The sequence below is a fragment of the Azospirillum largimobile genome, from assembly GCF_977007025.2.
The window spans coordinates 2,762,501-2,820,171 of the sequence record NZ_CDRMUA020000001.1; the positions used below are offsets into that span (position 1 = coordinate 2,762,501).

General features: G+C 63.4%; 46 protein-coding genes, 1 tRNA gene and 2 rRNA genes (2 of these 49 running past the window's edge). 26 read left to right on the forward strand and 23 right to left on the reverse strand.

The window, feature by feature from the left end; genetic code table 11:
- From ACWPKK_RS13110 to ACWPKK_RS13125, 4 genes are all read left to right on the forward strand, one after another.
- Nucleotides 1-2,481: ribosomal RNA gene (locus ACWPKK_RS13110) — 23S ribosomal RNA — on the forward strand; it begins 265 nt to the left of the window's first position.
- A 144-nt stretch (nt 2,482-2,625) separates the two neighbouring features.
- Nucleotides 2,626-2,741, forward strand: a 5S ribosomal RNA gene (rrf, locus tag ACWPKK_RS13115).
- A gap of 77 nt (nt 2,742-2,818) precedes the next feature.
- A tRNA-Met gene (locus ACWPKK_RS13120) sits at nt 2,819-2,895 on the forward strand.
- Between the two features lie 143 nt (nt 2,896-3,038).
- Complete coding sequence (locus tag ACWPKK_RS13125) at nt 3,039-3,944, forward strand: NAD(P)/FAD-dependent oxidoreductase (RefSeq protein WP_452004536.1); 906 nt, start codon at nt 3,039-3,041, stop codon at nt 3,942-3,944.
- Between the two features lie 373 nt (nt 3,945-4,317).
- Here the strand turns inward: ACWPKK_RS13125 and ACWPKK_RS13130 are convergent, their stop codons facing one another.
- Together ACWPKK_RS13130 and ACWPKK_RS13135 are read right to left on the reverse strand one after the other, a co-directional pair.
- Nucleotides 4,318-4,650: a HigA family addiction module antitoxin gene (locus tag ACWPKK_RS13130; protein WP_452004538.1), complete on the reverse strand. Its 333-nt coding sequence runs from the start codon at nt 4,648-4,650 to the stop codon at nt 4,318-4,320.
- Between the two features lie 150 nt (nt 4,651-4,800).
- On the reverse strand, nt 4,801-5,154 hold the full coding sequence (locus ACWPKK_RS13135; protein ID WP_452004541.1) for a helix-turn-helix transcriptional regulator: 354 nt from the start codon (nt 5,152-5,154) through the stop codon (nt 4,801-4,803).
- 150 nt (nt 5,155-5,304) lie between these two features.
- Here ACWPKK_RS13135 and ACWPKK_RS13140 point away from each other — a divergent pair, with 150 nt between their 5' ends.
- Entirely contained in the window at nt 5,305-5,565 is a 261-nt protein-coding gene (locus ACWPKK_RS13140) for a hypothetical protein (RefSeq protein WP_452004544.1), read from the forward strand.
- Nucleotides 5,566-6,176: 611 nt separating this feature from the next.
- Here the strand turns inward: ACWPKK_RS13140 and ACWPKK_RS13145 are convergent.
- On the reverse strand, nt 6,177-6,425 hold the full coding sequence (locus tag ACWPKK_RS13145) for a hypothetical protein (protein ID WP_452004547.1): 249 nt from the start codon (nt 6,423-6,425) through the stop codon (nt 6,177-6,179).
- Nucleotides 6,426-6,697: 272 nt separating this feature from the next.
- On the opposite strand from ACWPKK_RS13145, the gene ACWPKK_RS13150 reads away from it, so the two are divergent.
- Both ACWPKK_RS13150 and ACWPKK_RS13155 read left to right on the forward strand, forming a co-directional pair.
- Entirely contained in the window at nt 6,698-7,075 is a 378-nt protein-coding gene (locus ACWPKK_RS13150; RefSeq protein ID WP_452004550.1) for a helix-turn-helix domain-containing protein, read from the forward strand.
- A gap of 332 nt (nt 7,076-7,407) precedes the next feature.
- On the forward strand, nt 7,408-8,391 hold the full coding sequence (locus tag ACWPKK_RS13155) for a TniQ family protein (RefSeq protein ID WP_452004552.1): 984 nt from the start codon (nt 7,408-7,410) through the stop codon (nt 8,389-8,391).
- A gap of 2 nt (nt 8,392-8,393) precedes the next feature.
- Here the strand turns inward: ACWPKK_RS13155 and ACWPKK_RS13160 are convergent, their stop codons facing one another.
- The 6 genes from ACWPKK_RS13160 to ACWPKK_RS13185 form a co-directional block, all read right to left on the reverse strand.
- Complete coding sequence (locus ACWPKK_RS13160; RefSeq protein ID WP_452004555.1) at nt 8,394-10,226, reverse strand: TniQ family protein; 1,833 nt, start codon at nt 10,224-10,226, stop codon at nt 8,394-8,396.
- Nucleotides 10,227-10,239: 13 nt separating this feature from the next.
- Complete coding sequence (locus ACWPKK_RS13165) at nt 10,240-11,319, reverse strand: TniB family NTP-binding protein (RefSeq protein ID WP_452004558.1); 1,080 nt, start codon at nt 11,317-11,319, stop codon at nt 10,240-10,242.
- Nucleotides 11,316-13,451 (reverse strand): Mu transposase C-terminal domain-containing protein, encoded by a 2,136-nt coding sequence (locus tag ACWPKK_RS13170; RefSeq protein WP_452004561.1) that lies wholly within the window; start codon nt 13,449-13,451, stop codon nt 11,316-11,318. Before ACWPKK_RS13170 ends, ACWPKK_RS13165 begins: the two co-directional genes overlap by 4 nt.
- A 32-nt stretch (nt 13,452-13,483) precedes the next feature.
- A complete protein-coding gene (locus ACWPKK_RS13175) occupies nt 13,484-14,314 on the reverse strand; it encodes a hypothetical protein (RefSeq protein ID WP_452004563.1) in 831 nt (276 codons plus the stop codon).
- Between the two features lie 506 nt (nt 14,315-14,820).
- Nucleotides 14,821-15,243 carry a hypothetical protein gene (locus ACWPKK_RS13180; protein WP_452004566.1) on the reverse strand — a complete coding sequence of 141 codons (423 nt, stop codon included), beginning with the start codon at nt 15,241-15,243 and terminating at the stop codon, nt 14,821-14,823.
- Nucleotides 15,244-15,916: 673 nt separating this feature from the next.
- Complete coding sequence (locus ACWPKK_RS13185; protein ID WP_452004568.1) at nt 15,917-16,387, reverse strand: DUF305 domain-containing protein; 471 nt, start codon at nt 16,385-16,387, stop codon at nt 15,917-15,919.
- A gap of 184 nt (nt 16,388-16,571) precedes the next feature.
- On the opposite strand from ACWPKK_RS13185, the gene ACWPKK_RS13190 reads away from it, so the two are divergent.
- A complete protein-coding gene (locus tag ACWPKK_RS13190; protein WP_452004571.1) occupies nt 16,572-17,843 on the forward strand; it encodes a hypothetical protein in 1,272 nt (423 codons plus the stop codon).
- Between the two features lie 49 nt (nt 17,844-17,892).
- Here the strand turns inward: ACWPKK_RS13190 and ACWPKK_RS13195 are convergent, their stop codons facing one another.
- The 5 genes from ACWPKK_RS13195 to ACWPKK_RS13215 form a co-directional block, all read right to left on the reverse strand.
- Complete coding sequence (locus tag ACWPKK_RS13195; protein WP_452004574.1) at nt 17,893-18,591, reverse strand: hypothetical protein; 699 nt, start codon at nt 18,589-18,591, stop codon at nt 17,893-17,895.
- Between the two features lie 169 nt (nt 18,592-18,760).
- Complete coding sequence (locus ACWPKK_RS13200) at nt 18,761-19,102, reverse strand: copper-binding protein (protein ID WP_452004577.1); 342 nt, start codon at nt 19,100-19,102, stop codon at nt 18,761-18,763.
- Nucleotides 19,095-22,286: an efflux RND transporter permease subunit gene (locus ACWPKK_RS13205; protein ID WP_452004580.1), complete on the reverse strand. Its 3,192-nt coding sequence runs from the start codon at nt 22,284-22,286 to the stop codon at nt 19,095-19,097. Before ACWPKK_RS13205 ends, ACWPKK_RS13200 begins: the two co-directional genes overlap by 8 nt.
- 18 nt (nt 22,287-22,304) lie before the next feature.
- On the reverse strand, nt 22,305-23,537 hold the full coding sequence (locus tag ACWPKK_RS13210; protein WP_452004791.1) for an efflux RND transporter periplasmic adaptor subunit: 1,233 nt from the start codon (nt 23,535-23,537) through the stop codon (nt 22,305-22,307).
- A gap of 158 nt (nt 23,538-23,695) precedes the next feature.
- A complete protein-coding gene (locus ACWPKK_RS13215) occupies nt 23,696-24,973 on the reverse strand; it encodes a TolC family protein (protein ID WP_452004583.1) in 1,278 nt (425 codons plus the stop codon).
- 898 nt (nt 24,974-25,871) lie between these two features.
- Between ACWPKK_RS13215 and ACWPKK_RS13220 the strand changes: the two genes are divergently transcribed.
- From ACWPKK_RS13220 to ACWPKK_RS13295, 16 genes are all read left to right on the forward strand, one after another.
- Nucleotides 25,872-26,222, forward strand: a complete 351-nt coding sequence (locus tag ACWPKK_RS13220; RefSeq protein WP_452004586.1) for a hypothetical protein — start codon at nt 25,872-25,874, stop codon at nt 26,220-26,222.
- A gap of 157 nt (nt 26,223-26,379) precedes the next feature.
- Nucleotides 26,380-27,105, forward strand: a complete 726-nt coding sequence (locus tag ACWPKK_RS13225) for a Spy/CpxP family protein refolding chaperone (RefSeq protein WP_452004588.1) — start codon at nt 26,380-26,382, stop codon at nt 27,103-27,105.
- A gap of 10 nt (nt 27,106-27,115) precedes the next feature.
- A complete protein-coding gene (locus tag ACWPKK_RS13230; protein WP_452004590.1) occupies nt 27,116-27,382 on the forward strand; it encodes a DUF2933 domain-containing protein in 267 nt (88 codons plus the stop codon).
- On the forward strand, nt 27,379-28,056 hold the full coding sequence (locus ACWPKK_RS13235; RefSeq protein ID WP_452004592.1) for a methyltransferase family protein: 678 nt from the start codon (nt 27,379-27,381) through the stop codon (nt 28,054-28,056). Before ACWPKK_RS13230 ends, ACWPKK_RS13235 begins: the two co-directional genes overlap by 4 nt.
- 16 nt (nt 28,057-28,072) lie before the next feature.
- Nucleotides 28,073-29,263, forward strand: a complete 1,191-nt coding sequence (locus tag ACWPKK_RS13240; protein ID WP_452004594.1) for a TolC family protein — start codon at nt 28,073-28,075, stop codon at nt 29,261-29,263.
- On the forward strand, nt 29,260-30,981 hold the full coding sequence (locus tag ACWPKK_RS13245) for an efflux RND transporter periplasmic adaptor subunit (protein ID WP_452004596.1): 1,722 nt from the start codon (nt 29,260-29,262) through the stop codon (nt 30,979-30,981). Before ACWPKK_RS13240 ends, ACWPKK_RS13245 begins: the two co-directional genes overlap by 4 nt.
- Before the next feature lie 13 nt (nt 30,982-30,994).
- Nucleotides 30,995-34,111 (forward strand): efflux RND transporter permease subunit, encoded by a 3,117-nt coding sequence (locus ACWPKK_RS13250; protein WP_452004598.1) that lies wholly within the window; start codon nt 30,995-30,997, stop codon nt 34,109-34,111.
- 41 nt (nt 34,112-34,152) lie between these two features.
- Nucleotides 34,153-34,545 (forward strand): hypothetical protein, encoded by a 393-nt coding sequence (locus ACWPKK_RS13255; protein ID WP_452004601.1) that lies wholly within the window; start codon nt 34,153-34,155, stop codon nt 34,543-34,545.
- Nucleotides 34,546-34,628: 83 nt separating this feature from the next.
- A complete protein-coding gene (locus ACWPKK_RS13260) occupies nt 34,629-35,891 on the forward strand; it encodes a hypothetical protein (RefSeq protein WP_452004603.1) in 1,263 nt (420 codons plus the stop codon).
- A gap of 85 nt (nt 35,892-35,976) precedes the next feature.
- Nucleotides 35,977-36,843, forward strand: coding sequence for a hypothetical protein (locus ACWPKK_RS13265; RefSeq protein WP_452004605.1), 867 nt, complete (start codon nt 35,977-35,979; stop codon nt 36,841-36,843).
- 19 nt (nt 36,844-36,862) lie between these two features.
- Nucleotides 36,863-37,321: a c-type cytochrome gene (locus tag ACWPKK_RS13270; protein WP_452004606.1), complete on the forward strand. Its 459-nt coding sequence runs from the start codon at nt 36,863-36,865 to the stop codon at nt 37,319-37,321.
- A gap of 151 nt (nt 37,322-37,472) precedes the next feature.
- Nucleotides 37,473-39,872: a heavy metal translocating P-type ATPase gene (locus tag ACWPKK_RS13275; protein WP_452004608.1), complete on the forward strand. Its 2,400-nt coding sequence runs from the start codon at nt 37,473-37,475 to the stop codon at nt 39,870-39,872.
- 50 nt (nt 39,873-39,922) lie between these two features.
- Nucleotides 39,923-40,615 (forward strand): CDF family Co(II)/Ni(II) efflux transporter DmeF, encoded by a 693-nt coding sequence (gene dmeF, locus ACWPKK_RS13280; RefSeq protein ID WP_452004611.1) that lies wholly within the window; start codon nt 39,923-39,925, stop codon nt 40,613-40,615.
- A 150-nt stretch (nt 40,616-40,765) separates the two neighbouring features.
- Nucleotides 40,766-41,335, forward strand: coding sequence for an MT-A70 family methyltransferase (locus ACWPKK_RS13285; RefSeq protein WP_452004614.1), 570 nt, complete (start codon nt 40,766-40,768; stop codon nt 41,333-41,335).
- Nucleotides 41,336-41,361: 26 nt separating this feature from the next.
- Complete coding sequence (locus ACWPKK_RS13290) at nt 41,362-42,450, forward strand: hypothetical protein (RefSeq protein WP_452004616.1); 1,089 nt, start codon at nt 41,362-41,364, stop codon at nt 42,448-42,450.
- Nucleotides 42,450-42,905, forward strand: coding sequence for a type II toxin-antitoxin system VapC family toxin (locus ACWPKK_RS13295; RefSeq protein ID WP_452004618.1), 456 nt, complete (start codon nt 42,450-42,452; stop codon nt 42,903-42,905). Before ACWPKK_RS13290 ends, ACWPKK_RS13295 begins: the two co-directional genes overlap by 1 nt.
- A gap of 163 nt (nt 42,906-43,068) precedes the next feature.
- Here ACWPKK_RS13295 and ACWPKK_RS13300 read toward each other — a convergent pair whose 3' ends face one another.
- The gene (locus tag ACWPKK_RS13300) at nt 43,069-44,007 is read right to left on the reverse strand and encodes a recombinase family protein (protein WP_452004620.1); all 939 of its coding nucleotides are present in this window, start codon (nt 44,005-44,007) and stop codon (nt 43,069-43,071) included.
- Between the two features lie 520 nt (nt 44,008-44,527).
- Complete coding sequence (locus ACWPKK_RS13305; RefSeq protein ID WP_452004623.1) at nt 44,528-44,809, reverse strand: hypothetical protein; 282 nt, start codon at nt 44,807-44,809, stop codon at nt 44,528-44,530.
- A 501-nt stretch (nt 44,810-45,310) separates the two neighbouring features.
- Between ACWPKK_RS13305 and ACWPKK_RS13310 the strand changes: the two genes are divergently transcribed.
- Nucleotides 45,311-45,784: a hypothetical protein gene (locus ACWPKK_RS13310; RefSeq protein WP_452004626.1), complete on the forward strand. Its 474-nt coding sequence runs from the start codon at nt 45,311-45,313 to the stop codon at nt 45,782-45,784.
- Between the two features lie 207 nt (nt 45,785-45,991).
- On the opposite strand, the gene gyrB is transcribed toward ACWPKK_RS13310, so the two are convergent.
- From gyrB to ACWPKK_RS13335, 5 genes are all read right to left on the reverse strand, one after another.
- Nucleotides 45,992-48,481 (reverse strand): DNA topoisomerase (ATP-hydrolyzing) subunit B, encoded by a 2,490-nt coding sequence (gene gyrB, locus ACWPKK_RS13315; RefSeq protein WP_452004628.1) that lies wholly within the window; start codon nt 48,479-48,481, stop codon nt 45,992-45,994.
- Nucleotides 48,482-48,571: 90 nt separating this feature from the next.
- Nucleotides 48,572-49,756, reverse strand: a complete 1,185-nt coding sequence (recF, locus tag ACWPKK_RS13320; RefSeq protein ID WP_452004794.1) for a DNA replication/repair protein RecF — start codon at nt 49,754-49,756, stop codon at nt 48,572-48,574.
- Nucleotides 49,757-49,820: 64 nt separating this feature from the next.
- Nucleotides 49,821-50,951 carry a DNA polymerase III subunit beta gene (dnaN, locus tag ACWPKK_RS13325; protein ID WP_324866714.1) on the reverse strand — a complete coding sequence of 377 codons (1,131 nt, stop codon included), beginning with the start codon at nt 50,949-50,951 and terminating at the stop codon, nt 49,821-49,823.
- Between the two features lie 286 nt (nt 50,952-51,237).
- On the reverse strand, nt 51,238-52,956 hold the full coding sequence (locus tag ACWPKK_RS13330) for a hypothetical protein (protein ID WP_452004631.1): 1,719 nt from the start codon (nt 52,954-52,956) through the stop codon (nt 51,238-51,240).
- 168 nt (nt 52,957-53,124) lie between these two features.
- Nucleotides 53,125-54,000: an SDR family oxidoreductase gene (locus ACWPKK_RS13335; protein WP_324866718.1), complete on the reverse strand. Its 876-nt coding sequence runs from the start codon at nt 53,998-54,000 to the stop codon at nt 53,125-53,127.
- Nucleotides 54,001-54,112: 112 nt separating this feature from the next.
- Here ACWPKK_RS13335 and ACWPKK_RS13340 point away from each other — a divergent pair, with 112 nt between their 5' ends.
- Nucleotides 54,113-54,937, forward strand: a complete 825-nt coding sequence (locus ACWPKK_RS13340; protein ID WP_452004635.1) for a hypothetical protein — start codon at nt 54,113-54,115, stop codon at nt 54,935-54,937.
- 278 nt (nt 54,938-55,215) lie between these two features.
- On the opposite strand, the gene trxA is transcribed toward ACWPKK_RS13340, so the two are convergent.
- Both trxA and addA read right to left on the reverse strand, forming a co-directional pair.
- Nucleotides 55,216-55,539 (reverse strand): thioredoxin TrxA, encoded by a 324-nt coding sequence (trxA, locus tag ACWPKK_RS13345; protein ID WP_324866722.1) that lies wholly within the window; start codon nt 55,537-55,539, stop codon nt 55,216-55,218.
- 149 nt (nt 55,540-55,688) lie between these two features.
- Nucleotides 55,689-57,671: the 3' portion of a double-strand break repair helicase AddA gene (gene addA / locus ACWPKK_RS13350; protein ID WP_452004638.1), read on the reverse strand. 1,542 nt of this gene lie beyond the right edge of the window; only the last 1,983 of its 3,525 coding nucleotides appear in the window; its start codon lies off the right edge, out of view; it ends in the stop codon at nt 55,689-55,691.

The following is a 57,671-nucleotide window of genomic DNA, read 5'->3' on the forward strand; positions in this document are numbered from 1 at the left end:
CAGTCATTCGATCTACATAACCGGAACCGTCTGGAAAGTCGGGCCATAGCGGGTGATAGCCCCGTACGGATAAACCGGATCGAATGCTCGAGTAGGGCGGGGCACGTGAAACCCTGTCTGAACATGGGGGGACCACCCTCCAAGCCTAAGTACTCCTCAGTGACCGATAGTGCACCAGTACCGTGAGGGAAAGGTGAAAAGCACCCCGACAAGGGGAGTGAAACAGTTCCTGAAACCGGATGCCTACAAGCAGTCGGAGCCTCTTCATGGGGTGACGGCGTACCTTTTGTATAATGGGTCAGCGACTTAGAGTATGCAGCGAGCTTAAGCCGGTAGGTGGAGGCGCAGCGAAAGCGAGTCTGAATAGGGCGACCGAGTTGCATGCTTTAGACCCGAAACCTGATGATCTAGCCATGGGCAGGTTGAAGGTGCGGTAACACGCACTGGAGGACCGAACTCACGCCTGTTGAAAAAGTCGGAGATGACCTGTGGCTAGGGGTGAAAGGCCAATCAAATCAGGAAATAGCTGGTTCTCCGCGAAAGCTATTTAGGTAGCGCGTCGGATATCACCTGCGGGGGTAGAGCACTGGATGGGCTAGGGGGGCGCGAGCCTTACCAAACCTAACCAAACTCCGAATACCGCAGAGTGCAGTCCGGCAGACAGACGGTGGGTGCTAAGGTCCATCGTCGAGAGGGAAACAGCCCAGACCGCCAGCTAAGGTCCCCAAATCACGGCTAAGTGGGAAAGGATGTGGGAAGGCCATGACAACCAGGAGGTTGGCTTAGAAGCAGCCATCCTTTAAAGAAAGCGTAATAGCTCACTGGTCTAGTTAAGCCGGCCTGCGCCGAAAATGTATCGGGGCTCAAGCCGTGTACCGAAGCTGCGGATGTGATCTTTGATCACGTGGTAGCGGAGCGTTCCGTAAGCCTGCGAAGGGTGTCCGTGAGGCCGCCTGGAGGTATCGGAAGTGAGAATGCTGACATGAGTAGCGACAAACAGTGTGAGAAACACTGTCGCCGAAAGTCCAAGGGTTCCTGCGCAAGGTTAATCCACGCAGGGTGAGCCGGCCCCTAAGGCGAGGCCGAAAGGCGTAGTCGATGGGAACCACGTTAATAATCGTGGGCCTGGCGGAGGTGACGGATGGGAAAGCGTGTATGTCCTTATCGGATTGGACATGCTGTGGACCCGTTCCAGGAAATAGCCCCGCCGTATAGACCGTACCCCAAACCGACACAGGTGGACTGGTAGAGTATACCCAGGCGCTTGAGAGAATGGTGTTGAAGGAACTCGGCAAATTGCCCTCGTAACTTCGGAAGAAGAGGGCCCCGTTGTGGCGCAAGCCATGGCGGGGGGCACAGACCAGGGGGTAGCGACTGTTTACTAAAAACACAGGGCTCTGCGAAGCCACACAAGGCGACGTATAGGGTCTGACGCCTGCCCGGTGCCGGAAGGTTAAGAGGAGAGGTGCAAGCCTTGAATTGAAGCCCCGGTAAACGGCGGCCGTAACTATAACGGTCCTAAGGTAGCGAAATTCCTTGTCGGGTAAGTTCCGACCTGCACGAATGGCGTAACGACTTCCCCGCTGTCTCCAACACCAACTCAGCGAAATTGAACTCTCCGTGAAGATGCGGAGTTCCCGCGGTCAGACGGAAAGACCCCGTGCACCTTTACTACAGCTTTGCAGTGGTGCTAGGGACTTCATGTGTAGGATAGGTGGGAGGCTTGGAAGCCCGGGCGCCAGCCCGGGTGGAGCCAACCTTGAAATACCACCCTTGAAGTCTCTGGCATCTAACCGTGGCCCGTGATCCGGGTCCGGGACCCTGCATGGCGGGTAGTTTGACTGGGGCGGTCGCCTCCCAAAGTGTAACGGAGGCGCGCGATGGTGGGCTCAGAGCGGTCGGAAATCGCTCGTCGAGTGCAATGGCATAAGCCCGCCTGACTGCAAGACTGACAAGTCGAGCAGAGACGAAAGTCGGCCATAGTGATCCGGTGGCTCCACGTGGACGGGCCATCGCTCAACGGATAAAAGGTACGCCGGGGATAACAGGCTGATGACTCCCAAGAGTCCATATCGACGGAGTCGTTTGGCACCTCGATGTCGGCTCATCACATCCTGGGGCTGGAGCAGGTCCCAAGGGTTCGGCTGTTCGCCGATTAAAGTGGTACGTGAGCTGGGTTTAGAACGTCGTGAGACAGTTCGGTCCCTATCTGCCGTGGGTGTCGGAGTTTTGCGAGGATCTGTCCCTAGTACGAGAGGACCGGGATGGACATACCTCTGGTGCACCGGTTGTCACGCCAGTGGCATGGCCGGGTAGCTAAGTATGGACGGGATAACCGCTGAAAGCATCTAAGCGGGAAACCCACCTCTAAACCAGAGCTCCCTTGAGAGCCGTGACAGACCATCACGTCGATAGGAGGCATGTGGACGGGCAGCAATGTCTGAAGCTAAGCCTTACTAATCGCTCGATCGGCTTGATCTCGACCCCACAAACCGCGCCATGCGCAGCAGCAAGCCTGCTTGTTGGGCCCTGCTTGACGCAACACCGCCAGTTCGATACATCCTCAACTCACTTGCACTGAACAGCGATACGCTTCGGATTAGCGTCGGTCTTGAGCCTTGGTGACCTGGTGGTCATGGCGAGGTGTCAAACACCCGATCCCATCCCGAACTCGGCCGTGAAAAGCCTCCGCGCCAATGGTACTGCGTCTTAAGACGTGGGAGAGTAGGTCGCCGCCAGGTCACTCAGGCTCAAGAGACGTCAAACCGAAGCAAACACGCTGGCATCGTCACCGTCCATCATCCCATACCGAGACATCCGCGGGGTGGAGCAGCCCGGTAGCTCGTCAGGCTCATAACCTGAAGGCCGCAGGTTCAAATCCTGCCCCCGCAACCAAATCAAGAAAAGCCCGCCGAGCTCACGCTCGGCGGGCTTTTTGCTGTGTGCATTCACTGCTGGCGAGCGTGACATCCGGCCGCTCCGCTTGTCTAGGAACCAAAGGGCACGTTTCGCTTGCCCGGTTCAGGACAAGGAACGCCATGCAGCCCATGCTCGATTGCCTGATCGTCGGCGGTGGTCCCGCAGGCTTGACCGCCGCCATCTACTTGGCCCGCTATCGCCGGTCGGCCCTGGTGGTGGACGAGGCGAAGAGCCGCTGCTCTTGGATTCCGACCTCCCATAACCTCGCCGGCTTCACGGGAGGCATCCGCGGCACCGATCTGCTCGCCCGCATCCGCGCCCAGGCCGAGACCTATGGCGGCCAGATCGAGACCGGGTCGGTATCCGCGCTGGAGCGGGTGGCAGGCGGCTTCCGCGCCATGCTGGCAGACGGCAGGGAGGTGGACGCCGCCACCGTTCTGCTGGCGACCGGCGTCATCGACGGCCAGCCGCGGGTATCTCATCTCTATGAGGCGATGCAGCGCGGACTGATCCGTGTTTGCCCGATCTGCGACGGCTACGAGGTCATCGACAAGCGGATCGCCGTCCTCGGCCATGGAGCGCAGGCGGTCGGCGAAGCGAACTTCATCCGCGCCTACAGCCCGACGGTGACCCTGCTGACGCTGGGCGAGCCGATGACTTTGACAATGGAGGAGCGCATCGCCCTTGATGCCGCCGGCATCGCGGTGATCGAGGAGCCGGTGACCGCAGTCGATGCCGGGACGGACCAGAGCACCCGCCTGACCTTGGAGAGCGGTCAAATCCTTGATTTCGATACGCTCTACTCGGCGCTGGGCATCACCGCCCGGTCCGGTTTGGCCGAGCAGGTTGGTGCCGAGATGGATGCTGATGGGCGCCTGATCGTCGACCGGCACCAACGCAGTTCGGTTCCCGGTTTCTATGCGGCCGGCGATGTCGTCTCAACCCTCAACCAGATCGCCGTCGCCATGGGAGAGGCGGCGATCGCCGCAACCGCCATCCACAACGATTTGCGTCATCGCGGCTGATCTGCAAAGAAATCCTCAAAGAAAAAGGGACGGAGCCTTGCGGCTCCGCCCCCTTTTCCGACGTCTCAGGGTTGGTCCATATCGCAAAAAATGAGAAAGCCTGAACAATGAGATCAGTGAGTTACGTGCCGCTGTTAAACAGAATCTGATAGAGCGTTAAGCAAAAGATGAGAAATCGCACAGGCTTTTGCGCAAAGTTTGATAAGCGGGACGAACATTAGCCACTGGCGCCGTTCCACGCGACCCCGTGGGGCTTAGCCCGGTTCCGCAGATCTCGCGGGGCGGCGCTCTTCGCACAACTCTACTATCGCAGTGTCGGACCAGATGGAACGCCGACGATCCTGCTGCTAGCCGGCGCCGTTGGCGGACGCTCCTACGTCGCCGTTGCAGCCGAGTCGTCGTTGGCCGGCGGCGCGAAAGTTGCGCCGGGCGCCCAGTCAGCGATTTCCAACGTGGCGTCCCATTCATCGACGGCGGCTTGGAGATTCATCCAGAAGCGCAGTGTGGTTCCAAGTACGATTGCCAAACGGGCTGCGGTGGTCGGATCGAGCCTTTTGTGGCCGTTTACGATCTGGCTGACGTGCTTCCGGCTCAAACCCAACGCGTCTGCCATGGCGGTCACGCTGATGCGACGCGGCTCCATGTAGTGGGCCCTGAGGATCGCTCCGGGCATGGTGGGACGGCGGTTTTGGCGAAGCGCAGCCATCAGTGAGAAACCTCCAAGTCCAAAGCGGTGACATCGGTCCCGTCGAAGATGACCGTAATGCACCATTTACCCGACGACTGCGCCAGACGGGACGTGTCGTTCTACTTACGTGCGGCGGCGAAAGCGTCAAGGAGAAGTCAAAGCGGAGCCTCACGGCCGCCGCAGCCTCCCCTGCGCTAGAGCCTCCACCTGTCGGACCGCGATTTCCAAGTCGGCGTCGGCGAGCCCATCGGCAAGGGCGAGTAGCCGGGCGCGCAGCTCTGCGCGCCGGGAGGACACCGCCATCGTGCCCACCTCCTCGAACAAGCTACCGAGCGGCAGGTCGAGCACTCGGCCCAATTGCTCCAACGTATCGAGGCCCGGAAAGGCTCTGCCGCGCTCAAGGTTCGACACTGTCTCGACGGTGCGTGTGATAGCTTCAGCAACCTGCTCCTGGGTCAGATTGAGGGCTAAGCGGCGGGCGCGTAGCCGCGCGCCAAGAAGTTGCTTCAGGTCTCGCACCATAACCCGAACTGTCCTTTCGGACACAGCACTTGACCATAGGCTCATTTTTCGGCTTATCTCCGCCACCCGCAAAATAGAGTCGGGTAAGCGGCTCCTGCGTGCGTCACTCGCCGGACAATCCCGCTTGTCCTACAGGAGGCTCGGATCGGTATGATTGTGACGGAAGAGTTCCAGGCGGCATGGGATCAGACGCTGGCATGGCTGAAGGGCAGCGACCGGCAGGCTTGGGACGGGTATGAGGTTGGACAACTCCTTCAGCGGGTCGGGCTCAAATACAACTGGCGCCTGCTCATTCAGACGAACGGCACAGGTGAACGCGAGTGGCGTGAGGTCCAGATGGCGTGGGAAAGTAAACTATCGGATCTCGGCGCCCCGGAAAGCTTGCTCGCGACCGTCCGCGCGGTAGAGTGAGGCGCTGCTGCCGGGACCGTAACTCAACTATTGGGACGACGCTCTTGGTGGGCGGCGTTACAGTTGGGCCTCGTTTCAAGGGAGCGCACGAATGCCCCGATCGCCCACACGCCCGGTCATCCACCGTTTGGCAACGATCAAGCCCACCTCCGCCGAGCGCGACCGCTCGCTTCCGCATGCCCGGCGGCACGGCTTGTCCTTGCCGGAGTACCTGCGGCTGCTCGGAATGCGCACCGCTGCGTCAGCGGCCGTCCCGGCGCTTCCGGTGAACCGGTTCGTCGTCAGACTACGTGGCCGCCAACCGCGCCGTTGCCTTGGGCACATACTGGACTTGGCCAAGGTGCAACGCCGTCCCATTCTACTCTGCGGCTCACCCAGCCCAGGCATTGGCCGGCGCATTCGAGGCCACCGGCTCGCCCGGTTCCAGCCGCGCTTTCGCGACTGTTATCTTCTTCTGCCAATCCCGCCGCTGCCACATTACCGACGTTCACTGCGATCGTCTGCGCCGTGACGGTGACTATCTGGACCGAAAGCTGTGGTGGTTTCCGTGAATTCCACCGCCAAACGGACTCGTTGCCCATTCACAGTGTCGGCGAACAGAGAGGGATATGTCACTGCTCGGAGTCGAACGGCGAAGCACTTCCTGTTTGAATCGCTGGATTGATGTCCCGTATTCGCTTGACTGCTTCCAGGGCCGCCGGCAGTTGGGTGACCACTTGTTCATAAAGTGCGAGCATGTCATCCTTCTCGTCCTCTGACATGCCGTCGATGCTTTCCACGGCGAGAGCTTTCTGGCGCTTGCCCCAAGGCAAGAGATCAATGACTGCCCGAAGATCGTCTCGGCGATCCGAATCATGCATGACTTACACCGCTGTACCGGTCATTCCGCACCTTCATGCCGCGTCTGGCAACGTGGATGGTACGCTGCTCGGTTGAGTAAAGGAAGTAACCTTGTACCTTGCCAAAACGTCTGGGTGTGCTGCGATCAGGCGCTTTGGCTAGAACAAAGCAAAGGCGTTCGGCAACGGGTGGAGCCCGGCCGATACGGCGACTGAGTAGCCATTTACCTGATCGGTGGCGACGCGTTGCTGATCACGATGCTGAAGGTTGGGAGTTGCAATAAGGTATCCCCATGAACGTCCTGCCCATTACGCCGATTGCCGAGACAGCGGACACTGTGACGCTGAGCCGGACCGACTATGAGGCCTTGGCTGAGTTGGTCGTCGACATCCAGGATCTCGCTGACGCCGACGTGGTGAAGACTCGTCTGGCTGTTGGCGAGACGGAGGCATTCCCCTTTGAGGTCGCTGAACGGCTCCTAGACGGTGTCTATTCTGCCACCGTTTTCCGCGAGCACCGGGGCCTCACTGCGCGCGGGCTCGCAGAAGCGGCCGGCGTCGCGCCATCGTGCCTGTGGGAGATCGAGAGTGCTTGCCTGCCCGGCAGCCTTGACACGATGGCTAAGATTGCCTCTACGCTGCGTGTCCCGCTGGACCTGCTGGTGCGCTGATACTGGCTGTTCTGAACTGGAGCGGCATGGACGTCTGCTGGTGGTATGCACAAGACGGACTGTTACATATACAGAACGAAATTCTATGTCTGGTTTATTCCACTATAGCCATCTGGTTTGTCCGCTTCTAACTGCGATGGTGGCATCATCGTCCCCTGCACAGCCACATAATCGAAGATACAACCTATGCTCTGCCGATACTGGACAGTACCGCACGTCCCGTCTGTATCTCAGATGAACCAGTCTGATGACTAGCTAGAGACTCTGAAATTTAGGCGCGGTTCAAATTGGCGCTTCAAGGATAAATAGGCGAAACAGGTGGGAGCGGAAGAATGGCAATCCGCAACAATTTTGCGATCCCCAACCGTCTTGTCATCCGGAGCGATCTGGTTCCTGGTGAAAGCGTGGTTGGTTATCTTCGGCGGCTTAGTATTGCTAACGGCTTTGATAGCTTGCAGTGGATGTTCAAAAGTAATTTATCATCGAAAGAGAAAACGTATTATGAAAATATACTGCACCAAGTACAGTGCATCACAGGGTGCGATTACGAAATCCTAAAGAGCCATGGCTACATACCTCTGTTAAAAAACGACTGGATCACTGATTTCTACGGCTTTGACGTACGAAAGAAGCACTTCGCATTCTCTTCGCAGAGAATATGCCCAATGTGTTTTTGTGAGAAACCAATATTCCAGTCTGTATGGGATATTAGAGCCTGGATTGCCTGCCCAATTCATGGAACTCATATAATTGATCAATGTCCAGAATGCGGTAGGTCCCTGTCATGGAGCCAAGCAACATACATGTGTGAATGTGGTGCCTTTGAGTATGACGATTACTTCACAGGTAATTCTCATGAGAACGTAATTTTCTGCTCAAAACATATTTCTTTCCTTCTGTGGCGTAGAAAAGAGGATGAAAATACAAAAATAGATGATAAGGTGCGAGCATTTTCCTTGGAAAATTTTCTAGATCTAATTGTTGATCTGTATATGGTTCCACTTATAGAAGTAAGAAGCAGGAAAACTGTCTATGCAAGCATATATAAATATTACGGAGATTGCTTGATTCATTCGATGGGAATAATAATGAATTGGCCGGATGGTTTTTATGAACATGTCGAGAGAGTTGTTGAGGCACTATTGTATTTCCGCAATATGGAAGAAGAAAAATATTTGACGTTTAGACTTTTTTTATGTGCAAGTTTTATAGATAAAATGAAGGGGATTGCGAGAAGTGTTGATGGTGACGAAACAATATGGTGTAATAAATGGGGTGATGTGATCGTCAGGCGTCACTTCCCTAATTTCGTGTAATGTTATTTTATGAATTGATCTACTTCCGGCCTGTACCAAACTGCAGAAATTCCCTTTCGTTTGTCCGGGTAAAGAATTGGTAATATTGACAGGGATGTTAGCGTAGATATGACGGTTCGGGAGCTTCTCCCTTTGAAGTGCAGCAAGTCGCGCGAAAAGCAGAAGTTCCTGTGAAACTCAGCGATGGAATGCTCTGAGAGTCCACATTTTACCAAGCGGCCTGTTTGAGGATGGTTGGTCTGAAAGCAGCCAGCCACCGCCAACGCATGCACCATGCGCACGGAGACGCCGAGAGACTTCGCGGCTTCCCGCACTCCCAGGCAACGCTCTCCCGACGGACGAACCGTGTGGCCGAACACATCACTTTTCCGGACATACAGGCTGCCCAGACCGCTCGCCAGCCGAGATGTTGCCCTGTGCCAGAGCGGCAACCGGCCGGCAAGCGCTTCCCGCAAGACACTTGGCAGGGAGAGCCGACGGTGGAGCGGTAGGCCAGCGAGAGAGACCATGTCGATGCTGATCCCCTTTATGACGGCGGCTTTCTGGAACAAGCGACCGACAAGCCCCTCCAAGGACGCGCGCTCGTACCTGTAAGCGCCACCCACCTTGAGCGCCCCCTCCAAAATCCCGCCGCGCCGAAGCTTCTCGATCTGCGAGCAGGATGTACCGAGGCATTCGGCCGCCGCCTCGCAGGACAGCGATCGTTTCGCACGTTCCTGGAGTTCCTGCACGCTGGTGGGGTCGACCAGGATCTGGCGCCGCCGCCCCATGTCCCGGAGTTCGCCCTTCAAGGTTCCATCTCCAACCATGCGGGCAATGCTCGCGCTCGTCATTCCCAGGCTCTTTGCCGCTTGCGAGCCCGACACGCGACGCGGGGCATCGGGTGGGGCATAGAAGATCGACTTGCGCTTGATGAGTCCGTTTCCCCAATGGTTGGCGAAATAGCGCCTGACCTCAGAGAACAGGAAGGCGAAGGGCTCGTCGCCGAAGAAAGCCCGGAGACGCGGAAGGCAGTGTCCGTATTCGGCCGCCAGGCCGATCCGGTGTTCGGAGGATCGAGCACTCCGTTCGAGCCATTCATAGAGGCTCTGTGGCCAGTCCTGCAGAAGATGGGCCGCTGTCTCCACTGTCTTGCGATCAGCTGCCAACCCGGCCTTGGTCATGGTTGAAACGCGCCAGTTGGGATCGGTGTGATCGGAGCCGAAGAAGGCGATGAAGCGCACCGACATGTCGAGGGTCTGCAGGGCGCCGACCGGCAGAGTCTGCGATGCCGGTGTCAGCATCGGCTGAGCCGCACGCTCCTCCAGAAGGGCCGCAACCTCGAGTGCCGACTTGGACGCCGGGCCTGAGGACACATCGGTCCAGACCCGTCGGCACCGGCAAAGCTCGAGGCCTGGACGCATCCAACTCAGGCGGCTCAAGCAGTGAGGGCAGTTGTCGACCAGCCAGCAGCCGTGTGTCCGGCACGCGACATAAGCGGTCACATCCCATATGCGCCGCACGCTGCCGCGTTCGCGGACGCAACTTGGACAGGCGCGGGGGTGAATGAGGTCGAGCGCCGTGGCCGGCAGCGACCCGTTGCCGAAGCGCACCAGGCCCGTCCACCCCGCAACGGGCCAGTTGGCCAAAGCCTCCAGGTCGATGGGGCCGACACCGGTGAGGTTGGACAGGGTTGTGAGATCGCAGCGTGTTCCGGCGATCGCAAGACGCAAACCGGCCGTATCCAGCAGCCAGCGGATGTCCGGGTGGCCATTGGCTTGGGCCAGACGCAGAACGTATCCCTTCAGGCTTTCATCCGCCAGGGGCGTGCCGCGAACGGTAAGGCGGTTTTCCATAGGCAAGGGACCTTCACCGTTTGGTCAGCGCCTGGTTCACGTCTTCCTTGCGCAGGCGACGCTTCTTGGCGCTTCGCCGTGTTGCGACGTCGGGACGCGAGAGAGAATCGTCCTCGATCGGAGGGGGCAACTGCCCGGCATAGGTTGAAGAGAACGGGTTGATCATTCTGTGCGCTTCCTTACGGAAGGCCCGGTCGAAAGCTTCCTCCAAGAGTTCCAGGGTGATGTGCCGTGGCACCGCCGGATTTTGCGCAATGATCCTCATGCACATCTTCAGCAGCTTCTTCAACGCGCCGATCACGCCACGGCTGGCGTAATAGAAGCGAAGCGCAATTTGATCCTCCGTGACGTCGAAGTCGAACGGAATGGGCGACAGTTTCTGAAACGCCAGCAAGGTTCCGATGAACTGCGCCTGATCCTCCAGGTCGTCCATGCCGTCACCCGTCCGCCACCGGTAGGCGGGCATGCGAAGTTCGGCGTCGCAGCGCCGCTCATGCTGGCCATCCTGCTCGAACAGGTAACTCAGACGACCGAGACCGAGGAAGATCAAGCTCACGTTGTTTTCATCGTGGCGGGACTTGAACCAGTCCGCCAATTCTTCGGTCACCACCACACCGTTGCGGTCGACTGCGCGCTGAGCTTCGTCGATGAGGATACCGACGGTGCCGCATGCCGCGACCAGTCTGTCGACCCTTTTGCCGAAGGAATATTTGTCGCCACGATGCCAAGCGGGATCACCGAACGTCCGCAGCATCTCCATGCCGACCGATTTGACCGTAGGGGCTGGCGGCATGACGAACTGGAGCAGCGGGATGCGGTCTGCCGTCATGACCGGATGGGGCGGCTCGTCAATCAAACGGCCATCGGGAACGGCTTGGTATTCCTGCGCCAGCTTCTTGCGCAACGTCGACTTGCCGACTCCGGGGGGGCCACTCACCTGTAGACAGGGGGCCTCGTCATCACAGTCCTGAAGGCTCAGGATCAGTCGAACCTCCTCCATGATGCGCATGAACCGCGGGTGCGGCACGAAGATGCTCGCCATTTGACGGTAGAGGGCGCGTGGCGGCACTTCCAGCAGGTCTTGGACGGTCATGGGCGTTGCTCCTCTGTGCGCTCAGTGAGGCCCCCGAGTGAGAGGTCGGCGTCATAAACTGGGATTGTGCGTTTTGGCCGCTCCGCAAGCATCGGTGCGGGAGGCGCGTCGGCATTCACGCCACCCTCTGGCGGACGTGTCGCAGGTGTTGGCGGAGCGAATGTCGAAGCCTGTTCCTGGAACGGGTTGAGTGACTGTCCGGCGAAGGGACCGCTCAACGGGCCAAGGTTTCCGTTGAGGTCAAGATTGTTGAAGATGTGCTGTGTTCCGACTCCGAATGTGCGGGCGATCAGTGCATTGGTGCGGATACTCAAGGCCATTGGAAGGGCATCCGAGATGAGTTGCTGCAAATCCCATTGCGCCTGTTGCAGAGCGTCGATGTCCTCGCGCCCGTACCGTTCATTGGCCCATTTCAGGTTCAACTCATGACGGTGAAGACTGAGGCCTTGCGTGTAATGCTTGTTGAGTGCCTCCACGCGGATCCAAAAGCGTTCCTTTGGTTCGAACACATGGATGACGGACAGGTTGCTCGGGTCGATCTTCACCCGCACCTTCGTCCGGCGGCCATACTGGCGGCGGAATGCGTGCAGACCATCCGAGTAGTAGGACAGGCCCCTGAACGTTACTCCGCGGTGATCGACGGTGCCGGTTCGGACGATCCCGAACAGCAGGTCCAGATCGGTCGCCCGCTCCAGGAACTCCGGTGGTCGTGCTCGCACACCTTCATTCCAGCGATCTCTTGGCGTGATCTTCCAAGTTCCCATAGGCCGATTGCAGTAAATGTCGATCAGCCATTTGTGGAATATGTAGAGGAAGTGCCTGAGTCCGATACAGCCATTCTTGGCCGGATCATAATCCTGTTTATCGACGATGTTACCAAGAACGAACCCGGGCATTTCCTGGAGGAGAAGCTTATTCAGCAGGTTGAACGCATTCTCAACAGCCGATTTGAACCAGGGCGTGTAAACCCTCGTGAACTTGTATGGAGTGTTGAGATCATATGTGATGGTGCGAATGCTCTCGCCATATTGGGACAGGCCATTATCGAAGATGAGAAGGCGCGGTATTCCAGCCGCAGGCAGAGTGTTCTGGATATCTGGATAGGTGGTCTGAACATAGGCTTTGGGAAGACAGGCGTGGCGCAAAGCGCTCGCGATCGTCAGATCACTTGGTGGCTCGAAACCGAGATAGAAACCAACCGGAATGTTGGAATAGTCGTCATGGTACCAGTTCAGCCAAGCCCGCCCAAGCGGAACGCCAAATGTTTCATCGAAGAAGTAGAAGGGCAACTCGGTCTCGTCGTACTCCACAAGGTCGAGACAGGCCTCAGGTTCTTCGTGGCCGGACCTCCCCCGATACATGCGGCGGGCCTTTGCTTTGCCGAATTTGGCGACATCCCGGTCGTATGCCGGAAACTCGTTCCACAGGCGATAGAAGGTCGGCAGCGACGGCATCGTCAATTTCGCCGCAGGGTCGCGCCTGTTCTCCAGGCGGAGGAGATCGTCGACCGTGTTGCGGATGGAGCGCATCGTGCAGGTCGGAGAGTGGCCAGCAGCCCCCTTGTTCTCGCGGGCGTCATCAAGTTTTTCCCGCATGGTGTCCAGGATGATCTTCCGAATCCGGGGATGCAGCTGATTGTGGCGTCCGCAGCAGGCACACCGTCCAGCAAGGTCGAGTTTGTCTTCGGCGGCAGCGAGCTCAGCCTTCCAGCGGTAGTAGGTGGGCGCGGATACCGGTCTGGAACGGCCGAGCTCCTTGCTGATCGCCTCAAGGGTCTCTTCGAGCGCCGTCGTTTTCTGCCCGTCTTCCGATATGACCACGGAGTTCAGATGGACACCCGCTGCTGCTCGAGCGTCCACGGCCTCCAGGACGGCGGACCGAAGGGCAATCCGCTGCTGTTCGGCTTCTGTCCGGTCGGTGATCGATGTCGCTGCGCGGCGCCTCTTGGCGTCACCTGGTTTGCGGGCATCATCGGCCCGCTCGGCATCGAGCACCAGTGCACCCGAGACATACAGGGTGTCCAACTGTGACTTGGTTTTGGTCACCAGCCGGTTCGTTAGGGTTTCCACCAGCTGCCATTCGCCATCGCCTTGCATGGTCACGAACCGCATGGGGATGCCGTCGATGCGCACGCACGTGTTGGGGGCGTAGCAGAAGCTCCGCATCACGCCGGCCCCGAGCCAGGACCATTCAATGACTGGCGGCTTCGCCGGACGAGACTGGCTGGTCCCAGCGGCGTGTCGAGGTCGGTTGCCAGATACCCGTTCACGATCAGGCTGTGGATGTGCTTGGCCGCAAGCTGCGGAAACCCGGCCAGGAGGGCACTGATGGCGATCGTTGCCCCCGCCGGCACGGCGAGCGCAAGCTGGCGCCGCATGGCGCCGTCGGGAAGCGGGGCATGGCGGTCGGCGAACAGGATGCGAAGGGTCGAGAAGCGTGGCTGTCGGCGGATATGTCGCTCCGTCTGGACGCAGTATCCATATCCGGACAGTGCCAGTGTCGCGCCGATCGCTGGCCAACGCCGCTCCCGGTCCGACAGTGCGGCCTCCTCCTCGGGAATGATCGCCATGAAGGTGCCGACGCCGGCGCGACGCACGAACAGGTCCGGCATGTGCCAGCGGGTCCGCCCGTCCAGGGGATAGTGAACCCGAAGGGGCTGTTCGATGTAGGCGTCGACGGTGGGGTCGAGTTCGCACAGCAGGAACATGTCGAACTCCAGGTCCGAGCGCGCCCGCAGTGTCCGCTTCATTTTCCGGCTGTGAAACCGGCCTTGGCGCCCGCGCATGGAATTGCGCGGCGCCCGGCCGATCGCCCGCGTCGGGCAGTCGATGCCGCCGAAGGTGAATTCGGGGTGGCGCGCGGTAAACCGTCCGTCATCCGGTGGAGGACCGCCAAGGCTTTGCGGTGCCCAGACCCGGTCGACCGATGGAGGAGACGGCCTTGGCAAGGGCGACGGTGGTCCCGAATGCACAAGCTCCAGGAAGAAATCGGCCAAGGTTCGCTCTTGATCGTTGTCTGGCCAATCCATACCTTCCGGCTGGCTCAGGCGCTGCGGAGTCGAGCTTTCCGGTTGTGGTTGGTCAGTACGGCAGTCTGTGAGCGAAGGCATACGGCTTCTCCTCTTCGGCGCAATGAATTCGCCGAAGCCCGCACTCGTGTTCTGGAGCCTGACACTCCTCCTCCGGTCCGATGATCAGGTTGCGGCCGTGCCCGACACGGCCCGCCATTGGCCTGGGATGCCGGCTACACAGCGCTGCACCTTGCATAACGAGGATGGCCGGTCAGCCTCCTCGCGCATCATTCGTTGCGGTGGACAGCCCAGCATGTCAAACAGCCCCAGAGCTGGAAAGAGGCTGGAAAAACACTACTTCGCATGCCCCATGACGACCTTGCTGAGCCCTCCAATATGGGTGGGCGCCGCAGTCTCAGATGCGGAGTCTAAGACCGGGAATTCGGGTTTGTGGAGTCATATGCTGCGCTTTGGCATCATCCGCAGCATGGTCATGGGTTCGTGCCGAGGGGGTCTGGTTGCTCGGCGACCGTCAGGATGTAGCGGCGGCCATCGCGCTGAACCCATCCCCGACGCTGGGCTTGCGACAACTGTGCACGCGTGGATCCCGGATTGAGTTCGATGGTGCGCCGGCGTGCACGGTCAATGATCTCTGGAGTGGTGAGGCCGCCGGGAAACACCTCGGCCAAGCACTCAAGGATCGCAATCATGCGCCGACCACGCGCTTCGGAAGTTACAAACGCCGGCAAGCCGTCAAGTGTCGGTCCCAGCCACGCCTCTCTTCCGACCAGATTTTCCAACTCCTCCAAGCGCGCCTCGACCGCACGCCGACGCACGATCGCCTCGAATTCGAGTGCACGCGCTGTCTCGAGTTCGGCCCGCAACTCGCTGATCCTCGTCCGAACGGTACTCATCCTCATCGAAGCTCCACCTCGCCGGTGCGCCATCGGCGGCAGTTGCAGCCCTGTCCCTGCCAAGCATTGGGCTCCCTCAGCATACCTCAGACAGCCCGGTCCCGGGGTCATTTCCGTGCCCCCAATCTCTTGAGGCTCGCAGTTGCACTCACTCCGCCAGCCGACCGCTGCACCTTGTTCTCTGGAGCCGTCGATAGCCACGCCTCCTTGCCGATAGGGAAGCTCCGGATTGTCATCACTCTGCTGCAGCGCGATAAACAGGGATGCGGACATGATACCGTATTGGGTGGGATCTCACCGGGTGGACGGTGATCGACATGGCTTCCGAGCAACTTGCGGAGCTCGATGGGCTTCCGCTGATCGGGCTTCAGCCGGAGGAAGCCGAAGACATAAGCAACACATTCAATGAAAGCTCGGCATCTTCAATGATGGGGGTCGGGCAGTGTTTCTAGCGACTTCGATCTCAAGTCCGGTCTTTCGTTCTTGAGAGTGATCGAGCAACGCAGTTCTTTCTGCGTGCCATTCGAAATGGCGGCAGACATGTCGGCTCCAAGTGTCGAGGTGTCAGTAAGCCAGATTGACCGGACCGACGGTGGACGGTGTATTTGAACCGCCCACCTCGGCCGACACCGGAGACAGCGGTCTCCGCGACAACAATCCAAGGTCGCCGCAATCAGCTCTGGGGCGGCTTGGCCGGATGGCGGGCGAGCCAGCGGTCGAGTTGCCGGATCTCCTTCTCCTGATCGGTGATGATTTTCCTGGCCATCTTCTGGAGCTCAGGATCACGCCCGTTCTGGAGTTCGGCCCGAGCCATGTCGACAGCGCCCCGGTGATGCTCCCGCATCATGGAGGCAAAGTCGTGGTCGGTATCGCCGGTCATCGGCTGCGCCATCATTGACTGCTGCATCTTCTGCATCGACCCCATCATCGCCTGAGAGCCCGGGGAGTTGGACATCGAGCCCCCCTGCATCATGCCCTGATGTGTCTGCGTTCCCTGCTGCACGGCCGTTCCCTGCTGGGCGGTCATGCCAGACGTCGTCGGTTGACCCGTGCCCTGCTGTGTCGGCGCGCAGGCGGAAGTCAGGGCCGCGGCCAGCACGGCAATCATCGGAAGAATGGCGGAAGTCTTCGAGCGCTGTGGCATGAGAGGTCTCCCGGAGGCAGGTGGAGATGCGTGGCAGCACCCTATGAGCAACGAGGGCCGATGCCCCCGCGTTCCCGCCTGATCAGCAATCGGTTCCGATCCCGTCATGAGGCCTCCCCCGAGTTGCGACGGAGGGAGCGCTGCTTTACTCTGGGTTCAATCCCTTTGAGCGAAGGAGCCTTCCTTGTCCGACCCGATGCGCGCGTTGATCCAACGCTGGCGTGAGGATGCCGGTGCGACGTACCGGACCTGGTTCCTGTGGGACGAGCGGGTGAAGAACTTTCGCTCGATCCGCCGCGGCATACAGCAGGTCGTAATCGACATCGAGGCCGGCACCTTCGGCAACGCCTATCGCGGATCGTCGCTGGAGACGGTGGTCCATTCGATCGCCGAGCAGCGCCAGATCTTCAAGGGTGCTGACCACGCCTTCCTGTGGAAGCCTAAGCTGCGCATCCCTGACATCTACGAGAGCCCGGACAACCAGCGCGCCTTCGGCCGGCTGCTCGATGCCTGCGTCTGCTGCAACGCCGAGGCGCAGATCCTCACCGCCATCCGGCAGATCGACGCCAAGCAGATCAAGGGGCTGGGGCCGGCGGTGGCCAACCTGCTGTACTTCTTACACCCGACTCTGGTGCCGCCGTTCAACACCGCCATCGTCAATGGCTACAACGCGCTGACCGGCGCCAGGGTGAAGCTCGGCCGGTGGGACGAGTTCCTGGCGATGCGCCAAGGCATCCTGGCGCTGAACGCCGAGTACCGCGACCTGCTGTCCAATGATCTGGGCGCCATTGGCGGACTGCTGTTCGACGTCGGCTCAGGGCGCTATGCCGCGCCGCCACGCACCAACGATGCCGCCGCCCGCTCCGCGTGGGAAGCCGACCTCGCCAAGGTGCGTGAGGAAACCGCCCAGGCCGCCAAAGCACGCGCCGCGGAACGTGAGGGGGACCGGACGCACACGGAAATCCAGGGCTGGCTGCGTGATCTCGGCACGGCGCTCGGCTATCGGGTCTGGATCGCCGCCAACGATCGCAACCGGTCGTACGACGGCGGGAAGTTGGGCGATGGGTGCCTCAATGCGTTGCCGGGCAGCGTGATGGCCGCCCCCGGCGCCGAAGCCGTCCGCCTGATCGACGTGCTGTGGCTGGACGCCACCATGGGGCGGGTGGTTGCCGCCTACGAGGTTGAGCACTCGACGTCCATCTACTCCGGCATCGTCCGCATGCTCGACCTGGCGCTCGGTGGCGATGCCCATGCCCTGGAAGGGCTGTTCCTGGTGGCGCCGAATGGCCGTGAAGACGAGGTCCGGGCCCAACTGATCCGCCCCGCCTTCTCCCGCGTGGCTGACCTCAAGGTCCGTTACCTGCCGTACGGTGAGCTGGAATCCCACCGCTCGTCCATCGCCCGCTTCGGTTCCGGCATGAAAGCCATTCATGCCATTTCGCGTGCCCTTGCTTAACGTGGCAATCAAACCGTTGGAAAGCGGCGCCGTTCCATAATCCAATGCCTCAGAGCCCGGTGATCCGCTGAATGGCTCCGTGTTGCAGCTCGGCCAGCCGGATGACCGGGGGGGTGCGTTGGTACAGAACGCCGGCGACCTTCATGACGCCGTCCCAGACTCCCGCCCCATCAAGCACGCGTTCGGCTTCCGTTTTCGCGTTGTTCCAGTCCGCCATCTGGGACTGGGTGAGAATGAGGCGGTCGCCATAGGCGCCGGTGACGCTGATGTAATCGTCGTGATCGACGCCGGTGGCGGACAAGAACCGCGTCTCGGCCACATACCCCGCTGCGAAAACGCCGGCGTGCATCCGGTCCAGATCGGCATCGGACAAGGCCTGCCGGCGGCGGCACTGATCGACCAGAAGCTCATGACGAGCGGTTTCAACGCCAGGTGCGATGGTGTCGGCAACCAGATGGCTGGTGTACACGAGGAAGCCGGTGAGGTAGGCGAGGACGGCATGCGCCGCCTCGTGGACGGACACGACCATGTCACGGGGGCCGTAGCCCTGGAAGGCGTTCTGTCCGGCTTCGACGGCCGCTTTGGCGGCCACTTCGGACGGCTCGACGCCGTGCCGGATGATGATCGGACCGCACTGGTAGATCATCCAGGTCCAGGTTCCGTCGTCTTGTGCCACGATGCGCCCAACGAACGAGTTGCGTCCATTGAAAGATGGTTCCATGTAATTCGTGCCAATCCACTTCCGCATGATTGCTCCGTGTTGCGTGTGTGGAGATGACCTTACGGAAGTCGAACAACGTGAGGCAATATATCGTTTCCATAAAAGACGAGGGGCCGGAGCTGATAGCTACGGCCCTTTGCGTCCTTATGATATCCGTCGAATTTCTAGGACGGGAGCCATCCAGTCGGCAGTGAATTCACTTCGACGTCTTCATGGAATTGATCTGGTAGACGCCCTTGGCGTCCTTGCCGACGGTGAAGGCGACGGTGTCGCCCGGCTTGACCGTGGCGAGGTCGACGGTCGACGCTACACCAAAGTCCATCGTCATGGCCGGCCAGCCGAGCGCCTGGATCGGCCCATGGGTCAGGTTGATGGTGTGCTTGGCGGGATCCACGGTGTTGACCTTGCCGGTTGTGCCATTCGCCGGAGCCGCGGTCGCCGGCATGCCGCCCGCGGCGTGGTCGTGGCTCATCTGGGCCATGGCGGCAACAGGTAGGGACAGCAGCGCGATCAGGGCGGCGGTGGCGATCTTATGCATGGATGGTCTCCTTCTTCTGGTCCGCATCGGAGGACATGGGTTCACGGGGAAGCGGCGGCCGCTCGGTCGTCTGACGCCGGATCGCCGGCGTCTTGACCAGAGCGTAGATGGCCGGGATGACGAGTAGGGTGAGCACAGTCGACGAGACCATGCCGCCGATCATCGGCACGGCGATGCGCTGCATCACCTCCGAGCCGGTGCCGGTGCTCCACATGATCGGCAGCAGGCCGGCCATGATGGCGACGACCGTCATCATCTTCGGGCGCACGCGTTCGACCGCGCCCTCCATGATGGCGGCGTAGAGGTCGGCCACCGTCATGGCCTGACCCTCGGCAGCACGGCGCCGCTTCATCTCCTCCAGCGCGTGGTCGAGGTAGATGAGCATCACGACGCCGGTCTCGGCGGCGACACCGGCCAGAGCGATGAAGCCGACCGCCACCGCCACCGAGAGGTTGAAGCCGAGCAGGGACATGTACCAGACGCCGCCGACCAGCGCGAAGGGCAGCGAGAGCATTACGATCAGCGTCTCGGTGATGCGTCGGAAGTTCAGGTACATCAGCAGGAAGATGATGGCGATCGTCACCGGGATGACGATCTTCAGCTTTGCTGCCGCACGTTCCATGTACTCGAACTGGCCGCTCCAGGTGACGTAATAGCCGGCCGGCATCTGCACCTGTTCGGCCACGGCCTTGCGGGCATCAGCGACGTAACCGCCGATGTCGCGGTCGCGGATGTCGACGTAGATGTAAGCCGACAGCAGCGCGTTCTCCGTTCGCACGGTGGCCGGTCCCTTGGTCAGCCGGACCGAGGCGAGCTGGCCCAGCGGAATGGCGCCGCCGGCCTCCGGGTGGAGCAGGATACGGCTGGCGATGGCGTCGGGGTTGCTGCGCAGCTCCCGCGGGTAGCGGACGTTGACCGAAAAGCGCTCCCGGCCTTCGACCGTCGTCGTCACCATCTCGCCGCCGAGTGCCGTCAGGATGGTGTCCTGCAGATCGCCGATTGTCAGTCCATAGCGGGCCAACTGTTCGCGGTTGGGGTCGATCTCCAGGTAGTAGCCGCCGACGATGCGTTCGGCGTAGGCGCTGGTGGTGCCGGGGACCTGCTTGACCACGGTTTCGATCTCGCGGGCCAGGCGCTCCATCTCCTCCAGGTCCTTGCCGAACACCTTGATGCCGATCGGCGTGCGGATGCCCGTGGAGAGCATGTCGATGCGGGCGCGCAGCGGCATCGTCCAGGCGTTGGAGATGCCGGGCATCTGCACGGCCTTGTCCATCTCCGCCACCAGCGCGTCATAGGTCATGCCCGGCCGCCAGTCCGACTTGGGCTTCAGGTTGATGACCGTCTCGAACATCTCGGTGGGCGCCGGGTCGGTGGCGGTGGCCGCGCGGCCGGCCTTGCCGTAGACCGACTCCACCTCGGGGAAGCTCTTGAGGATGCGGTCCTGCGTCTGCACGAGCTCGGCTGCCTTGGTGATCGACAGGCCGGGCAGCGTGCTCGGCATGTAGAGGATGGTGCCCTCGTTGATCGCCGGCATGAACTCGCTGCCGAGCTTGGAAGCCGGGATCACCGACCACCCCAGCAGGGCAACGGCGATCAGGATCGTCAGGATTTTGGCCCGCAGCACCAGCTTGATCAGCGGCCGGTAGAGCCAGATCAGCAGGCGGTTCACCGGGTTCTTGCGCTCCGGGATGATGCGGCCGCGCACGAACAGCATCATCAGCACCGGCACCAGCGTGATCGACAGGAACGCCGCTCCTGCCATGGCGAAAGTCTTGGTGAAGGCCAGCGGCTTGAACAGCCGCCCCTCCTGCGCCTCCAGCGTGAACACCGGCAGGAACGAGACGGTGATCACCAGCAGACTGAAGAACAACGCCGGCCCGACCTCCACCGCCGCGTCGATCAGCACCTTGGCCCGGTTGGCATCCGGCGGCGCGTGCTCCAGACGTTTGTGGGCGTTCTCGATCATCACGATGGAGGCATCCACCATGGCGCCCACGGCGATGGCGATGCCACCGAGGCTCATGATGTTCGATGTCATGCCCATCCAGTCCATGACGATGATCGCCATCAGCACGCCGACCGGCAACGTGACAATGGCGACCAGTGCGCTCCGCACGTGCAGCAGGAAGATGATGCAGACCAAGGCGACGATGACGCTCTCTTCGATCAGCGTCACCTTGAGGTTGTCGACCGCCCGCAGGATCAGCTCGGAGCGGTCGTAGACGCTCTCGATGCTGACACCTTCCGGCAGGCCGGCCTTCAGCTCGGCCAGCTTGTCCTTGACGCTCTGGATGACGCTCAGCGCGTTCTGGCCGTAGCGCTGGAGCGCAATGCCGCTGACCACCTCGCCCTCGCCGTTCAACTCGGTGAGGCCGCGGCGCTCGTCCGGGCCGATCTCCACCCGTGCCACGTCGCGCAGCAGGATTGGCGTCCCCCGGTCGACCCTGAGGACGATCTCCTCGATGTCTTTGGTGCCGCGCAGATAGCCCCGCCCGCGCACCACGTACTCGGTTTCGGCCATCTCGACGACGCGGCCGCCGACGTCCTGGTTGGACATGCGGATGGCCTGGGCGATCTTGGCCAGCGGTACGCCGTAGGCCTGCAGCTTCTGGGGGTCGACGACCACCTGGTACTGCTGGACGAAACCGCCGACGCTCGCCACTTCAGCGACGCCTTCGGCTTTGGTGAGCTGGTAGCGCAGATACCAGTCCTGCAGGGTGCGCAGCTCGGCCAGCGTGCGGTCCTTGGCAAGCACGACGTACTGGTAGACCCAGCCCACGCCGGTGGCGTCCGGCCCGAGCGTCGGGGTGACGCCGTTGGGCAGTCGTTTGGCGGCGAAGTTCAGATACTCCAGAACGCGCGAGCGCGCCCAGTAGATGTCGGTGCCATCCTCGAAGATGACGTAGACGAAGGAGGCGCCGAAGAATGAGAAACCGCGCACCACCTTGGACTTCGGCACGCTGAGCATGGCGGTGGTGAGTGGGTAGGTGACCTGATCCTCGACGACCTGTGGTGCCTGGCCGGGATAATCGGTGTAGAGGATGACCTGCACGTCCGACAGATCGGGCAGTGCGTCAAGCGGAATGCGCGACACCGAGTAGGCGCCGGCTCCAATGAGAAACAGTGTGCCAAGTAGGACCAGCGCGATGTTGCGCGCGGACCAGCGGATGATGGCGGCGATCATGGTGATGCCCTCCGCCGGCTAATGCTGCTGGTGCTGGCCGCTGCTGCCGCCGAAGGCGCTCAGAGCCGCACGCAGGTTGCTTTCAGAATCGATCAGGAAGTTGGCGCGCACGACGACGCGCTCGCCATCCTCTAGTCCGGCAAGGATTTGGACATATCCATCGGCACGGACGCCGGCTCTAACGTCGCGCGGCTCATAACGGCCTTCACCGGTCTCCACCAGGACCGCTTGCCGCTTGCCGGTGTCGAGCAGAGCGGAGTCCGGCACGGCCAGTTGGGCCATGGCACCGAGCTCGGCGTTCAGATGCACGGTGGCGTAAAGATTGGGCTTGAGCAGACCGTCCGGGTTCTGCAGTTCGACGCGCACCTTGCCGGTGCGGCTCTCCGCCGTAAGGGTCGGGTAGACGAAACCGACCCTGCCGGTGAATGTCCTCCCTGGCAGCGAGTTGACGGTGACGTCCACCTCCTGACCTGGCTTGACGTAGCCGAGGTCCTGTTCGAATACGTCGGCGATCAGCCAGACGTTTGACAGGTCGGCGATGCGGTAGAGTGCTTCACCGGGCATGAAGCGCATGCCGCGCACGGCCGATTTCTCCAGAACCACGCCGCCGCCCGCCGCACGGTAGGTCAGCGTCCGCGACGCCTTACCGGTCTTGCGCAGACGTTGGATCTCCTCCTCGGGAACGTCGAGGTTGCGCAGGCGCTGGAGCGATGCTTCGGCAAGCTGGGCGCCGCCCTGTCGGGCGACGAGGTATTCCTGCTGGGCCAGCACCAGTTCCGGGCTGTAGACCTCCATCAGTGGCTGGCCCTTGCCGACCGTATCGCCGGTGGTATCGACCAGCAGTTTCTCGATCCAGGCCTCGAACTTTGGTGCAACGACGAAAAGGCGACGTTCGTCCACCTGAACGGTTCCAACCGCCCGCACTTGGCGGGAGATCGTCCGACGTGCCGCGGCCTCGGTGCGCACGCCAAGCTTCTGGACCTTGTCGGGGCTGATGGTGACACCCCCCGATACGCTGTCCTCGCCCTCATAGACGGGCACGTAGTCCATGCCCATCGGATCCTTCTTCGGCACCGGGGAGGTGTCCGGCAGTCCCATGGGATTGCGATAGTACAGGATCTTGCGCGGACCGGCGGGGGGCTGCGCCTGCGTGGCTGCCGACACCGGGGCGGCCTCCCCCTCGTAGATCGGGATGTAATCCATCCCCATGCTGTCCTTCTTCGGCACCGGGGAAGTATCGGGCAAACCCATTGGGTTCCGGTAATACAGGACCTTGCCCGCTCCGGAGGGCTGCGCGGCGGGAGCGCCGTGGCCGGAATGGCCGCCCCCTGGAGCGGATTGCGCAAAGGCGGGCGATCCTGCAACGATGGTGCCGGCCATCAGGACGGCGAGAAGGGCTGAGGAGCGGCTCACAGTTCACCTCCGATCAGGCGCTCGATCTCGGCGAGCCGGACCTGCTCCTCGAACGTCACATTCACGTATTCCACCAGCGCGCGGCGCAGCGTTTGCTCGGCCTGCAGCAGGTTGACAAATTCATCGCGTGACAGCTCGTATCCGCGCGTAGCAGCCTCCAGGGCGATGCGCGCCTGCGGCAGGGTGATCTCCCGTACGATGCGTTTGCGCTCCTTGAGCGCGGACAGCATGGCGTGGGCCTCGTGCACGTCGGTGGCGACGTCGAGGCGGATTTGCTCCAGCTTCGCCCGCGCCGCACCGGCCATGGAGACCGCCTCGCGCTGTTCGGCTCGCCGGCGGTCGGCGTAGAGCGGGATGTTGACCTCGACCATCGCCTGGTAGCCGTCGAAGCGGCCGTCACGCCGCATGGCCCCGAGTCCCAGCTCGACATCGGGATAGCCATTCCTCTCAGCAAGGCGGCGGGTTCCTTCAGCCGAATCGATTTGGGCCAGCTGGGCGCGGACCGCCGGGAAGTCGGCACGTGCGCGCTCCACCAGCGCCTCGGCCGGCAGGGTTTCCAGCGGCGGCACCGGTCGGGGCAGGGGTTTTGCCGGCAGAGGTGTCTCGGGCGAGCGAGCGAGCAGACCGTTCAGCCGCACCTGGGCACGGTGCCGGTCGGCGTCCATGCGCGCGAGCTCGGCGGTAAGCGCCCCGGCTTCGGCATTGGCCCCGGTGATGTCCTGCTGCTTGCCGGGACCTTGGGCGTAGCGGGCGCGCGCCAGATCGGACAGGCGCCGGACGGTCCCGAGCAGCTTGCGCGTTTCGTCGGCCGCCAGATGAGCTGCGTGGTACTCGGCGTAGGCGACCTTGACGCGGTAGGCGATCTGATTGGCGACCTCGGCCTGGGCCGCAATTGCCTTGCGGCTGTCGGCGGACGCGATCTCGCGCTTCAGGTCGCGCTTGCCCCACAGCGGGAACATCTGGCGGACCTGGTACAGTTCCTGTCCAGCGCGATAACGCGGCAGGTAGCCGGGACCACTGCGCGGGAGATCGAGTTCGACCTTGAACTTGGGGTCGTCCAGCGCCCCGGCGGAGGCGATGCGCGCCGTTGCGGCATCGGCCTCCAAGGCCACCACTGCAGCCTCCGGGTTCATGCGCCGGGCGGTGTCGATGAAGCGGGCGATGTCGGTGTTCGGCTCTGCCGCTGCCGCTGCCGCGGCCCCGCCGCCGATCAGCAGGGCGGTGGTCACGGTGAGGAGTGCGCGCGCCAAGCGCGTGCGGTGTGTGTCGGCCATGCTTCCGGTTTCCGCCTGTGCAGCCGCATCCATGCCGCTCCGGTTGAGCCGGACGGGCACGGGATGCGATGATTCCGTTGAAGTGACGGGTATCGTTCACGGTGGCGATCCGTCGCGTCGCGCGTCGGATCGCGGTTGGTCAAGCGGCAGCTCGGGGCGGTGGCGGTTCCGGCGCGATAAGGAGAGTGGCCAGCAAGGAGTCGACTGGCGGGTGCCAAGCGACACGGCTCATCATGGTGATGCGGAACACTGCAATGCGCGCAGGCGCCTCAATGCTCGGGCAACAGGGAGCCGCCATGGGCATCCCATGGTGACGATCCTGCTGCGGAGAATCGCAAGGCGGCGCCCTGTGGTCATCATCGTGGTCGGTGCAGGGCTCGTCATGATGGACGGCTCCGTGGTCGGTCATGAGGGCATGCGCCGACGCGCTGCCCGCTGCACCAAGCAGCAGGATCGCCATCACCGCTAGAGCCGTCAAGAACCGGCTGACGTTCACCATTCCACCCTCCAAGGCCCGCCGAGACCGTGCCTCATCGGGACCACCGTGCAGTAAAGCAGGATCGCGGTGCCCCGGCTTTGATCAGGATCAAACCCGGTGGTCTTTCTACCACCATGCTCATATGCCGCTGGACGCAGCCCCTATATCGGTCTTTCGGAGAGCAGTGCCCCCTGTGCGAGCGCTTCTCAGGATGATGGGCTCTCGATGACAATCCGCCGCATCGCCGTTCGTTAGCGGAGATTGTCTCAGGGTTGGAGCATCAGGCTGTTGAATGCGACGGCTGGACGGCATAGGTTGATGAACGAGGGCGCCGTGCATTGAGGTGCGGGATCGCTCTGGTCGGGGACGAAGGCGTTCATCATGTGGACTTTGGTCCGGGCGACAGTGAGGAGGGTGGTGGTGAGCCTGCTGATGCTGGCCACGCTGCTCGTCTACGCCGCTCCGAGCCACGCCAACCTTCTGCCCCATCATCAAGCATCGACTCCGCACGAGCACGCTTTGTCCGACGCTGATGGTGCTGCCATTGCAGTCGTTGCAGACCATGAGCATGAGGAGGTTCCTTGTGGGGACCTCGGGCTGCTCGATAATGGCGCCTGCTGTAGCGTCGCCCAATGCGTCACCATGCACGGCGGTCTGCCTGCGGTGTTGTTCGAAGCATTCATTCCAGGCCTCATTGCTTCCATCCGTCTGCCTGCCTTGGCCACGCCAGACGGCATCGGCATCGACCCGGCTCTGCGCCCCCCGCTCTGACCATCTGACGCCACGAGTCCGCCCGCGCCCGACCTGAGCCTTGGCTCTGCGAAGGACGCAGGTTGCGGCTCTCGTGTGCTTGGCTTTCGCGTCCCCGGCACTCCTGCATGGAGACCGGCCGGGGTGACTCGAACCCGATGTTCAGATGGAGGACGCCATGTCGTCTCTCACCCGCGCGATGCTGCCGGCCTTTGCGCTCGCCGCCATGATGTCGGCCGCCCACGCCCAGACCGCCACCGATCAGGATCACAACGCCCATCATCCTGATGGCACTGCGTCCACCACCACCCAAGTCCAGCCCGCGCCGGCCCCGCCTCCAGCGCCTGCGCAGCCGGCTCCGGGGTCCAAGCTCGATCCGGCTGGCCACGCGCCAATGATGGGTCAGGGCTTAGGAATCGGCATGGTCGTGCGGCCCGGCACCCAAGCCCAGGGCAACCAGCCCGGCATGATGATGAACATGGACCAGATGCGCTCGAAGATGGAGCAGCAGGATGGGCAAGCCGGCATGATGCCCATGATGCGCCAGATGATGATGGGCCAGCATGGCGGCATGGGCATGCCGTTTGAGCACGTCGAGGGCCGCATCGCGTTCCTGAAGGCCGAACTCAGGATCACCGACGCCCAAGCATCGCCGTGGGGCACCTTCGCCGACACGCTACGCGCGAACGCCAAAGCCCATCAGGCAATGCACGAACAGATGACCAAGGGCGGCATGCCGGCCGCATGGCCGGATCGTCTGACCATGCAGCAGAAGATGCTGAACATGCGTCTCGATGCCGTGAAGGCGCTCGAGACGGCCGCCAGGCCGCTCTATGCCGTGCTGACCGACGAGCAGAAGAAACTCGCGGACAAGCTGCTCACCGGCGCTATGGGCATGATGTGAGGAGACGGCCATGACGCACCACGAACACACCCATCACACACCCGGGCCTCAGGCACGCACACCGTGGTACCGGACCTGGACCGGCTTGGCCTGCCTTGGTGCGGCCGCCGTGGCGGCCGTGTACCTGTCGCTCTTCCACGTCGACCATGTGCTCGACGCGCTGCCGCTTCTGATCCTGCTCCTGTGCCCGCTGATGCATCTGTTCATGCACGGCGGTCATGGGCACGGCGGCGGAGACAACGGCAGTGACCGCCCGAACAAGGGAGGTTCGCCATGACGCACGAAGCCTCGGCCTACGGACTCTGGATTCTGGTCGCGCTCAACTCGGCCATCTTCATCATCTTCGCCTTCAGCTTCGGCAAGCCGCAGTCGCCGCGGGACTGGCGGTCCTTCGGAGCATTCAGCGCCTTCATCGTGGCGCTGTTCACCGAGATGTACGGTTTCCCACTGACCATTTACCTGCTGTCGGGCTGGCTCCAGACCCGCTATCCGGGCCTCGACCTGATGTCGCATGATGCCGGGCATCTGTGGTCGACCATCTTCGGTCTGGAGGGCAATCCGCACTTCAACCTATCGCACATCCTCAGCAACGTGCTGATCCTGGCCGGCTTCGTTCTGCTCTCGGCGGCCTGGAAGGTGCTCCACACCGCCCAGAAGCAGCACCGGCTGGCCACGACGGGGGTGTATGCCTACGTCCGGCATCCCCAGTATGTCGCCTTCATCGGCATCCTGTTCGGCTTCCTGCTCCAGTGGCCGACGATTCTGACGTTGGCGATGTTTCCCCTGCTGGTCCTGATGTACGTCCGTCTGGCCGGGTCTGAGGAGCGCGAAGCCAACCGGGTCTTCGGTGCTGAGTACGAGCGCTACGCCGCGGTCACGCCGGGATGGATTCCACGTCTCTCATCCCATAGGCCGAACCACCCGACAGTGGGAGGGCCCTTCGGTGCGTGATGCCGGTTCGAAGCTCATGAAGCAGGTCGCGGCAACGACCGTTGCCCTGTGCCTGCTGGCCCTTCCAGCTGGGGCGCAGACGTTGCGTGATGCGGTTGAGGGCGCTTGGCGGCTCAACCCGGAGGTCAAGAGCCTGGAAGCGCGGCGGGCGGTGGCCACCGCCCAGCGTGGCAGCGGAGAGTCGCTGGTTCCGGCGGCTCCGGCCGTCACGCTGCGCCACACCACGGACTATTTGAGCCGGAATGCCGGGCGGCGCGAGTATGAGGCCGAACTTGGTGTTCCGCTCTGGCTGCCCGGGCAAGGAACCGCAACCATCCGGGCCGCCGACGCGCTGCTGGCACGCACCGACGCCGAGATCGCCGCGCGCCAGCTCGTCATTGCTGGAGAGGTCCGAACTGCCCTGTGGCAGGTCGCACTCGCGGAACGGCGTGCCGAACTTGCCCGTCAGCGTCTCAAGGTCGCCCGCCAACTCGAGGCCGACACCCGGCGGACCGCCCGTGCAGGAGAGGTATCGGAGGCCGATCACCAGCTGGCCCGTGCCGAAGCGCTTGCCGTCGCAGCGGATCTTCGTGACGAGGAGTTGGCCCTGAATGAAGCCCGTCAGGCCTTTCGGACACTGACCGGTGTGGTTCCGCCAAAAGCGGCGCCCGAGCCGGACATTGGCCAACTCCCTCTTGACCAGCATCCGTCCCTGCTGGCGGCGCAGTTGGGCATTCGCTCGGCTCAAACTCAGCGACAGCTGGTCGACCTAAGCACGCGCGACAACCCGGAGGTCGGGCTGATGGCCCGTCGCGAGCGCGACGCCCGCGGAGAGCGGTACGACACCATCATGGGCGTTTCCATTCGCATCCCGCTTTCAGTCGAGGCCGTGAACGCCCCCAAGCGGGCTGAGGCGATGAGCGAGGTGGTCCGCGCCGAAGCCGAGCAGGCCACTGCGGTTCGCACGGTTGAGGCCAGCATCCAGCAGGCCCGATTGTCTCATCAGGCCGCAGCCGAGCGCTTGGCCATCGCCCGTGACCGTGCAACCGCCCTCAAGGCACGGCTTTCCAACATTGAGCGTGCACGAAGGGGCGGCGAAATCAGCCTTGTCGAGTATGTCCGCGCTCAGGAGGCGGCATTCGAAGCCGACTTGGCCCGCGCAACTGCCGAAGTCCAAGTCGGCGCCACCCGTGCCAGCCTGAATCAGTCTCTTGGAGTTCTCCCATGACCATCCGACGCTCTTTCTCCGCGGTGGTTGTCGCCGCGAGCATAGCCGCGCCGGTCGGCTTCCCGGCCCTTGCCCATGAGGGCCACGCACATGGTGGTGAGGAACCGAAGCCGGTCGTCACGACGGCCGCTCCGACTCTGGAAACGTCGTCCGCGGATTTTGAACTCGTGGCCGTTGCCCAGGGCAAGACCCTGCTGGTCTATCTGGACCGCTTCGTCACCAATGAGCCGGTGGCCGGCGCCACTGTCGAGGTCAGCGCCGATGGTGAGGTGATCACCGCATCGCCTGTGCCCGGAGAGGAGGGCCTCTACCGCCTTCAGCCTGGGTGGCTGTCGAAGCCGGGTTCACATGAATTGACTGTCTCGATCACGGCTGCCGATGCCGCCGACCTGCTGATCGGCACGATGGCGATCCCGGCCGGCGTGGCTGACGAGCGCCCCACCACAGCCAACGGCACTATTTCCGACCTGATCGGGCGGGTCCGCCAGGACAGCAGCCTGACGCTTGGCGCTGTGATGATCTTCCTGCTCGGCGTGCTGACCACCATTGCCCTGACGCAGCGTGGGCGCACACGGACGGTCGCTGGGGCGGCTCTGATAGGCCTAGGGGTGCTTCTGGTCAGCGGTGCCGCCTTCGCTCATGGCGACGAGGACCACAGCCAGGATGACAAGGGCAAGGCTGGTGGGGCGGCTGTGCCGATGCCACTGGCCGGCGCATCGGAGAGCCCACGCCGCCTGCCGGATGGCAGCCTCTACGTGCCAAAGCCATCGCAGCGCCTGCTGTCGGTCCGCACCACGGTGGCCAAAACCCAGGAAGCCGCGCAGACGGTCCAGCTGATCGGGCAGATCGTGGCCGATCCCAACGGTGGTGGGCACGTCCAGGCGACGCAGACCGGGCGCATCGAGCCGGGGGACAAGGGGTTGCCCTATGTCGGCCAACCGGTCGAGGCCGGGCAGGTCCTGGCTTACATCGCCCCCGCGGTCACCTCGATGGAACGCAGCGGCCTTCAGCAGCAGATCGCCAACGTGGAGCAGGAGCTCACCATCGTCCAGGCGCGTGTCGAGCGTCTGCGCAAGCTGGTGGGGAGTGTGCCTCAACGCGACGTCGACGAAGCCGAAGCGATGCTCAAGGGTCTGCAGCGGCAGCGTGCCGCTCTGTCTCCCGCGCTGACCGCCAAGGAAGCCCTGAAGGCGCCGATTTCCGGCGTTGTCACGGCCAACAACATCAAGATCGGACAGGTCGTCGAAGGGCGCGACCAGGTGCTGTTCGAGATCGTCGACCCGGCGCGGCTGATGGTCGAAGCGGTCGCCTTCGATCCCCGTGTGGCCAACAGCGTTCGCGGCGCGACGGCCACCACCGCCGACGGCGTTACGCTGGCGCTGGAACATCTCGGCCATAGCCTGGCGCTGAGGCAGCAGGCCATTCCGCTGCTGTTCCGGATCACCAGCCCGCCTCAAGGACTGAGCGTCGGCCAACCGGTCCGCATCGTCGCCCGGATCGAGGGCACGATGTCCGGCATCGTCCTGCCGCGCCAGAGCGTTGTCCGCGGTCCGAACGGCCAGCCGTTGGTCTGGGAGCACGAGTCCCCGCAGCGGTTTGTCGCACGGCCGGTGCGTATGCAGCCGGTGGACGGGAACACGATTCTGGTGTCGGCGGGCATCAAGTCCGAGGCGCGCATCGTGACGGACGGCGCCGGTCTCCTCAACCAGGTCAGGTGAGGAGCGCCGCGCCATGTTCAACTTTCTCGTCAACACCAGTCTGCGCAACCGGCTGTTCGTCCTGGCTGCCGCTGCGATCCTGGTCGTCTACGGTTCCTTCGTCCTGAAGGAGCTGCCAATCGACGTCTTCCCCGACCTGAACAAACCGACGGTCACGTTGATGACCGAGGCTGAAGGGCTCGCTCCTGAAGAGGTCGAGCAACTTGTCACCTTCCCGCTCGAGACCTCGATGAACGGCATGCCGGGCATCACCCGTGTCCGGTCCGTCTCGGGTGTCGGCCTGTCCATCGTGTTCGTCGAGTTCGATTGGGGCACCGACATCTACCGCAACCGTCAGCAGGTCGCCGAGCGCCTCGCCATCGTCCAGGGGCAGCTGCCTCCGAACGTTCGGCCGCAGATGGGCCCAATCTCGTCCATCATGGGCGAGATCATGCTGATCGCTATGTCCGGCGACGGCGTGAGACCGATGGAGGTGCGGGAGATCGCCGACTGGGTGGTACGGCCGCGCCTGCTCGCCATACCTGGCGTCAGCCAGGTCATCCCGATCGGCGGCGAGATCAAGCAGTACCGCGTCTCGCCGGACCCGACGCGTCTGCATGACTTGGAGATCACGACCGACGAGCTCGTGAAGGCGCTCCAGCAGTTCTCCGCCAACACCGGCGGTGGCTTCATCGACCAGCACGCCGAGGAATATCTGATCCGCAACATCGGTCGCACGATCCGGCTGGAGGATCTGCGAAACCTCGTCGTCGCCTACAAGACCGGACAGCCGATTCTGCTGCACCAGGTCGCGGCGGTGGACTTCGCCGCCCGCGTGAAGCGCGGGGATGCTGGGGTGAACGGCAAGCCCGCCGTGATCCTGTCCGTCCAGAAGCAGCCTGGCGCCGATACGACCGAGCTCACCGCCGAAGTCGAGAAGGCTCTGGGCGATCTGACGCAGTTCCTGCCCAAGGGCGTGCAGGCCGACGAGATCCTCTTCAAGCAGGCCAATTTCATCCAGACCTCGATTGGCAACGTCGAGAAGGTGTTGATGGAGGCGATCGCCGTCGTGGCGGTCATTCTGTTCCTGTTTCTGCTGAACGTGCGCACCACGTTCATCTCGCTGACCGCCATTCCGATCTCGATCCTGATCACCGTGCTGGTGTTCAAGGCGTTCGGGATGTCGATCAACACCATGACACTTGGTGGCCTTGCCATCGCCATCGGCGAGCTGGTGGATGATGCGGTGGTGGACGTTGAGAACATCTACCGGCGTCTGGGCGAGAACCGGCGCGCCGGCAACCCGAGGACCGTCCTGGAGGTGGTGGCGTCCGCCTCGCAGGAGGTGCGCTCGGGCATCGTCTACGCCACGATCATCATCATCCTGGTCTTCGTCCCGCTGTTCGCGTTGACCGGCATCGAGGGCCGCCTCTTCGCCCCCTTGGGAGTGGCGTACATCGTCTCGATCCTGGCGAGCCTCGTCACTGCCATTACTGTCACGCCGGTGCTGTCCTACTACCTGCTGCCGCGCTTGAAGCGTCTGGAGGAGCACGATAGCTGGCTGGTGCGACGGCTGAAGGCGGGCAACGCCCGGCTTCTGAGCTGGGCATTCGCCCACCCGCGCACGCTGTTCGCCGCCGTCGCCGTCGCTGTGGGGGTCGCCGCGGCGACGGTGCCCAGCCTGCCGCGCGCCTTCCTGCCGCCCTTCAACGAAGGAACGCTGACCATCTCCATGGTGCTCAACCCCGGAATTTCATTGGCCGAGGCCAACCGGGTCGGCCAGGCGGCCGAGACACTCATCATGAAGGTGCCGGAGGTGAAATCGGTTGGTCGCCGCACGGGGCGTGCCGAGTTGGACGAGCATGCGGAGGGCGTCCACTCCAGCGAGATCGACGTCGATCTGAAGCCGTCCGCCCGCAGCCGGGCGGAGGTGCTGGCCGACGTGCGGGCACGGCTGGCGGCGCTGCCGGTGTCGGTGAACATCGGCCAACCGATCTCGCACAGGCTCGACCACATGCTGTCCGGCGTCCGAGCCCAGATCGCGCTGAAGGTCTACGGCGAGGATCTCGATACCCTGCGCAGCCTCGCCGGGCAGCTTCAGCAGAAGCTCGCGGGTGTGCCGGGGCTGGTCGATCTCCAGATTGAGAAGCAGGTCCGCATCCCTCAGGTGCAGGTCGTCGTGGACTACGAGCGCGCCGCGATGTTCGGCGTGACCCCGGCGATGGCGACCGAGGCACTGGAGAGTCTGTCGAACGGCCGCGTTGTATCGGAGATCGTCGATGGCACACGGCGTTTCGACGTTGTCCTACGTCTTTCCGACGAGGACCGCACCACCAGTGGTCTGGCTGCCCTTTTGGTCGAGACACCAGCCGGCCGGGTGCCGCTGAGCATGTTCGCCTCGGTCGAGGAGACGGACGGCCCGAACCAGATCCTGCGCGAGAACGGCAAGCGCCGCATCGTCATCCTGGGCAACTCCGACGGCAAGACCGACATGGCGCAGATCGTCGCCGGTATCCGCACCATGGTCAGCGGGTCGCAGCTGCCCCCTGGGTACTTCACCAGCCTGGAGGGCACCTTCCAGGCGCAGGAGGAGGCGGCCAAAACCATTGCGCTGCTGTCTCTGGTGTCGCTGGCGATGATCTTCCTGGTGCTCTTCAGCCGGTACCGCTCGGCGGTGCTGACGCTGATCATCATGGGCAATGTGCCGTTGGCGCTGATCGGCAGTGTCGCCGCCCTGTGGATCGCTGGGCAGCCGCTATCCGTCGCCTCGATGATCGGCTTCATTACCCTTACGGGTATCAGCACCCGCAACGGGATCCTGAAGATCAGCCACTACATCAACCTGGTCCTGCATGAGGGCGAGGCCTTCGGCAAGCCCATGGTGATCCGCGGCAGCCAGGAGCGGCTGACGCCGGTGCTGATGACCGCGCTGTCCGCGGGCGTTGCGCTCGTTCCGCTGATGATCGGGGCGGATGCGCCGGGCAAGGAGATCCTGCATCCGGTCGCCGTCACCATCTTCGGCGGTTTGGTCAGCGCCACCCTGCTCGACACGGTCCTGACCCCCGTCCTCTTTCTCAAGCTTGGCGAGAAGCCTCTCAATAATCTGGTCAAGGCCCAAGCCGGCTCTCTGCGTCCAGCCGAAGCCTACTGATCCATTCTGCTACTCAGTTCAATCCAGAAGGAAACCCTACCGTGAAGTTCTCGACCCTTCTCCTCGCCGCCGCCCTGTTCGCCGCGCCGGCCGTGGCCTTGGCCGACGGTCCCAAGATTGGGCCGAACGGGGGCGCGCGCACCGACGCTGGCCCATACCATGCTGAACTCGTGCTCAAGGGCAACGAGATCGTTCTGTATGTGACGGACGGTGCCAACAAACCTGTGGACACCACGGGTGCCAAAGCTGAGGCGACCATTCTGGCAAACAAGCAGACCCAGAAGGTCTCGCTGGAACCAGCCGGTGCCAATACGCTCAAAGGGCAGGCAAATCTTGGTGGCGCTCACGATGGCGTGAAGGTTGTGACCGCGCTGACGATGCCCGGCCAGAAAGCCGTTCAGGCGCGCTTCGACATGGGCCAAGCCGGACATTGATCGAGCGGCCATGAAGGTGCGGGCGCTGGTAGCGCGGACTTCGCGTACTGGCGCCCCGTACCTTGGGCACCACCAGGTGTGAAATGAACCTCTTCATTCTGCAGGACCGCATCCATCAGCTGAGCGATGCGATTGTTGCGAGTGTCTTCCCCAGTTCTCACTGGTGGATGCACCTTGTCGTCCATGTCGTGCTTGTGGCAATGCCTCTGGCATTCCTTACCCTGCTGGTCGCGTTTTTGATCGGCATCGTCCGTCAACGGTTCCGGAACAAGACCACGCGGAAGCCGCCGATCCTTGGCTCACCATTCCCGTCAAATATCTTTACTTACATTATAAAGCACAGTCGTCGTTCTCAGTTAATACTTTTAGCGAGCGCGCTGGTGTCGCTTCCACTACTCTACACGGTACTCGAGCTTCCAAAGCAGATCATCAACAAGGCGCTCGATACCGATACAGAGACAGTTCTGCTATTCGGTCTCTCTATCTCCCGGTACGAGCTGCTCTTTTTACTCTGCGTTCTTTACCTTTCTGCCGTAATCGTGAGCGGGGGATTGAAATACTTCATCAACACTCTCAAGGGCAGTCTGACTGAAGGAATGATGCGCCGGATGCGGTTTGCCGTATTCCGGGGTTGGTCGCGTGGGGAGAAGCCTTGCGATCATTCCCTGGTAATTCCAATGCTGGTGCAGGAGGTCGAACCAATTGCGGGGTTCACCGGTGAGTCCTTCCTCACCCCGGTCTTGGAGGGTGGTACCTTCCTGACCATTCTCGCTTTCATGATAATCCAAGATCCGGTCTTGGGTGCTGCAGCGTTGACGCTGGTTCCGGTCCAGATCGCCATCATCCCGCGGCTGCAACGCCGGGTTAGCGCGTTGGCGCGTGAACGGTCACGGGAGCTGCGTTCGTTTGGGGCCGCGTTGGCGCTTGCCGATCCACGCCATCATCCCAAGCAGCCTGGCCCCGTGCTGCACGTCGCACAATCCTTGAAGCGGGTCCAGGTCATCCGACTTGAGATCTATCGACGGAAGTTTTTTATCAAGAGTCTCAACAACTTCATCACTCATCTGACGCCCTTCTTCTTCTATACCATTGGTGGGTACCTGGTCATTGAAGGGAGACTCTCCCTCGGAGCCCTCGTTGCGGTTCTGGCCGCTCACAAGGACATGTCGGCGCCGCTCCGGGAATTGCTTGGCTACTATCAAACCCTCGACGATGTCCGCGTGCGCTACGAGGAAATTCGACGCTTCCTGGGAGACCAGAACAATGCTGAGGTCCCTCACGGGATAGTTGAAAATCCAAGTGCCGGAGGCCCTCGGCCGCCGCTGGCTGGCGGATATGCCATATGAGCAGCCCTTTCGCCTGCGGCAGTGCGTCAGCGCACCACGGCGAACAGAACCTCTTCACACCACTCTTTCAGCATGGAGATGCGCGATGAGCGCCAACAAGAAGCTTACCGTGATCACACTGGCGCTGCTGATGGGTACGATGCTCACCGGACCGGTTCGAGCCGCCGAAACCCTCAAGCTCTCCGAGGTTTCGCACCTGCACGGTATCGCTGTAGACCCCGGTGATCCGTCCCGCCTGTATCTCGCCTCGCACCACGGTGTGTGGCTGACCAATCCGGACAGCACGGCCACCCGGGTGTCGGACAATCGGCACGACTACATGGGATTCACGCCCAATCCGGCACAGCCAGGAGCCTTCTTCGCCAGCGGTCACCCGGAGACTGGCGGAAACCTCGGCGTCCTTATTTCCACCGATGGTGCGAAGACCTGGAAAGCGGTCTCAAAGGGCGCCAGTGGGCCGGTGGACTTCCACTCGATGGATGCCAGCCCAGCCGATCCTAACGTGCTCTACGGCCATTTCGGCAGCGTCCAGGTCAGCCGGGATGCCGGGAAGAGCTGGGAGGTTACCGGCAAGCCGCCTGCCGACATGTTCGACCTGGCAGCCTCGGCCAAGGACGCGAACACCATTTACGCCGCCACGCGCAACGGCCTGATGGTCAGCCGCGACGCCGGAAAAACCTGGCAGGCGGCCTATATGGTGGCGCGCCCGGCGACCATGGTCACGACGACCAAGGACGGCACCGCCTACGCTTTCCAAGTCGGCACCGGCCTGCTCAAGACCACCGAACCGAGCCTGGCGTGGCAGCCGGTCGGCAACGGCTTCGGCAATGCGGTCCTGCTGCATCTTGCGGTAGATCCGACAAACCCGCAGCGCCTTTATGCCGTAACCGACAAGTCGGCCATTCTAGCCAGCCAGGACGGCGGCAAGACCTGGAAGCCGTTCCAATCGTGACGTGCCAGGAGAGATGATCGTGAAGAAGGCGCTGATAGTTGGCATTGGCTTGATCTTTGCGGCGGTCACAGTGGCTGGCGCGGTTATGGTCGTCGGCCCCAGGGCGGGCGCTGACGCCACCGACCTCACGCAGGTTGCCCGCGGGAAGGCGATCTACGCCGAGCAGTGCGCGTCGTGTCACGGGTCTCGGCTTGAGGGCCAGCCGAACTGGCAGAGCCGTAAGCCCGACGGTCGTCTGCCGGCGCCGCCTCACGATGCCTCAGGCCATACATGGCACCACCCGGACGCGGATCTCTTCAAGATAACCAAGCAGGGCATCACGGCGTTCGCCCCGCCTGACTACAGCAGCGACATGCCTGCGTTCGGCGGCACCCTGAGCGACGCCGACATCTGGGCCGTTCTGGCCTTCATCAAAAGCTCCTGGCCGGAAGAAATCCGTCGCCGTCACACCGCCATAAACGAGCGGTCGAAGTGGTGAGGAGAAAAAGAATTCAGCCTGCACATCGGGATTGACCTTCCAATCATTGGAAGGTGGAGCATGGAGATCACGTCGCCGCCACACCTCGAACCGGGGTGGCGCCGCGCAACGCCGGGATACCGACGCCGGGCCTGCGAAGGGAGAAGCGAACATGAACGACCCGCACCATGGCCATGGGCACCAGCACGGGCTTGACCACCATAGTCATCATCACCACGCAGGATCTGGTGACCGAACGACAGTCAAAGACCCTGTCTGCGGCATGATGGTCGACCCGGCTCAGACCGCACACCACGCAAAGCATGGTGGCCATACCTTCCACTTCTGCTCGGCGCGCTGCCACGACAAGTTCGTTGCCTCCCCGGAGCAGTACCTGAAGCCGGAAGCTAACCCCGCGGCACCGGAGTTGGCTGGGCAGGCCTCGCCTCACAAGGGGGTCATCTACACCTGCCCGATGCATCCGGAAATCCGTCAGGAGGGGCCAGGCAACTGCCCGATCTGCGGCATGGCTCTGGAACCGGTGGGGACCAGCCTCGAAGAAGGGCCGAACCCGGAACTCATCGACATGACCCGGCGCTTCTGGATCGGCTTGGTGCTCAGCGTGCCGCTGCTGGTCATGGAGATGGGCAGCCATATTCCGGCCCTTGGCCTTCATGACCTGGTGCCGCCGCGGATCTCCATCTGGATACAGTTGCTCCTGGCGACGCCGGTCGTGCTGTGGGCGGGCTGGCCGCTGCTGGAGCGCGGCTGGCAATCGTTCCGGCGGCGCAGTCTGAACATGTTCAGCCTGATCGCCCTGGGTGTCGGCGTTGCCTACCTCTTCAGCTTGGTCGCGACCTTCCTGCCCGGTCTCTTCCCAGCGAGCTTCCGGGGCATGGACGGGGTGGTGGCGGTCTACTACGAGGCCGCCGCTGTCATCACTGTGCTGGTGCTGCTCGGCCAGGTGCTGGAACTGCGCGCCCGCGAGCAGACTGGCGGTGCCATCCGGGCGCTGCTGAACCTGGCGCCCAAGACGGCCCGCCGCGTCAAGGCGAACGGAGAGGACGAGGAGATTCCCCTCGATCACGTCCGGGTCGACGACCGGCTGCGTGTCCGTCCCGGCGACGGGGTGCCGGTGGACGGCGAGGTGCTTGAAGGTCGCAGCGCCGTGGACGAGTCGATGGTCACCGGCGAGAGCATGCCGGTCGAGAAGGAGGCCGGTGACAAGGTGATCGGCGGCACCGTGAACCAGACGGGCGCCTTGGTGATGCGGGCCGAGAAGGTCGGCTCGGATACCATGCTGTCGCGCATCGTGACCATGGTGGCCGAGGCGCAGCGCTCGCGCGCGCCCATCCAGCGGATGGCCGATGTGGTGTCCGGCTACTTCGTCCCGGCAGTCATCCTTGTCGCCCTCGTCGCCTTCGCCGGCTGGATGGTCTGGGGGCCCGACCCCGCCTTCGCTTACGCCCTGATCGCGGCGGTCTCGGTGCTCATCATCGCGTGCCCCTGTGCCCTGGGGCTGGCGACACCGATGTCGATCATGGTCGGGGTGGGAAAAGGAGCGACGGCCGGCGTGCTGATCAAGGACGCGGCGAGCCTGGAGCGGTTCGAGAAGGTCGACACGCTGGTGGTGGACAAGACCGGCACGTTGACCGAGGGAAAGCCGAAGGTGACCGCAGTCGTCGCGGCGGCTGGTATCGACGAGGCGGAGCTTCTCTCCCTGGCAGCCAGTTTGGAGCGGTCAAGTGAGCATCCCCTGGCAGCTGCCATCGTCGCGTCCGCCAGGGAACGGGGGTTGGCTTTGCATGAGGTCGCCGACTTCGGCTCCGTCACCGGCAAGGGGGTGGTTGGGACGGTTGGCGGTCGCGAGGTTCTGCTCGGCAATGCGGCAATGATGCGGGACCGGGGCGTAGCCCTGGACGACCTGGATGCCCGTGCAGACGAGCTGCGGCGGGAGGGGGCGACGGCGCTGTTCGCCGCGGTGGACGGCCGCCCGGGCGGCGTCATCGCGGTGGCCGATCCGATCAAGGCGAGCACGCCGCATGCCCTGGAAACGCTGCGCGCTGATGGCGTGCGCATTGTCATGCTGACCGGCGATAATCGGACCACCGCGGAGGCGGTGGCGCGCCGTCTGTGCATCGACGAGGTCGAGGCCGAGGTCCTGCCCGACCAGAAGCATCAGATCGTGCGGAAGCTGAAGGCGGAGGGCCGCGTGGTCGCCATGGCGGGCGACGGCGTCAACGATGCTCCCGCACTCGCCGAAGCGGACGTCGGGGTCGCAATGGGCACCGGAACGGAGGTGGCGATCCAGAGCGCCGGCGTGACGCTGGTGAAGGGCGACCTCGCCGGCATCGCGCGGGCTCGGGTGCTGAGCCGCGCCACCATGGGCAACATCCGCCAGAACCTCTTTCTGGCCTTCGTCTACAATGCGCTTGGGGTGCCGGTGGCGGCCGGCGTCTTCTATCCCCTGTTCGGCTGGACCCTGAGCCCGATCATCGCGGCCGCCGCCATGGCGCTGAGCTCGGTGTCGGTCATCGGCAATGCGTTACGCTTGCGCATGACGAACCTGTAGGAGGGGGGCCAGGCTGTTGCAGAAGGCGAGCAGCAGGGGCCACACGTCCAATGGCTCCATCGGTGCCCATCGCCTATGGCGAGGCGATTGCCATTGCTTTCTTGGGCCTTGCGATTAACCTCGGGAGCGCGTGCCTGCTCGGTGGCGAGCAGCATTACAATGGGCATGGACACCATCACGATTGCGGCGCCCATGAAGACAACGACCATCATGACCACTACTATAATGACCATGATGATGAGCACCACTCTCATGGGCATGGCGGTCACCACGCCCACGACCTGAATATGCGGTCAGCCTACATCCATGTCTTGGCCGACGCAGCGACCTCCGTTCTCGCCATCCTGGGGCTTTTGGCGGCAGGCCTGTTCGGCTGGACCTGGATGGAGCCGATCGTCGGCTTGGTCGGTACGGCTGTCATCCTCAGTTGGGCTTACGGCCTCATTCGGGACGCCGGGGCAGTGCTTCTTGACACGGTGCCGGACCCAATGATGGCGGCGGCGGTCCGGACAACCCTGGAGACCGACGGCGACCGGGTCTCCGACTTTCACCTTTGGCGGGTGGGCCCGGGCCATTTGGCGGCCATCATTGCTCTGGTGTCGGACCATCCCAAGCCGGCGGCCGTGTACAAGGCGCGCTTAGCCCACCTGCACGGCCTCAGCCACGTCACCGTGGAGGTGGCGCAGTGTGCGAGCAGCCACGTTTCCAGTAGCGACTACGACCATCATCCCCACGCGGTATGATGGCTCGCCTTGAGACTGAGGCACAGACGGATCGGGAATATCTTCTACATTCTCTGCTCGCCGGCTATCATATATGGAATCTCCATCGAAGGATGGGCTTTTGAGCAGTGAAGCAGTTGGCCGGCAAACGCTAGGGGTTGAGCTACTCATATGGAACATTTTTTCCGCGATAACATAGTCAATGATTTGTGCGAAAATCTTTCATCAGAAAGATTCGGAGCCATATTGGTGAATTCTCCGTGGGATATCCTCCACGAAGAGTTGCGGGGCAAGGGGTTTGCAGCTGAACCTGAGAAATGTCACGAAGCGCTGATGAGCACGTTGCTTTCTTTACCTATTGAGCGCTTTCTAGACGACAGATGTCATCTGTATTTGTATGTTCCGAACGCCTATATTCCTTCTGGTTTGGAACTGCTAAAGAAGTGGGGGTTTGATTACAAAAGTAATCTGATTATTCGCAATGGTACAAGAACAACTGGGTCAAGTAATCAGAGTTCAAAATTATTCCGCAACGTAACGGACATGTTTCTTTTTGGTGTGCGTGGTAAGGGTGCTCGCACTCTTGATCCAGGACGAACACAAGTTAACTATTTCGCAGCGCCCCGTCAACTTCACCGAGTGGTTGAGGCGTGCAGTTCTGGGCCATATCTTGAGCTCTTCAATGACCAAGCGCGGCTTGGTTGGACAACCTGGAAGTGGCGGTTTCTTGAGCATGCGTAAAATCGATACAGAGTGCGGGTGATGCTATGGCAGACGAAGATGTGTGGAAGCCGGGAAGTTTTACAAAAAACTTCAGCTGGGGAAGCAAAGATAACGGACTTGTTCAGCTGTATAATAGTATACAGGTAGGATTTGGGGGCGTTGTTAGTGATGTCAGTCGAAAGGTCTTTCGCGAGCGCGTAGAGCAATTGAATCGGCCTGACTTCATACCAATTAACTTTTTCCTTTTTAACAAAAAAGGCGATGGATTTGACAATATCATTTCTGATGAGCTTGTTTTTCAGGCAATAATGGGTGACCATACTGCACGCTTTGATAAACTTGCCTTGTTTGCTTTCAACTTTAGTTATGTTGGGAGGTGGAAAGGTGCGCGCCCTAACCAGCGGCGTCCAGCGCTTTGGGCTTTTCATTACATCAGAGATCGTGTCTCTAGCACAATGTCCTGGAATACTGCTGGTGTGTCCGTAGACGACATCGAACATTTCGTTATAGGTGATACAAGATATTCTGCTGAAACCGCGAGAAAACTCGCGAGCAACTTGAACCACTTATACTCCGCGGGCGGCCTGTCAGAGTTCGGCCAAAAGAAAGTTGACCGCTGGTGGGCTGACGCGCTTTTCCTTGCTCTTGATCGACTTATTGAAGACCGACTCCTTGATGGTATTCATACGCCTCCTGCCGATTATGCAGCAATATTGTCAAACTCAGGTTTTCACGCGATAAGTGGGAAATCAAGCATAGAGAAGAGTTTGGCTGAGAAGCACCTGATCCGCCTTTACACTATGTGTGGTGGAAGAGAGCGCTTTTCTGTCGAGCAAACTCTGCAGAGAGTTGATGCAGAAATTCCGGTTGATGCCCGTGAGATACCTAATAGTATCTTTCCATATGGGGTTGTTCATCCAACCAACCCTAACATCTTAAAGAACATTCCGCCTACCTGCGTGCCACTTGCGAGAGCTGCTGGCTTCGACATTGTTCGGGCGATGGACTTGGAAGATTTCGGTGCGGACGAGTACATAAAGGAAAAGACAAGAGAAGCTGCCGAGAGAATGTTGGCAGAAAATACCTCTCCAATCATGAGCGCTGAAGAGTTAGAGAAATTGACGAGGGAATAATGGCCACGTTCTTTGATACAAATGCGCTCATATATCTTTTAGATCGTCAGAGTCCGTATCACAAATCGTCAATGAACGAATTCATAGAGTGCAAAGCAAAAGGGCCAGTTGTTGTATGCGATATCGTTTACTGCGAATTTTCTATTGGGATGGGGAGTAAAGAAGCGGTCGATGCAGCTATAGCAGCATATGCTTTCGAGCGTTTTAGAGGAAGCGATGAGGCTCTTATTAAGGCAGGTGCGGCATTTAAAAAGTACAAGGATTTCGTAAAGGAGGAGAAGAGGAAGCAAAGATTGCCTCCGGAGGGGGAGGAGGGAAGGAGAAAGGTTCTTCCTGACTTTTATGTCGGGGCCATTGCAGAGGCAGAGGGGTGTCCTCTAGTTACAAGAGATAAAACGCATTATGAAAAATGGTTTGTTGATTTGGAATTGATTATATTGTGTAAATCTGGATGATTTGAGTTATTCATTCTCTATGTTGAATGCTGATTAAAAGATTATTTTCACTTTTGCCTAAAACAAATGATGTTTGGGCAGCTTTGCTGTGGGCTATAAACAACGAACTGTGGGAACTGGGGCTTACAAGCCTGAGAGGAAAGCCATTCAAACGGAAAATGCTTCAAGCCTTGTCCTCGGCAGGGTGAAGCAAGCCCTGCTCTCGGGCTAGGTCAAGGAGGGCCTTGACGCTCGACGGTGCCCAAGTCCTAGCCCCGGTTTTGGTTGGGATGCCCTGACGCTCCAGCTGGCGGCCGATGCGGGCGAGCGTCGGCTTCTCCCCATCGGCGGCGTTGTGGATGGTCGCAACCAACTCCACCAGCCGCCTGACCTGCGCCACCGCCGTCTTGGAGCGCCGTGGTGCGGGCTTCAACAGGCCGGCATCGGCAAGGCCGTCGGCGACCAGGCGGCGGACGGCCCGGATCAACGCGTCGCGCGTCCAGGGGGCCGGGTTGTCGCCCGGGCGCTTCTTCACCGCGGTGTTGAGCACGTCAACGACGCGGTCCCACGGGTGTGCTGGCCGTAGCCGTTCGACGACCGGGAGGAACTCCCCGGCGCCCTCAGCGACCCGCTCGCTGAGGAGGTTGTCCCGGGCGCGGGCCACTCGGCGCCGGGCGAGCGGGTCCTTGGCGATCAGACCTGGGTTGCCCGGCTGCTTGCCTATCGCCTTGGCAGCCCTCACGCCGGCCTTCGTCCGCTCGCGAATCAAGGATCGTTCGAACTCGGCCACAGCTCCGAGGATCTGCAGGGTGAACTTGCCCTGCGGGCTCCCCGTGTCGATCGGGTCACCCAGCGACTTGAAGGCCGCTCCCTTGCGCTCCAGACCGTCTATCACGTCGAGCAGATGAGCGAGCGAACGTGCCAAGCGGTCGATGCGCACCACCACCAGTGTGTCGCCCTTCCGCACCCGGTTCAAGACCGCCTTGAGCTGCGGCCGCTCGCGGTCGGCGCCTGAGGCGTTCTCCCGGAAGATCTCGGTGCAGCCGAATGCCTTCAGGTCGAGGAACTGCGCCTCGGTCGACTGGTCCTCGGTGGAGACTCGTGCGTAGCCGATGAGGGCCATGGGCGTCTGTTTTCTATGTACGATGGCTTCCCAGCCAGCAGGGCAAGGCACCCCAGCTGGCCGGCTGCGTCAGCATACCCTATTTTCAGGACAATCGCTGATCTATAACCGGTCGGTTGATATCCAGCGGAATAATTATGCTCGTCTGCTCCAGGCCGACCTCCTGGTGCCCTAAGCGAAGCAGAACTCCAAAGCAGATGGTCGGCTGGTATACGCCAGCCAGAGCGACCGGTAATGCGCACGCGGCTTGAGCATGTTTCGAGTACTTGAGAAAAACTCGACTTTTCAAAAGCTTGAAGGGGATTGCCCAGGGTTATGGATCGGCTTTTCGCATGATCCAAGTGGCAATGCGGCGGCCTTGGGAAGTCTGAAAATTGTGGGGTTTTGGTACCGGAAATCCCCTGCCCGACAGCGGCATCGGCGGTGATGCCTTACAAATCATCACCCTGAGGGGGGCATGTCAGGTTCGGTTCTCCTTACCTATCGATGTCAGTGCAGTTAAAAAGGTTCACTGCAATCGCTAGACCTGACGGCGTTTTTCGGAGTTGCCATGACGCTTGTCACCATTCTGCCTGCCCTGCTCACCGCAGAACGGGCCCTTGGCCGTCTCGATCAGGCGCTCGCCGATCCCACAAGACGTCGACGTCTGGCCGCGGACGCTGCCCGCCGCTCCGCTGCCGCTCTGGTCCGCCTTGATGGCCACCGACTCGACGCTGATGATTTCCAGCGCGCATTGGCAGCACCGGAGTATGCCCAGGGTGAAGCCGCCCGTGCCGCCCTGCTCGTGCCGCTGTTGACCCAACTGCCTGCGGGCCTGACCGCCCCCCTATCGGCGGACCGCGGGACGGACTCACTGGCGAAGGCGATATCCGCCGGTGTCGTGACCGCTGTGGGTTCCTCCGTTGACACGCTGAAGGAACTCGACGTCACGGTAGCTGACGCTCCGAGCAACGCCGGAGGCGAGGAGGCCGACTCGGCCTTTGTACTGCGGCCACTCTTGCCAGCCTGGACCCCCCTCTGGTTGGACGAAATGTACCGGCGCTGGAGCGTAGCCCAAGGCGGCCGCCCGGTTGGGTTGAGCGGGGCACGGGCCGCCGATGTTGGGTCAGTAATGAATGCAGTGGCAGAGGCCCTCGCCGCAGCCCCCGGCCTCCTCGGCGCAGCGGGCGCGATTCGGACTGTCGCTCGTTGGCCCGACTCGGGAGCGCCAGCCCGGTGCGCCCACAGCGACGATTGGGAAAGTGCAGCCTTACGGGCTACCGTCATGACGCAGCGGCCGCCGACTTCTTGGTGGAGTGCGGTGATGTGGCTTGCCGCTCCCGATCTGATTCGCGATGCCTGCCGCCTACATCATGCTTGGCCGGCGCTGACAGTAGCACTCGCCCGCGATGTCACCGGCTATCGGTTCGCCTTGGCAGGGTCGGAAAACGATTGGACGCGCTGGATCCTCGACACCATTCCGGAGTTGGTGGCGCACGAGTTGGAACGGCTGCGCCATCTGGATGTGATCCATGAGAACTGGGAAGCACGGCTGGCTGTTCCCCAAAGGCGCAACAACTCTCGTCTACCGGACGTACTGGACTGGCTGCACGATCGCCCGGCCTTCACCATCAGCCGGGTGGCGGGCGAGCTGAAAAGCCGCTGCGGCCTGTCGCCGCGTGGTGTCCACTTGTTGGTGGAGCAACTCGCCAGGGCTGGTGTGGTGCGCGACATTGCCGACCGCGGCGGTGAGCGTGTCTGGGCCTCCGACCTCAGCTTTCTGCCGCCCGGCCGCTGAACATGCGGATACGCCGCTCTTCCGCATAGAGATGGTGATGAACGGGCAGCGCAAACAGAAAGGGCGGGGCCATTTCGGCCCCGCCCTCTTTACTCGCTCTCCGTTCCGAAGATGGATCCTGCCGTCTTCATGATAGGGCGGTTAAAAGTTTCTCAAACTTAGGATTCGGTTTCTCACTTTTTGCTTAACTGACCAAGGGTACGTGGATCAGACGTCGAGGTTCGACACCTTCAGTGCGTTGTCCTGGATGAACTCGCGCCGTGGCTCGACGACATCGCCCATCAGGGTGGAGAACACCTCTTCCGCCTGATCGGCGTGGCTGACGCGGACCTGCAGCAGCGAGCGCTTGGTCGGGTCCAGCGTGGTTTCCCACAGCTGGTCCGGGTTCATCTCGCCCAGTCCCTTGTAGCGCTGGATGGTGACGCCACGGCGGCCCAGTTCCATCACCGTGTCGAACAGGGCGACGGGACCGGTGAGCGCACGGGTTTCCTTTTGCTTCTCGAAGGCCTTGCCAGCGGTGCCGAACACCCGCTTCAGGTCGGCGGCCAGCCCGTCCAGCCGGCGGGCCTCGCCGCTCTTCAGCAGGTCGACGTCGAACAGGTGGCGGTGGGTGACGCCGCGGCGGGCGCGGATGACGGCATAGCCGCCCTGGGGCAGCGCTTCGCCGCGCCAGCCACCATCGGCGTCCATCGCGTTCATTCGCTCGGCCACCGCTTTGGCCGCAGCCTCGGCAGCGACCTTGTCCTCGGCAAGACTGGCGGAGAGGGTGCCGGCGACTGCCGCCTGTTCCACCACCATGGCGTTGCCGACCTTGCGCGACAGCGTGTCGATCGCCGGACGGGCGGTGCGGGCCTGATCGACCAGACCGGACAGCTGCTCGCCGATCAGCAGGGTGCCGTCGGACAGCTGGACCGACAGGTCACCCAGCGCCGCTTCGACCAGATACTCTTCCAGCGCCCGGTCGTCCTTCAGGTACCGTTCCTTGGCGTTGCCGCGCTTGATGCGGTAGAGCGGCGGCTGGGCGATGTAGAGATAGCCGCGCTCGATCAGGTCGGGCATCTGCCGGAAGAAGAAGGTCAGCAGCAGGGTGCGGATGTGGCTGCCGTCCACGTCCGCGTCGGTCATGATGATGATCTTGTGGTAGCGCGTCTTGTCGGCGTTGAACTCGTCGCGGCCGATGCCGGTGCCGAGTGCGGCAATCAGCGTGCCGATCTCCGCAGACCCCAGCATCTTGTCGAAGCGGGCGCGCTCCACGTTCAGGATCTTGCCGCGCAGCGGCAGGATGGCCTGGAACTGGCGTGAACGGCCCTGCTTGGCCGAGCCGCCGGCCGAGTCGCCCTCGACGATGAACAGCTCGGATGCCGCCGGGTCGCGTTCCTGGCAGTCGGCCAGCTTGCCGGGCAGCGAGGCCATGTCGAGCGCACCCTTGCGCCGGGTCAGCTCGCGCGCCTTGCGGGCGGCCTCGCGGGCGGCGGCGGCTTCCACCACCTTCTGGACGACGCGGCGGGCGTCGGCCGGATGCTCCTCGAAATACTGGGCCAGCGCCTCGCCCACCACCGCCTCGACGACGGGACGGACTTCCGACGAAACCAGCTTGTCCTTGGTCTGGCTGGAGAATTTCGGATCCGGAACCTTCACCGACAGGACGCAGGTCAGGCCTTCACGGGCGTCGTCGCCCGACAGGTTGACCTTCTCCTTCTTGGCGATGCCGGATTCGTTGGCGTAGTTGTTGATGGCACGGGTCAGCGCCGCGCGGAAGCCGGCGAGGTGGGTGCCGCCGTCCTTCTGCGGGATGTTGTTGGTGAAGCAGAGCGTCGTCTCGTGGTAGCTGTCGTTCCACTGCAGCGCGCATTCCACCGTCACCACGCCGCCATGTTCGGTCGGACGCTCGTTCTTCAGGGTGATCGCCGGCTTGTGCAAGGGCGTCTTGGAGCGGTCGAGCCAGTTGACGAAGGCTTCCAAGCCGCCTTCGTAATGCAGGTCCTGCACCTTCGGCTCCACCCCGCGCGCGTCGGTCAGGACCAGGCGGACGCCGGAGTTGAGGAAGGCCAACTCGCGCAGCCGGTGTTCCAGCGTGGCGTAGTCGAACTCGATGTTGGTGAAGGTCTCGGCCGAGGGCATGAAGGTGACTTCGGTGCCCGACAGCTGCTTGCCCTTCTCCGGCACCATCGGCGCTTCGCCGACATCGGCCAGCGGCGCCTCGGCGGCGCCATGGCGGAAGCGCATGGTCCAGGTGCGGCCGCCGCGCCAGATGCGGAGATCCAGCGTTTCGGACAGCGCGTTCACCACCGACACGCCGACGCCGTGCAAGCCGCCGGAGACCTTGTAGCTGTTCTGGTTGAACTTGCCGCCGGCATGCAGCTGGGTCATCACGACCTCGGCCGCCGAGACGCCTTCCTCCGAATGGATGTCGGTCGGGATGCCGCGACCGTTGTCGCGCACCGTGACCGATCCGTCGGCGTTCAGCAGAACCTCGACCTTGTCGCAATAGCCGGCCAGCGCCTCGTCGATGGCGTTGTCGACCACCTCGTACACCATGTGGTGCAGGCCGGACCCGTCGTCGGTGTCGCCGATGTACATGCCGGGGCGTTTGCGCACGGCATCAAGCCCGCGCAGAACGGTGATCGACTCCGCCCCATAGTCCGCCTGCTGGGGCTCCGACTGCGGGAGGTCGTTCTTCAGTGCTTCCTGTGCCATGCGTCGACTATAACAGATTCGGTTGCGGATTCGGCGGTTTAGCGTGCGTGAGCACGCTTTTTTTCTGGGTCTCGGCCCGCATTTACGCCTCTATCCGGGGCGGATGTGGGCGTCTTCGATGCGGAACCGGCGGGCGTCCTGCCCGAGCGGGTCGAAAACCCCCTCGTCGGTACCGGTCATCCAGGCTTGGGCGCCCAATGCCAGGATTTCGCCGAACAGCGCGGCGCGCCGGTCGGGGTCGAGGTGGGCGGCCACCTCGTCCAGCAGCAGGATGGGGGCTGCCCCGCGTTCGGCTGCCAACAGCCGGGCGTTGGCCAGCACGATGGCGATCAGCAGGGCCTTCTGTTCGCCGGTGGAGCAGAAGGCGGCCGGCATGTCCTTGGGCGCATGGCGGACGGCGAGGTCGCTCTTGTGCGGCCCCACCGTGGCGCCGCCGGCATCGGCATCGGCGCGGCGGCCGGTGCGCAAGCTGTCGCGCAGCGCATCCTCCGCCGCCAGTGCCGGACCTTCGTCCAGCCAGCGTTCCACCGTGCCGGCGACGGCGAGGTCGGCGCCGGGGAAGGGGCCGACCGAGCGGGCGCAGGCGGCGCGCAGCCGTTGCACCACCTCGCGCCGGGCCGCGGCGACGGCGATGCCGGTGGTCGCCATCTGGTCCTCCAGCGCGCCGAGCCAGCCCTCGTCGAAGCGGCCGTCACGCAACAGCCGGGCTCGTTCGCGCAGGGCATGCTCGTAGCGCGACAGCCGACCGGCATGGGCGGGATCGAAGCCGAAGACCAGACGGTCGAGGAAGCGGCGCCGCCCGCTCGACCCTTCGATGAACAGGCGGTCCATCTGCGGGGTCAGCCAGACCATGGCGACATGGTCGGCCAGCGCGGTCTGGCCCTTGGCCGGGTGGCCGTCGATGCGCACCAGCCGGCGGTCTCGATCGGAGGCCCGGGTGCCGTCATGCGGCTCGCGGCCGGTGCCGATCTCCACCGGACCCATCGGGGTGTCGAGCATCGCCGCCACCGCCCATCCGGCGCCGGGGGGCGAGCCCAGCCGCTCCACCTCCGCCAGCCGGGCGCCGCGGATGCCGCGGCCGGGGGCGAGGAAGCTTACGGCCTCCAGCAGGTTGGTCTTGCCGGCCCCGTTCGGGCCGATCAGGGCGACGGGCCGGCGGTCCGGCTCCAGCCGCGCGGACTCGTAGCCGCGGAAGCGCGTCAGCGTCATCCGCCGCACGGCAAGAGCCGGGGCCAAAGCCGTGGTCGAGGCGGACACCGGGGTGCCGCCGCTCATCGAAACTGCCGTGTGCTGCAACTGGTCCGTTCCGCCTGGGGCGGGGAGGATCCCCGCAGCCCCATCACACACGCATCGGCATCAGGACGTAGAGCGCGGTGGAGTCGGCGACGTCGCGGATGATGGTCGGCGACGCGGCGTCGGCCAGCGTGAACTGGGCGCCCTCGCCCTCGATCTGCTGCGTGATGTCCAGCAGATAGCGAGAGTTGAACCCGATTTCCAGCGGGGACTCGGCGTAATTGACCTCCAGCTCCTCGGTGGCGCTGCCCGATTCCGGGCTGGTGGCCGACAGGGTGAGCGCGCCGCGGACCAGGGACAGCTTCACCGCCCGGCTCTTCTCGGTGGAGATGGTGGCGACGCGGTCGACGGCGGCGGCGAACAGCTTGGCGTCCACCTCCATCACCTTGTCGTTGCCGACCGGGATCACCCGCTCATAATCGGGGAAGGTGCCGTCGATCAGCTTGGAGGTGACGACGACGCTGTCGAAGCCGAAGCGGATCTTGTTGTCGGACATCGACAGCTCGATGCGGTCGGCGGCCTCGTCCACCAGCTTGCGGATCTCGGTGACGGTCTTGCGCGGGATGATGACGCCGGGGATGCCCTCTGCCCCGTCCGGCAGCGGCATTTCGACCCGCGCCAACCGGTGGCCGTCGGTGGCGACAGCGCGCAGCACCGGCGTCTCCAGGCTGCCCATCTTGCTCTTGGCGGCGTGCAGGTAGATGCCGTTTAGGTAATAGCGCGTCTCCTCGGTGGAGATCGCGAAGCGGGTGCGGTCGATCAGCCCGCGCAGGTCGGCGGCGGCGACCGAGAAATTGTGCTTCAGCTCGCCGCTGGACAGCTGCGGGAAATCCTCCACCGGCAGGCAGGACAGCTTGAACTGCGAGCGGCCGGCGCGCAGCGTCAGGATGGTGCCGTCGCCGCCGATGTCCAGTTCCACCTGGCTGCCGTCGGGCAGCTTGCGGACGATGTCGAACAGGGTGTGGGCGGGGGCGGTGGTGCCGCCGGGGCGCCCGACCGTCGCCGGGACCGTCTCGACGATCTCCAGGTCCATGTCGGTGGCGGCCAGCGACAGTTCGCCGTCGCCTGCGCGCAGCAGGACATTGGAGAGGATCGGAATGGTGTTCCGCCGCTCGACCACACTCTGCACGTGACCCAGGGAACGGAGAAGGGCGGCGCGTTCGATGGTGATGTTCATGCTGGCGTCGTCTCGGCCGGAGGGAGAACTTTTTGCGGACCCACCGGGGTTGCGGGCCGTTGTCCGGCCGTCCCGCCCCGAGCGGGCGCGCATCATACCACATCGATGGTTGCGTCGAACCAAATTGTTGCGGTTAAGGCCTTCGGCCGAGGGGGGAGTTCTCGCTCGATACCCCCACCCCAACCCTCCCCCGCTGGGCGGGGGAGGGGGTTGGACTTTTGTCGGCGTTCTGCGGCAGTCCCTCCCCCGCCCAGCGGGGGAGGTTAGGTGGGGGTCTAGCTTTCCCTCAAAGCGACCCACCCCTCCGCCTCCCTTCATACAGCCGCAGAATGTCGACGAAATCCGCGCTCTGCCAATTCCTCGACCGGCTCAGTTCGCTGCGCACGCTGCCGACGAAGGCGTCGATCACCGCCCACTCGTCGTCGGCGATCTCGCCCACCGCCTCCAGATAGCTGTGAACCACCCGGTGCAGCCCCTGGCTGACCGGGCTGATCCAGCCGTCCACCGTCTCGCCCATCGCCGCCATCAGCCGGCGGATGCGCAGCATGTGGGCCATGCGGTGGGCCGGCTTCTCATGCGGTTCGGCCTTCATGGCCTGGAGGAAGGCGAGGCGCCCGGTCTCCACCGCATAGAGGCGCAGCGACTTCAACTCCGGGTTGGCATAGCCGGCATTGCCGAGAGTGCGGCCCCAGCGCCAGACCAGTTCCAGTAGCCAGACGATGTCCTCATGGTCGGGCACCGGGGCGTGGCGGGCGTTCATCGCCGCCTGCAGCCGGGCGGCCAGCGCCGGCATCACCGTGCCGGTCAGGTCGCGGCTGACCGCGGCCAGCTCCGCCCGCAGGGCCGGGCCGGTGGAGCGGCTGGCGAGGAAACCAGTGCCGGACAGCGCCGTCAATGCGCGGTCGAACCGCTCCACCGCCTCGCCCAGCAGGGCGCGGGTCGGGGCGGGGGCCGACAGCACCCCGCCATCCTGGATGTCCATATCGCCGAACATGCCGTCCACCACCTCGCGGATGGTGGTGCAGGCGGCCTGGAAATGACAGAGAAGGGCGCGCAGCAGCGGGTGCGACTCGCGCACCGCCGGGCCGCCATGCTCGCGCACATGGCGCAGGAACACGTCATAGCGGCGCTTGACGTTCAGCCCATAGAGCGGGGCGAACCAGGCCAGCACCTGCGACTGGTCGCGGAAGGGCAGGCCGAGATCGCGCACCCGGCGGACGAAGCCGACCATCAGCGCCGACTGGCAATCCACCTCGGCCGACCGCGGGTCGCCGGCGCCCTGCATCTCCTCGATGTCGCGGCGCATCCGCTCGGTCAGCGGCACCAGAACCTCGTTGTGCTCCAGCAGGGCGCGGACGAAGCCCAGCAGGTCGCCGTCGATCGGCGCCTTGCGCCCGAGATACTGGGTGCGCAGCCCGGCGTCGTGCCGCGCCTCGTCGTTCGCCAGCGCCAGGAAGCGGTCGGTCAGCTTGCGGTCGCCGGCCATGGCATAGAGGAAGTCCAACGCTTCCCGGCGCATCAGCTCGCGCATCACCATCGCGTCGGGACTGGACAGCACGGCGTCCAGCATCGCCTCGCGCGCCATGGCGTCCAGCCGGCTCTGCACCTCCGCCGCGAGGCCAGGGAAGGCATAGCGGGCCAGCGCCGCCCAGATGCCGCCCATGTCGACCCGCTGGATCAGCGCCGGCACCGACTCCGGGGCGCGGTACAGGATGGGATCGTCGACCAGGAAGGGTTCGAACAGGCTGGTGAACAGGCGGCGCGCCTTCATCGGCCTCAGCCGGTTGAAATGCTCTACCAGCGCGTCGCGCAGATGCCGGGCGCGCTCGCCGTTCGGGCTGGGCGCCCCCTCCACCGCGTCCAGGACGGAGCGGATGGCGTGCATCGGGATGCGGGAGACGACCTCGTCCATCTGGCGGCGGAAGGCGCTGGAGTCGATGGCGTCCACGCCCGCCGCGGGGGTGGCGGAGGGGAAGGAGGTCGTGACCGTCGGCGTGCTGTTCATGCGCCCAACACCTCGCGGGATAGTCGTCACCCGGACACTTATGATCCCGAGAGATTATTAAATAAGTTTTGCCTTTTCCATGTGTGTCTTTGGCTAAATCTTATGATTACCGGTATATGCCAATCATTTGCTTTGTAATCTTAGCTTTACCTTTTGCCGGATTTCCGGTCACAGCCCGGCCGCCAACTGCGCCTCCAGCCCGGCGCGGTAGTCGGGATAGGCCAGCGTGACGCCGAGTTGGCGCTTGATGCGGTCGTTCTTCACCCGGCGGCAATCGGCGTAGAAGCTGGCGGCCATCGGCGACATCTCCGCCTGATCGAAGGGAATCAGCGGCGGCGGCTCCACCCCCAGCAGGCGGCAGGCATACTCCACCACCTCGTGCGAGGGGCTCGGCAGGTCGTCGGCCACATTGTAGACGGCGCCCAGCGTCGGCCGCGCCATCGACGCGCGCAACGTCCTGGCGATGTCGTCGACATGGATGCGGCAGAAGACCTGACCCGGCTTGTCGACCCGCCTGGCGGTGCCGTCGCGCACGGAATCGATGGCGCTCCGGCCGGGGCCGTAGATGCCGGCCAGCCGGAACAGATGCATCGGCACGCCGTATTGGCGGTACAGGTTCAGCCAGCCGCGTTCCGCCTCCACCCGCCGTTTCTGGCGCTCACCGGTCGGCTTCAGCCACGCCGCCTCGCCGACCCACTCGCCGCCGGTGTCGCCGTAGACGCCGGTGGTGGACAGGTAGCCGCCCCAGTCCAGCGTGCGCAGGTCGGCCAGATCGCGGGCATGCTGGTCCAGCACCGGGTCGCCCTTGCCGTCCGGCGGGATGCTGACCAGCAGATGGGTGGTGCCGGCCAGCGCCGCCTTGGCATCGGCCAGCGGCCGGCCGCGGTCGAACAGGAAGGCTTCGATCCCCTGGGCCTCCAACTCCGCCTTCTTCTCCTCGCTGCGGCAAGTGGCGGCGACGCGCCATCCATCGGCGCGCAACGCGTCGGCGAAGACACGGGCGCTGTAGCCGGGGCCGAAGACGAACAGGCGGGGATCGGTCATCGCGGGCGGTTCCTGTTGGGGCAGGAGGGGAATGCGTAATGCCGGGGCTTGGCTTATGGGCTTGGCTTGCGGGCTTGCGCCCTGCCCGGCGATGGCGGAGTGTAAAGGCACCATGACCCGACGCAATCCTTACCTTTCCGGCGTGCTGGCCCTGGGGCTGTTCGCAGCCCTGCCGGCGGCGCATGCCGCATCCGGTTCCTCGTCCGCCCTGGACCGCAACCGCGAACTCCAGGCCTGCGCCGCCAAGGCGGAGGCGAACCCCGACAGCGCCAAGGCCGACGCAAAACGCTGGCAGGAGCAGGGCGGCGGCGATCACGCCAAGCTCTGCGAAGCGCTGGCGCTGTTCCATGCCGGCGACTTCAAGGCGGCCGGCACCCAGATGGAGGCGCTGGTGCCGACGCTGGGCAAGGACGATCCCAAGGCCGCCGCCTCGCTGCTCGGCCGCGCCGGCTGGGCGTGGCTGCGTGCCGGCGACCAGGGGCGGGCGGAGCGGCTCTACGGCAAGGCACTCGACAAGACGCCGGGCGACACCGACCTGCTGATCGACCGCGCCTTCGCCCGTGCCGAGGGCGAGCGTTTCTGGGACGCCATCGCCGACCTGGATGCGGCCCTGTCGCGCGACCCGCGGCGGGCCGACGCCTATCTCTATCGCGCCACCGCCCACAAGGCGCTGTCGAACTACCGGCAGGCGCTGTCCGACATCGACCATGCTCTGGAACTGAAGCCCGGCGATCCGGAGGCGATCCTGCTGCGCGGTAACGTCAAGGCGATGGGCGGCAACCTGCCCGCCGCGCGCGACGATTGGGCGCTGGCCCGCCGTGTCTCTCCCGACAGCGAATGGGGCCGCGCCGCCGCCGACAACCTCGCCCGCACCGCGGAGCTTGCGGGGGCTGCGGGTAAGGATAAGGCGAAGGAGCCGCCTAAGAAGGCGCAGTGAGGCGGGCGTCGGCTGACGATGCCCCCACCCTAACCCTCCCCCGCTGGGCGGGGGAGGGAATAAGCGCTTGATCGGAAAGGCAGCGGCAGTCCCTCCCCCGCCCAGCTCTCGCACAAAGCTGTGCTTTGTGCTGACGCGGCAGGCGGACCATAGGTCCGCTGAGAGCGGGGGAGGTTAGGTGGGGGTCTAACTCTCCCCAAATCCGACAACTCCCAAACGAAAAAGCCCCGCCGCGGCAACCGCGGGCGGGGCTTTTCCTTACCTGGACCGGCAGGCGCTTACAGCGCCGAGTCGACCCACTGGAACAGCGCACCCTTCGGCAAGGCACCGATCTTGGTGGCGGTGACGCTGCCGTCCTTGAACAGCATCAGCGTCGGGATGCCGCGCACGCCGTACTTGCCCGGGGTGCCCGGGTTCTCGTCGATGTTCAGCTTGGCGACGGTGACCTTGCCCTCATAGTCGCGGGCCAGCTCGTCGAGCGCCGGGGCGATCATCTTGCAGGGGCCGCACCATTCCGCCCAGAAATCGACCAGGACCGGGCCGGTGGCCTTCAGGACGTCCTGCTCGAAGCTGTCGTCGGTAACCTTGATGGTGGTGCTCATGTGACCTCTAGCCTGGATTCGGAAGCGCCGCGGACCGGTTGTGGAAGGCCGGCGGCCATCGCCCCGTCAGTGGAATTGAGCAAAATGTAGGGCGGAGGCGCCCGGCCGGTCAAGTCACCCCATCTTTCGGGGGACCCGCCGGCCACCTCTCACCCCGTCCGCGGGGCCAGTCCCGCCGCCGCCGCGTCCAGCACCGAGGGCGGCAGCTCCATGGTGTAGGGACCATCGGTCCACAACAGCACGCAACGCACCCGGCGGCCGGGGTAAACCGCCCGCAACGCCTCGCGGTAGGCCGCCATCTGCCTCCGGTAAACCATTGGCACGTCTTCCAGATCCTGCGGCGGCGGCCGGTTCGTCTTATAGTCGACGATCCACACCGTGTCCCCGGTCAGGGCCAGCCGGTCGATGCGGCCGGCCAGTGCCCGGCTGCCGTCACCCAGCGCCACCACGCCGACCAGCGGCACCTCCGCCCGCGAGCCGGGGCCGAACAGATGCGCGAACTCCGCATGGCTCAGCACCGCCAGCGTCTCCCGCGCGATGGCGTCCTGCTGCTCCGGCGTCAGCTTGTGCGCCGGCCGGGCGAGGAAGCGGCGGCAGGCGGCCTCCCGCGCGTCGTCCGCCAGATTGGGCAGCGTCTGCAACAGCCGGTGCACCAGCAGGCCGCGGCGGAAACGCTGGCCGTCGTCGTTGCCAAGCGGGGAGCGCACCGCCGGTTCCTCGCCATCCGGCCGCGACGGGGTGAGCGGGCGCGACGGCTCCGGCTCGCCGGGCGGCGGTTCGCCGATCCAGGGCGGCGGCGGCTCGGCGGACGCACTCTCTTCCTTCTCGACATGGCGCGGCACCGCGGCGGTCTGGGGACCGACCAGCCGCCAGCCGTCTCCGGCCCAGCCGTCGGGACACAGGCCGGTGAAGTCGAAGTCATACGGCACGCCGTTCTCGCGCATCGCCTCCTCGACCAGCCGGTACCAGCAGTCGTCGGATGGCTCGCGCTTGCCCTGATGGCCGCAGATGTAGAGCCGGTCCTCCGCCCGCGTCAGCGCGACATAGAGCAGCCGGCGGTATTCCTGGTCGCGCCGCCGGTTGGCCCGCGCCCGCGCCTCGGCGCACAGCGCGTCCTCCTGCGACCGCCGGGCGGCGAACAGCGGCACCGGGCAATCCTCGTCCGGCCACAGGATCGGCGGGCTCTGGGTCGGGCTGCCCAGCGTGTCGGGCAGGAAGACGATCGGCGCCTGCAGACCCTTGGAGCCGTGGACGGTCATGATCCGCACGGTGCCGCCGCCCTGTTCCAGCTCGCGCTTGATCTCCGCGTCGCTGGCCGCCAGCCAGGCCAGGAAATTCTGGAGCGACGGCGGCTCGGTCTTCTCGAAGGCGAGGCAGACGGCCAGGAACTCCTCAAGCGGGTCCTGGGCGTCGGGGCCGAGCCGTTTCAGGATCGCCCGCCGTCCCGACCGCCCGTCGGCCGGGCAGGGCCGGTTCAGCAGCCCGGCGAACAGCTCGTACGGCGCCGAGAAGTCGGTGCGCGCCAGCAGATCGCCCAGATAGCGCCGCGCCGGGCGGAAGTCGGGCTCCGTCTCCGCCAGTGCCACGAGAGAGCGCCACAGCGTGCCGCGCCGGCCATGGGCGACGCGGAACAACTCCTCCTCCGTCAGTCCGATCAGCGGCCCCTTCAGCACGGTGGCGAGCGTCAGATCGTCGTCGGGCAGCAGCAGGAAATCGGCCAGCGCCACCAGATCCATGACGGCCAGCTGTTCGGTCAGCACCATGCGGTCGACACCGGCCACCGGCACGCCGCGGTCCTTCAGCGCGCGGACCAGTTCGGTGACGAAGGCGGTACGGCGGCGGACCAGCACCATGACGTCGCCGGGCTGCACCGGCCGTCCCTTGGCCTCCAGCTTCTCCCCACTGTCGATCCAGCGATGCACCGTCGCCGCGATAACCGAGGCGAGGCGGGCGGACGGCGAGTCGGCGGACTCGCGCGCCACCGGCGGTGCCCAGGCCGGCGTCTCGATCACCTCGGCCGGCTTCACCGGCGGCCAAAGCTCGACCAATCCGGCCTGCCCGCGGCGGAATGCGCGGTGGCGGATCACCGGGCTGGCATCCGACGCCACGCCGTCGCGGGCGCGCTCCAGCGC

Bases quoted from the DNA above. Each gene is read 5' to 3' on its own strand.
- ACWPKK_RS13330 (WP_452004631.1), bottom strand. From the start codon at position 52,956: ATGAACAGCACGCCGACGGTCACGACCTCCTTCCCCTCCGCCACCCCC.
- ACWPKK_RS13245 (WP_452004596.1), top strand. From the start codon at position 29,260: ATGACCATCCGACGCTCTTTCTCCGCGGTGGTTGTCGCCGCGAGCATA.
- ACWPKK_RS13130 (WP_452004538.1), bottom strand. From the start codon at position 4,650: ATGGCTGCGCTTCGCCAAAACCGCCGTCCCACCATGCCCGGAGCGATC.
- ACWPKK_RS13340 (WP_452004635.1), top strand. From the start codon at position 54,113: ATGACCCGACGCAATCCTTACCTTTCCGGCGTGCTGGCCCTGGGGCTG.
- ACWPKK_RS13180 (WP_452004566.1), bottom strand. From the start codon at position 15,243: ATGAGTACCGTTCGGACGAGGATCAGCGAGTTGCGGGCCGAACTCGAG.
- ACWPKK_RS13205 (WP_452004580.1), bottom strand. From the start codon at position 22,286: ATGATCGCCGCCATCATCCGCTGGTCCGCGCGCAACATCGCGCTGGTC.
- ACWPKK_RS13265 (WP_452004605.1), top strand. From the start codon at position 35,977: ATGAGCGCCAACAAGAAGCTTACCGTGATCACACTGGCGCTGCTGATG.
- ACWPKK_RS13335 (WP_324866718.1), bottom strand. From the start codon at position 54,000: ATGACCGATCCCCGCCTGTTCGTCTTCGGCCCCGGCTACAGCGCCCGT.
- ACWPKK_RS13195 (WP_452004574.1), bottom strand. From the start codon at position 18,591: ATGCGGAAGTGGATTGGCACGAATTACATGGAACCATCTTTCAATGGA.
- ACWPKK_RS13300 (WP_452004620.1), bottom strand. From the start codon at position 44,007: ATGGCCCTCATCGGCTACGCACGAGTCTCCACCGAGGACCAGTCGACC.
- ACWPKK_RS13140 (WP_452004544.1), top strand. From the start codon at position 5,305: ATGATTGTGACGGAAGAGTTCCAGGCGGCATGGGATCAGACGCTGGCA.
- recF (WP_452004794.1), bottom strand. From the start codon at position 49,756: ATGAGCGGCGGCACCCCGGTGTCCGCCTCGACCACGGCTTTGGCCCCG.
- ACWPKK_RS13285 (WP_452004614.1), top strand. From the start codon at position 40,766: ATGGAACATTTTTTCCGCGATAACATAGTCAATGATTTGTGCGAAAAT.
- ACWPKK_RS13235 (WP_452004592.1), top strand. From the start codon at position 27,379: ATGACGCACGAAGCCTCGGCCTACGGACTCTGGATTCTGGTCGCGCTC.
- ACWPKK_RS13275 (WP_452004608.1), top strand. From the start codon at position 37,473: ATGAACGACCCGCACCATGGCCATGGGCACCAGCACGGGCTTGACCAC.
- ACWPKK_RS13135 (WP_452004541.1), bottom strand. From the start codon at position 5,154: ATGGTGCGAGACCTGAAGCAACTTCTTGGCGCGCGGCTACGCGCCCGC.
- gyrB (WP_452004628.1), bottom strand. From the start codon at position 48,481: ATGGCACAGGAAGCACTGAAGAACGACCTCCCGCAGTCGGAGCCCCAG.
- ACWPKK_RS13150 (WP_452004550.1), top strand. From the start codon at position 6,698: ATGAACGTCCTGCCCATTACGCCGATTGCCGAGACAGCGGACACTGTG.
- ACWPKK_RS13185 (WP_452004568.1), bottom strand. From the start codon at position 16,387: ATGCCACAGCGCTCGAAGACTTCCGCCATTCTTCCGATGATTGCCGTG.
- ACWPKK_RS13155 (WP_452004552.1), top strand. From the start codon at position 7,408: ATGGCAATCCGCAACAATTTTGCGATCCCCAACCGTCTTGTCATCCGG.
- trxA (WP_324866722.1), bottom strand. From the start codon at position 55,539: ATGAGCACCACCATCAAGGTTACCGACGACAGCTTCGAGCAGGACGTC.
- ACWPKK_RS13200 (WP_452004577.1), bottom strand. From the start codon at position 19,102: ATGCATAAGATCGCCACCGCCGCCCTGATCGCGCTGCTGTCCCTACCT.
- ACWPKK_RS13310 (WP_452004626.1), top strand. From the start codon at position 45,311: ATGTGGCTTGCCGCTCCCGATCTGATTCGCGATGCCTGCCGCCTACAT.
- dmeF (WP_452004611.1), top strand. From the start codon at position 39,923: ATGGCTCCATCGGTGCCCATCGCCTATGGCGAGGCGATTGCCATTGCT.
- ACWPKK_RS13290 (WP_452004616.1), top strand. From the start codon at position 41,362: ATGGCAGACGAAGATGTGTGGAAGCCGGGAAGTTTTACAAAAAACTTC.
- dnaN (WP_324866714.1), bottom strand. From the start codon at position 50,951: ATGAACATCACCATCGAACGCGCCGCCCTTCTCCGTTCCCTGGGTCAC.
- ACWPKK_RS13125 (WP_452004536.1), top strand. From the start codon at position 3,039: ATGCAGCCCATGCTCGATTGCCTGATCGTCGGCGGTGGTCCCGCAGGC.
- ACWPKK_RS13160 (WP_452004555.1), bottom strand. From the start codon at position 10,226: ATGGAAAACCGCCTTACCGTTCGCGGCACGCCCCTGGCGGATGAAAGC.
- ACWPKK_RS13165 (WP_452004558.1), bottom strand. From the start codon at position 11,319: ATGACCGTCCAAGACCTGCTGGAAGTGCCGCCACGCGCCCTCTACCGT.
- ACWPKK_RS13250 (WP_452004598.1), top strand. From the start codon at position 30,995: ATGTTCAACTTTCTCGTCAACACCAGTCTGCGCAACCGGCTGTTCGTC.
- ACWPKK_RS13225 (WP_452004588.1), top strand. From the start codon at position 26,380: ATGTCGTCTCTCACCCGCGCGATGCTGCCGGCCTTTGCGCTCGCCGCC.
- ACWPKK_RS13145 (WP_452004547.1), bottom strand. From the start codon at position 6,425: ATGCATGATTCGGATCGCCGAGACGATCTTCGGGCAGTCATTGATCTC.
- ACWPKK_RS13230 (WP_452004590.1), top strand. From the start codon at position 27,116: ATGACGCACCACGAACACACCCATCACACACCCGGGCCTCAGGCACGC.
- ACWPKK_RS13240 (WP_452004594.1), top strand. From the start codon at position 28,073: ATGAAGCAGGTCGCGGCAACGACCGTTGCCCTGTGCCTGCTGGCCCTT.
- ACWPKK_RS13215 (WP_452004583.1), bottom strand. From the start codon at position 24,973: ATGGCCGACACACACCGCACGCGCTTGGCGCGCGCACTCCTCACCGTG.
- ACWPKK_RS13260 (WP_452004603.1), top strand. From the start codon at position 34,629: ATGAACCTCTTCATTCTGCAGGACCGCATCCATCAGCTGAGCGATGCG.
- ACWPKK_RS13295 (WP_452004618.1), top strand. From the start codon at position 42,450: ATGGCCACGTTCTTTGATACAAATGCGCTCATATATCTTTTAGATCGT.
- ACWPKK_RS13210 (WP_452004791.1), bottom strand. From the start codon at position 23,537: ATGGGTTTGCCCGATACTTCCCCGGTGCCGAAGAAGGACAGCATGGGG.